Origin of the sequence: Paracoccus sp. MC1854 (assembly GCF_014164635.1) — a bacterium.
GTDB lineage: Bacteria > Pseudomonadota > Alphaproteobacteria > Rhodobacterales > Rhodobacteraceae > Paracoccus.
Genome location: NZ_JACJFU010000016.1, coordinates 1 through 55697 on the forward strand (window position 1 = coordinate 1; position 55697 = coordinate 55697).

The window sequence follows — 55697 nt, forward strand, 5'->3', positions numbered from 1 at the left end:
CCCATCATTGTAGGATTTCCAGTTCGTCGTGCGGTAGCGGGTGGGTTCAGGCCTGGTCATGGCAGGCCCTTAACCCGCTGGACCACTCCAGTGAATCCTTCCGAGGGCAGAGTTCTGCAACAACGCCCAACACCATCATCCAGGGCAGCACCGACAACGACACCCAAGCCGAGTTCGAGATCGAGCTGACCGGGCTTCGCACCCTGACGGCGGGCGACTTCATCCTGTAACGGGACCGTCCCCGGCCGGCAGGCCGCAGCAGAACCGGGCCGCAGGCGTCACCCCCGACGCCTGCGGCCCGGCCTTTTTCGCGGACCCGTCCAGCCGCGGAAAAGCTTTCGTTCCCCCTTGCGCTGGGGCCATTATCCTCCATATACCATCTATATGGATGGCAAGAAGATGAATCAGAAACCTGCAAAGCTGCTCGACAACGAGAAGATCACCATCAACCTGGGCCATGTGGACCTCGGCCGGATCGACCTGCTGGTGCAGGAAGGCTTCTACGGCAACCGCAGCGACTTCATCCGCACGGCCATCCGCAACCAGTTGACCGCCGAGGCGGATGCCGTCAGCCGATCCATCGAGCGCCACACGCTGGAGATGGGCCTGCGCGACGTCACCCGCGCCGAGCTTGAGGCGGCGGTGGCCCGCGGCGAGACGCTGCACATCAAGGTGGTGGGGCTGGCGCGGATCGCGCCCGACATCGACCCGGAACTCGCCCGCGCAGCCATCGGTTCGCTGACCGTGCTGGGCGCGCTGCAGGCCCCGCCTGCGATCAAGGCGGCCCTGAAGGACCGCATCACCTGAGGGCCGAGGCCCGCGAGGAAAACAGAGACATGGACAGCCAATTCGCGACGGCGATGAGCCGGGCGCTTGAACAGACACGCGCCGGCAACCCCGCCGAAGCCACCCGGATCATCCAGGCGGCGCTGGCAGGGGGCGGGGCGCCGCAGGCGGACACCGTGGCAACAGGCGCGGCTGCCGCCATGCCGCGCAAGCCCCTGCCCGGGATCGAGGACGCCGAGGTGGTCGAGGTGCATCCGCCCCGCCAGCCCGCGCCCGGCCTTTCGGGCCTGAGCGGCCTCAAGGCTCCGCACATGCAGCAGGGCGATCTGCAGCGGATGCTGGACAACCTCGGCTGCATGGTGCCGCAAGGGCTGAACGGGCTGCCGCAGGGCCTGCCCGGCATGGCCCGCACGACCGCGCAGCCCCCTGTCCCCGAGGGCGCGCGCTACGAGACGCGCAGCTTCGCCTCGGACCACGGGACGCGGGACTACCGGCTGTTCGTGCCCTCGGACCGCGATGGCGGGCCGAAGGGGCTGGTGCTGATGCTGCACGGCTGCACCCAGAACCCGGATGATTTCGCCTGCGGCACCGACATGAACCGCCATGCCGAGCGCAACGGCCTGATCGTCGTCTATCCCCACCAATCCCGCGCCCATAACGCGCAGGGCTGCTGGAACTGGTTCCGCCCCGAGGACCAGCGCGCCGGCTCGGGCGAGGCCGCGCTGCTGGCGGCAATGGCCCAGGCGGTCGCGACCGAGTTCGCGGTTCCCGCAGACGCCGTCTTCGCGGCGGGCCTGTCCGCAGGCGGCGCGATGGCCGCCACGCTGGCCGCGACCCATCCGGACGTTTTCGCCGCGGTCGGCATCCATTCCGGCCTGCCCCACGGGATCGCCCATGACATGCCCTCGGCCTTCGGGGCGATGCGCGGGCAGGGCGGGCGGGCGCCGCGCAAGGCCGAAGGCTCGGTCCGCACCATCGTCTTTCACGGGATGGCCGATGCCACGGTCCACCCCTCGAACGCCGAGGCGCTGGTGGCTGCCGCCGGTCCCGCCCTGCGCGGCACTGCGCGGCGCGAGGCGGGCCGGTCCGACGGCGGGCGCAGCTACAGCCGCGAAATCGTCGAGGCCCCGGACGGCACGCCCCTGGTCGAATCCTGGCGGATCGAGGGCGCGGGCCACGCCTGGTCGGGCGGCCGGTCCGAGGGCAGCTACACCGACCCCGCAGGCCCCGGCGCCTCGGCCGAGATGGTCCGCTTCTTCCTGCAGCGGGGAAAGTGAGCGGGACGGCGGGCATCACCCCTGCAGGACCGACGGGCTTCGAGGCTGGGTGAACCTGCTGCCCGCGATCCCGTGCCGGTCAGGAACCTGACGTCAGCCGGTGCCGGCGACCGAACGCCTTGATCGTTCGTCGGGGCCGTGCCCTCGAAAGCGGAGAGAATGCTTGTCGTCATCGAAGCCGAGTCGGGCCTGTCGCACCCCCTGCGGACGCCCGGCAGGCGAAAGCAACTGCACCCCGGCCCTGCGGGGCCGGGGTGTTCAGACATGAACGGCAGGCAGGCGGCCTGCCGTCAGGGCGCAGAATGCCTCAGTCCACCTTGATCCCGGTCGCGGCGATGAGGTCCTGCCACTTGGCGACCTCGGCTTCCTGCGTGGCCTGCAGCCCTTCGGGCGTCGCTTCGGCGGCGGTCGCGGGGGTGGTGGCAAGCTCGGCGAAGCGTTCGGTCACCAGCGGGTCCTGCAGCGCCTCCTGCAGTGCCGCGACCACGGTGTCGATCACCGGCTGCGGCATCTCGGCGGGACCGTAAAGCCCCAGCCAGACCGTCGTCTCGAAGCCTTCCAGCCCCGACTCGGCCAGCGTGGGCAGGTCGGGCAGCGAGGGCAGCCGCTCGGCGCTGGTCGTGGCATAGGCCTTGACCGCGCCGCTGCGGATATGGCTGATCGTGTTGGTCGCCTGCTCGCAGATCAGGTCGATCTGGCCGCCCAGCAGGTCGGTCAGCGCTGGTCCGGTGCCGCCGTAGGGCACCATGATCATCGGCGTTTCCAGCCGGTTTTCCAGCAGCAGCCCGCAGAGATAGGACGGCCCGCCGACGCCCGCGTTGCCGAAGGCCACGTCCTCGCCGTTGGTGCGGACGTAGTCCAGCGCCTCGGCCGCCGTTCCGGGCGGCAGGTCCTTGCGGCCCACCAGCGTCATCGGCGTGTGGCTGACGACGCCGATCGGCTGGAACGCCTCGCGCGAGCCGTAAGCCAGCTTGGTGTAGAACAGGTCGTTCGTGGCCTGCGCCGAGGTGTGCAGCATCAGGGTGTAGCCATCGGCATCGGCCCGCGCGACCTGGCCCGCGCCGATGGTGCCGCTGGCGCCGCCGATGTTCTCGATGATGATCTGCTGGCCCAGGGCCCGCGACATCGGCTCGGCCACCAGCCGCGCCACGGTGTCGGTCGGCCCGCCCGCCGAATAGGGCACCACGAGGGTCACGTTCCGGGTGGGATAGTTGTTCTGCGCCATCGCCGTTCCGGCGCCAAGGGGCAATGCGGCAAGCGCCAGCGCGAAAGACCAATGCTGAATCGTCATGTTTCCTCCTCTTGCCTGCCATCGGGACGGCAGGTCCACTGTCGGGTTGTTAGCGGGCGCGGCGGCATTGTGCCACTGGGCGACGCCCGCTTGCTCATGTCTCATTTCCCCCAGGGACGCGCTGAATCTTTGATCCCGGCAAGGGTGGTCCGGCTTCCGCCGGTATCCACGCTTTCCTCATCTGCCGGGCCTTCGAGGCTGCATTTATTCCCCTTCACGCCCCGCGCGTGGAAAGCATCGGCGCGGCCTTTTCCAGCACCAGTTCGCTGCGGGAAAATGCGATGGGGGTGCGCAGGCCGGGGATGCCCTCGGGGGCGATCTTCAGGCCCCGCGCCACGATCTGCGGTTCCGCCAAGGCATCGGCGACCGAGTTGATGGGACCGGCGGGGACGCCCGCCGCTTCCAGCGCCGAGATGATCCCGGCGCGGGTCCGGCGGGCCGTGGCCGCCGCGATCCGGGGCACCAAGGCCTCGCGGTTCGCCACGCGGGCGGGGTTGGTGGCGTAGTCGGGGTTTTCGGCCAGCCCCTCCAGCCCCAGCGCGGCGCAGAGGCCCGCGAACTGCCGGTCGTTGCCGCAGGCGATGATGACATGGCCGTCGGATGCCGGAAACGCCTGATAGGGCACGATATTGGGATGCGCGTTCCCCAGACGGCGCGGGGTCACGCCGCCGATCATCTGGTTCATCGCCTGGTTGGCCAGCACCGCGACGCCCGTGTCCAGCAGCGACAGGTCCACCCGCTGCCCCCTGCCGGAACGTTCCCGTTCGGCCAGCGCGGCCTGAATGCCGATGACGCCGTAAAGGCCGGTGAAGATGTCGATCCAGGCGACGCCGACCTTCTGCGGCTCGCCCTCGGGTTCGCCGGTCAGGTCCATGATCCCGCACATCCCCTGGATCAGGAAGTCGTAGCCCGGCTGCGTCGCCCTCGGCCCGTCCTGCCCGAAGCCCGTGACCGAGGCATAAACGAGGCGCGGGTTCGCCGCCGACAGGCTTTCATAGTCCAGCCCGAAGCGCCTCAAGCCGCCGACCTTGAAGTTCTCGACCAGGACATCCGCCGTGGCGATCAGGTCTTTCAGCCGCTTCAGGTCATCCGCGTCACCGAAGTCGCAGGTGATCGAGCTCTTGCCCCGGTTCGCCGCGTGGAAATAGGCCGCGACCCGTTCGGTCCCGCCATCCGGCCGGGGCCGGTCGAGGAACGGGGGTCCCCAGCGGCGGGTGTCGTCGCCCTCGGGGGCTTCCACCTTGATGACCTCGGCGCCCAGATCGGCCAGCGTCTGGCCGATCCACGGGCCGGCAAGGATGCGCGCCAGTTCGACGACGCGCAGCCCGGCAAGCGGCGCGCTCACGCGAAGGCCTGCAGCCCGGTGATGGCGCGGCCGAGGATCAGGGCGTGGACGTCGTGCGTCCCCTCGTAGGTGTTCACCGTCTCCAGGTTCTGGGAATGGCGCATGACCTGGTATTCTTCCGAGATGCCGTTGCCGCCGTGCATGTCGCGGGCGATCCGCGCGATCTCCAGCGCCTTGCCGCAGTTGTTGCGCTTGACGATGGAAACCATCTCGGGTGCGGCTTGCGCCGCATCCAGCAGCCGCCCGACCTGAAGGCTCGCCTGCAGGCCCAAGGCGATCTCGGTCATCATGTTCGCCAGCTTGAGCTGGTAGATCTGCGTGTTGGCCAAGGGCCGGTTGAACTGCTTGCGGTCCAGACCGTATTGGCGGGCGGCGTGGAAGCAGAACTCGGCCGCGCCCATGACGCCCCAGCTGATGCCGTAGCGGGCGCGGTTGAGGCAGCCGAAGGGACCCTTCAGCCCCTCGACGTTGGGCAAAAGCGCGTCCTCGCCGACCTCGACCCCGTCCATGACGATCTCGCCGGTGATCGAGGCGCGCAGGGACAGCTTGCCCTCGATCTTCGGCGCGGAAAGCCCCTTGGTGCCCTTGTCCAGCACGAAGCCGCGGATCTTGCCGCCATGAGCCTCGGACTTGGCCCAGACCACGAAGACATCGGCGATGGGCGAGTTCGAGATCCAGGTCTTCGCGCCGTTCAGCACATAGCCCGCATCGGTCTTCTTCGCGGTGGTCTTCATCCCGCCGGGGTCCGACCCCGCGTCCGGCTCGGTCAGGCCGAAGCAGCCAATGAACTCGCCCGAGGCCAGCTTCGGCAGGTATTTCCGCCGCTGTTCTTCCGATCCATAGGCATAGATCGGATACATCACGAGGCTGGACTGCACCGACATCATCGACCGATAGCCCGAATCCACCCGCTCGACCTCGCGCGCGACCAGCCCGTAGCTGACATAGGACGCCCCCAGCCCGCCGTATTCCTCGGGCACGGTCACGCCCAGAAGGCCCATCTCGCCCATCTCACGGAAGATGGCGGGGTCGGTTGCCTCCTCGCGGTAGGCGGCGATCACGCGGGGGGCCAGCTTGCCCTGCGCATAGGCGCGGGCGCTGTCGCGCATCATCCGCTCGTCCTCGGACAACTGACCCTCCAGCCGGAAGGGGTCTTCCCAGTCAAAGCGGCCAAGGTCAGGGGCGTCCTTCGGGGAAAGCGCGGGCATGTGATACCTCCATTCATTGGCGGCATGACTAGCACGGCGCCGCAACAGCCTGTAGCGATGATTACTCCTCAACCCATGAGTTTCAATCATGATCGGCACGCGCTACCAGTATACCCCCAGCATCCCGGAACTGCGCGCCTTCGTGCTTTGCGCCCGGCTGGGGACGGTTTCGCGGGCGGCGGATGCCCTGAACCTGACGCAGAGCGCGGTCAGCCGATCCATCCGCGGGCTCGAGGACCGGCTGGGCGTGGCCCTGTTTCAACGCATCCGCCAGCGGATGGTGCTGTCGGACGCGGGACGGGCGATGCTGCGCGACGCGGAAGGCATCCTGAACGACCTCGACCGGACGGCACAGATGGTGATGGCCTTCGGCGGAAACCGGCAGGTCCTGCGGCTGGCGGTGTTGCCGACCTTTGCCGCGACCTGGCTGATCCCGCGCCTCGGCGGCTTTGCCGCGCGCCACCCCGGCATCTCGCTGGACCTGACCTCGGCGCTGGGGCCGGTCGATTTCGAGGACAGCCCATTCGACGCCGCCATCCAGCGGGCGGAACTGGCGCGGCCGGGGACACGGGCGGTGCCGATCCTGCCCGAAACCCTGATCGTCGTGGCGGCCCCCGGCCTGCGGGTTCCCGCGGACCTGTCGGGCGTGCCCCTGATCCAGCAGGCGACGCGGCCGCATCTGTGGCTGGACTGGATGGCGGCGGCAGGGCTGAAGGCCGAGGCCGTCCGCGGCCCGCGTTTCGCCCATTTCGAGATGGTGATCGCGGCGGCCCGCGCGGGCCTTGGCGCGGCGCTGCTGCCCGACATCTTCGCCCAGCCCGACCTGGAACGCGGGACGCTGGCGCAGGTCAGCCCGATGTCCCTTGTCGGCCCCTCGCCCTATGCCCTGATCCACCCGGACCGCCCGCCGCAGGGCACCCTTGCGCTGTTCGCGCAATGGCTGGAAACCCGCCCCGGCATTGTCCCGCCCGCGGCGTCGTGACGGCATGAAGATGCGAGACCGGTTCACCGGGCCGGTCCACTGCCTGCCGGTGCATGGCGCCCGCTGCCCGCAGGCGCGACCGCGCGGCAGTGATCGCGGCAACGGCGATGCGGGCGGGGGAAAGTCCCTTCTTCACCAGCATCTCGGCCGCATCCTGATGGAACGAACCGAGGGCGTTGCCGCCGGAGAGGCAGAGCCGGTGATCGCGCGCTTCAGACGCCGCTGCATCGTCGTGCCCTTTGTCTCACTTTGAAAAAATCAGTGGCCTGTGAAGTTTATTGTCCCCCCGGGCGCCGGTCAGGAACCGTGATCCGGGAAGCGGGCTTCCCTGCCAGACCGGGGCAGCGCGGGCCTTCAAGCCAGTTGCCGGCAACCGCTCGCGACAGGAAGAAACGAAAGATGAGTTCTGATTCTGCCCGACCGATGACGATTCGTGCGGAGCGAACTTGACCCGAGGGCACGGGAAGACTGGCCCACGAACCGGCTGGAGGGCTTCGCCGACCGGCTGATGCAGGAACGGCCGGGGCTGCAGGACCGGGCTGCTGCTTCGGCGCGCCGGGCGGCTTCCTGCGCCGGCTTCGGGACGGCGCCTGGCTCGGCCATGTGGCGGGGGCATGCTGCACGAGGGCCTCGGCTTCGACTGGTGCGGCATGGCCGCGGTCCTGAATGTGCAGGAGAACCACATCGGCCTGAAGGGCATCGACAGCATCGAGGACCTCGCCCGCCTCAAGTCCATCGTCACCGAATCCGTCCACCGCAATGGCGCGGGCATCCTGAACCCCGACGATCCGCTGACCGCCGCCATGCGCCGTCATGCCGGGGATCGGATCGTGTTATTCTCGCTGAAGGGCGGCAAGGACATGCCCGCCTTCCCGCGCGAGCATGTGGCAGGGGCGGCATGGCGGTGGTGCGCGATGGCGCCGTGCCGGTCCTGCGCCGCCACGGCGAAAGCCGGCGGCTGAGGTGGACGGCCGACATCCCGGCCACCATGGACAGGATGGCCGGGTTCAACGTCCAGAACGCCATGGCGGCGGCCATGGCCATTGCCCATGGGGTGGAACCCGGGGCGGTGGCGCGGGCGCTCTTTACCTTCACCACCTCGTTCGAGCAGTGCCCGGGCCGGTTGAACATCCACGACAGCCACGGCTTCCGCGTGATCCTCGATCACGCGCACAACCCGGCCGGGCTGGCGGCGCTCGGCAAGGTCGTGACCGGGCTCACGCCCCGCCATCCGCGTTCCATCGGCATGATCAACATTCCCGGCGACCGCCGGGACGGGAACATGCTGGCCCGGGACGCGGCCGGGGCGGGCTTTCCGCCCGAGCGGATGCACCGCGTGTCCGACGAGGACCCGGCGGATGGCGAGGACTGAAGGCCCATGCGATCCACCGGAACCGGACATTCCGCAGAAAAGGTCGCAGCAATCAGGAGCAGTCCGATATGGGCGATCATCGTGCATGGCGGCGCCGGAGAGGTCGAGCCGGAGGAGGCGGAGGCCAACCGCTCGGGCTGCCTGCGGGCGCTTGCCGCCGGGCAGGCCGTGCCGGAAGGTGACGGATGCGGTCGAGGCCGCGATCCGGGTGCTTGAGGACGACCCCACCTTCAACCCGGCCATGGCAGCGACCTGAACGACGCCGGAGAGGTCGAGATGTGCGCGGCTGGATCAGCACCTTGCCCTTGGGCTTGCGCCACCAGACCGCCATCAGCCGCGACCGCAAGAGGAGAGCTGTCGTTTATGCGCCCCTGCAGTCCGGCCCCATGTGCCTGTATGGGACCGCTGCGCCGGATGGCTCCGCTGTGTCCAGGGGGCGTCCGCGCCGCCGGATCGGACGGCTGCGTCAGGCCCGCTCAGAAGTCCCAGTAATCCGTGCGGGTCTGATGGAAGCTTTCGTCCCTGCCGTTCACCTCGCCGTTCAGCACCACCTCGTCCACGTAAAGGTTGCGGTCGCGCGCGGCCGAGCCCTCGTAATGGTCGTTGAGGAAGGTGATCGCCACCCGATCCGAGCCGTCGAGGCCGAAGTCGCCGCGGAAGACGAAGCTGTCCCATTCGCCTGCAGCCCGGTCCGCCGTCACCGTTGTCGAGGTGGAAACCACCCTGCCGTTCACGCTGAGTGCGAATGCCGGATCGCCCTTGAAGGCGTCGCCGTTGACCTTGACGGCAAGGGTATCCTCGTCCCTTGGCCCCGCAGGCGGGGCTGCGGCCGTGCCGCTGGCCACCAGCCGGAAGTTGTCCAGAAGCGCGCCATGGCCGTCGCCGGCCTGCGAGGCAACCTCGCGGATGGTCAGCCGGTCGGTCCCCGACTGGCCGGTGACGGTGGCGGTGAAGCTGCCCCAGTCCTTGCCGGGCTTGGCGACCGCCACCACCCTGTCGTTCCAGACCACCTCGACATCCTGGGTCCAGACAGCCCGGTCGGGCCTCGCCCGCAGGTCGAAGCCGAGGCTGTAGGACCGGCCTGCGGCGGCATCGATGTCTTGGTAAAAGCCGTCGCGCCCGCCCGCGAAGTCGAGTTCAAGGAAATTGACGCCCTCCGTGGCCCGGACGCCCTTGTGGTTGTTCCAGACCTCGATCCGGCCCCCTGTCAGCGCCGTCCAGCCCTGCAGCGACTGGAACGCGCCATGCTGGTCCGACCCCACGCCGGCCGTCTCGAACGAGCCGTTCACCAGCAGGTTTCCACTGGCCGGGGGCGGCGGCAGCGGAGGTTCCGGCAGGGCCTCCACCTGGCCCGTCGCCACCAGGCTCTCGAACCATGCCCGGGCCATGCCGGCGTACCCCGCCGCATTCATGTGGACGCCGTCCGGCGACAGGCCGGCTGTGGTCACGCCGCTGTCCACCAGGGTCACGCCGAGCGCCCCGTATCCCTCGGCCACCATGCGCTCCAGCCCCTCGTTGAAGGCGCGGATGGTGTCGTTGTTGGTCCGGCCCGGATCGCCATCCGCCGTCCAGATGTCGCCGCCCACCGGCGCCAGCGTCATCAACTGGACCATCGGGCTTGCCCCCGATCCCACGATCTGGTCCAGCAGGACCCGCATCTCGGCCAGCATCGTCCCGGCACTGTCGCCAAGCCGGACGTCGTTGGTGCCCAGGTGGACCAGCACAACATCGTCCGAAGTCATGCCGGCCTGCTCGATGAGGAACCGGACGGCTGTTCTTGACCCCGAGTCGATGGTATGGCTGTAGCTTCCGTCCCGGTCGCGGATCGCCTCGTTGACCGGGCGGGTGAACCAGTCGATCGTCTTGCCCGGATAGCCGTTATGGTCGGCGTCACCGATGCGGCCGTCGCGATCCAGCCCCACCAGGTCGAAGCCCAGCTTGCCGCCGCGCAGCATGTCCTGCAGGGGGCCGCGATAACCCCCGGGGGAGGAAAGATTTTCATACATGCCGTAGGTGTTGGAATCCCCGAAGGGCATGATCCTGGTCATCGTTCGCATCCTCCCGAAGTTTGTTCCGAAAGCATCGGCGATATCCTGCCAACCCCATAGCAGAATTCCGCCGGGCAGGAGCGTGCCGCAGGAATGCAACAAGCGGGAGACGGACTGCCCGGCGATCGCCAGCGGAACCGGGCTGAAGAACCTGGATGAGATGGCCATCGCTGCCGCTCTCACCGCCTTTGTCGCGCGGCGTGCAGGCTTGTCCCGGGGCGGGCGCTGCTGCCTGACGCCGGCGAAACACCTTGTTGTCCCGGCGCTTACCGGAGATTCGGTGTGGACAGGGATTGCCGATGAGATCGGGGTTGCCGTTCAAGGCATCCGGTGATTGCGTTCGGGCAACTGCCAGGGCCAATGTCGTGGACGGGGTGATCCGGTGCCAAAGGCAGCAACCCGTCAGGCAGGGTGCGACCCGCTCTTTCCGGCAGCACCTCTCATGCTGCGTTGCGTAACATTTGATCGGTTCCGCTGTCGCCGGATTGCGACTATGCGGGCCGGGACGGAAGCCGCGCCAAATACCGAGAAAACAATCTCTTGGCGCTGGTGCTGCTTGTATGCTTGTTTGCCCGGTCGGAACGAAGGCTTTTCGATGGTTCAGAAATCACCCTGCGGGAGGCCGGGCCGGACATCGTCCGGGCCAGAGGCGTCCTGCGTCCTTTTCACCAGAGGCTGAGCACCGGCCTGTCCCGGCGCCCATAGCCGGTTTCGGATATCAACACCCTTCCCCTGCCTTCGTATCGCCCGCGCAGGACGGCGTGCAGGACATGTCCCACAAAGAGCAGATCGGATGAAACAAGATAACAGCATCCAGAACTCCGGCTTCCTTTCGGGCGGCGGCGAGCTTGGCGAACGCATCCGGCTGCATGATTGGGCCGGCACGCCGCCCGGCCCCATCGAAGGCTGGCCGCAGGCGCTGCGGCTGGCGCTGTCGATCTGCCTGCATTCCAGCTTTCCGACCGCGATCTACTGGGGGCCCGATTTCCGCCTTCTTTACAACGACGCCTGGTCGCCGGTCCCGGGCGAGCGTCACCCGGCCGCCCTGGGCCGGCCCGCGGCCGAGGTCTGGTCCGACATCTGGGACGTGGTGGGGCCGCAGCTTGCGCGGGTGATGGAAACTGGCGAGGGCTTTTCGACCTTCGACCAGATGCTGCCGATGGTCCGGCATGGGGTCCGGCGGGAAACCTACTGGAACTACAGCTTCACGCCGATCCGGGAGGAGGACGGCGCCGTGGTGGGCGTCTTCAACCAGGGCCATGAAACCACCGCCGCCATCATGGCGCACCGCGACGCCCATGCCGAGATCGACCGGCTCGGGCGTCTCTTTGCCCAGGCCCCGACCGTCGCCGGCATCCTGCGCGGCCCCGACCATGTGATCGAGGTCGTCAACCCGGCCTTCAAGGAAATGGTTGGCCGGACAGACATCGAGGGGATGACGGTCGCCGAGGCGCTGCCTGAGCTGGTGCCGCAGGGCTTCCTGACCCTGCTGGACCGCGTTCTGGCGACGGGCGAGCCCCATGTCGGCCGCGCGGTCCCGATCACCTTCCGCGGGCTGTCGGGCGAGGGGCCGCAGGAACGCGTCGTCGATTTCGTCTACCAGCCCCTCGGCGATCCGGGCGGGCTGGTGCAGGGCGTCTTTGTCCAGGTCACGGACGTGACCCATGCCGTCCGCGCCGAGGCCGCCCTGCGCGAAAGCGAGGCGCGCTACGCAGCGATCGTGAATTCCATCGACCAGATGATCTGGTCGGCCCTGCCCGACGGCAGCCACGATTACTTCAACCACCGCTGGTATGACTTCACCGGCGCGGCGCCGGGGACCACCGACGGCGCGGGCTGGAAGGAGATGTTCCACCCCGAGGACCAGGAACGCGCCCAGGCGGCCTGGATGCACTGCGTCGCGACGGGCGAGCCTTACCATATCGTATACCGGCTGCGGCACCGCTCGGGCCGCTATCGCTGGGTGGTGGGGCGGGCGCTCTGCATCCGCGACGCCGAGGGGCGGATCACCCGCTGGTTCGGCACCTGCACCGACATCCACGACCTCAAGGAGGCCGAGGCCAAGCGCCGGCTTCTTCTGCGCGAGATGGACCACCGGGTGAAGAACCTGTTCGCGGTCGCGCTGGGGATGGTGTCCATGACGGCGCGCGGCGCGGCGTCGGTCCCGGCGATGGCCGAGGCGCTGCGGGGCCGGCTGGGGGCGCTGGCCAAGGCCCATGACCTCATCCGTTCCGCCGTCGGGGGCGAAACGGGCAAGGGCCAGATCACCCCGCTGCACGAGTTGATCGAAAAGATCGCCCGCCCGCATCTCGGCGCGGATGGCGGGGACCGGATATCCTTCGACGGCCCCGAGGTCATCCTGGGGGAAAGCGCCTCCGTGGGGATGGCGCTGATCTTCCATGAACTTGCGACCAATGCCGCCAAATACGGCGCGCTGGCCACGGCCGAGGGCCGCATCACCGTCACCTGGTCGGCCTCGGCGGAGGAACTGGCCCTGGTCTGGAAGGAAGAGGTCGGCGGCGCGGGGATCACCCCGCCGGACACCCAGGGTTTCGGCAGCCAGCTTGCCCATGCCACCGCCACGGACCAGTTCGGCGGCGCGATCAGCTTCGACTGGCAGCCGGGCGGCCTTGTCATCGACCTGAGGGCGCGGCTGGATCACCTGCAACAATGACGGCCGGCCCGGCGGCGGACAGCCGCCGGTCCTGTTCCGCTTCATCCACGTCCTGCGATGCGGCTGTCCGGCATGGGCACGGACACCGTTGACGAGGCTGAAGGCGGCTTCAGGAAGCACTGCCTTGGGATGGATTCCGCAGGCCCGCGTCAGCGCCTTGCACACCGCGACAGGCGCCAGGCTGCCGCCCGCCTCCGGCCTTTGATCGCCGGTTCGCGAGCCATGACGCTTTCAGGATCGGCCAGCGCATCATCCTGACCGATGCGTTTGCATCCCTTGGAACGATCCCTGATGCGGGCACGCAGGCAGTTGCCCGAGGGCCGCCTGAACGGCCTGATGGCGGCAGGCCGGACGTGTTCCCAAAGAACAAAGGGGCGCAAGCCGCCGTGGGCAGAGGCCCGATCTTCCCGAGGCTCGGCCGGACATGATCCCGCTCTGTTCCGGGCGGGCAAGGCGGGAAGCGCCCCTGCCGCTACGCCCTGCCCTTCAGCAGCCTGTCGATCCCCGACATCGCCGCATCCAGTTCCGACATGATGCGGTCCAGCCGGTCCTCGTCGAACTGTTCGCGCAGCCGGGACGGATGCTTCCCCCTTTCCCCGAGCCGCTCGGGCGCCCCGTGCGGCCTGCGGACGCCGGGCAGGGGCGTCATGCGCGCGGCCAGCGAGGGAAGCGCCCAGAAGCGCGCCGCGCGCCGGGCCATGAGGTTCACGAGGCAGCCCGCCTCGACAAGCTCACCGATCAGGGCAAGCGCCGTCCGGCGGGTCACGCCCAGGCGGTCCACCACCATCGCCGAGTTGATGACGGGCTGCAGCTTCAGGAACTCCACCAGGTCGGCCCGCCGCGAGCGGCCATGCGCGGTGGCGGCCATGGACTGCAGCCGCGCCAGTTCGTGGCGCAGGCTGCCGAGGTGGCCGAGATCATGCGACAGGCTGCGGGACGCGGCCTCAAGGAAGGCGGGCAGGCCCGAAAGCGGCGACCATTGGCGAAAGCCGTTGCGGGTCAGCGCCACCGAGGGCGCAAGGACCCAGCCTGCCTCGGCCGGCATCAGCAGCGCCTGCGCCCCGGCGTCCTCGGGCTGGGGGCGGGGCGCTTGCGGCGACAGTCCGCGCAGGTGGCGCGCGGCGCCCTCGACGGCCATGAAGACCAGCCGCTCGGCCGCCGGGCTTTCGCGGCGCGAGCGCAGGGCGTAATCCGCCGCCGCCCGCCAGCCCGCGAGGATCGGCACCTGCCCCCAGGCCCGCCCCGCCTCGGCCACAAGCGCCAGCTCGGCATCCTCCAGCCGGTTCGCGGCTTCCCCGGCCCGGCCGACGGGTGCCGCCGCGGCCTCGATCCGGCGGAGCGTCTCGGCCGGCGCGGCGAAGGGATCGCCCGGCCGCCGGGCGACCGAGAGGATCTTCAGCGCCATGCCGGTCGCCCGCGCGTCCTCGGCGACGGCGATGGCGCCGGTCAGGCGCAGCACCATCCCCGGGGTCGTGATCCTGTCCCCCTCCAGCCCGACCGAGGCTGCGGCTTCAAGCAGGCTCGCCTCGGTGCGCCACAGCCGGGCCAGCGCGGGATCGGCCAGAAGGATGCCTTCGAGCCGCCCGGCGAGGCTCTCGGCCTGGAGGATGAGGGGGACGCTATCCAGCTGTAATTATGAACTTTTCAGGTATCTTGTTTCACATAGCACGGGTTGTCTCTACTTGCAGGGGCGTTTTTTGTCCACGCCACTACAACCGACCCGATGCGGGCCTTGCCGAGACCGGTCCTGTCACCCGCCAGCCGGAAAGATCATGCGAAATCCCCTGCCCTGCCGTGATCCTCGCTGCCGCAAGGCGAGGATGCGCGGCAAGTGATCCGCCTTGAACACGCCTGCAAACGGCCGTTTCCTCGTGCCTTGTCGATTTGCAAACCTCGTCCGGAACTGGCCGTCTGCAGGCATGAAATCCCCGTTCACCCCGCAACAGGGCAGTTCCGGCGCTTCTTCCGGCCAGGCTCTGCGTCACCGCGGCTCACGCGGGCGAGAGGCGCCCCACGTCGTTCTTCGTCCCCATGAGCGGACGGACCCCGGCCTTCGCGGCAGGGGGCATCCCCCCGCACTTCCCGGAACTACCGCGGATGTGCCATATGCCGGACGATCGCACCGCCGATCATCCCTTGCCGAAGGCCACCATGAAGCCATGACAGCAGCGGCGCGCAGGGCAGGACCGGAACGGACAACCCCGGCCGGGCCTGCGAGTGGCGACGCCCGGCGGCCTCCCTCATGCTGATCAGCTATGCTCGGGTTGTCTAATCGCGGATAGCGGGTCAAGCGCCCTTTGCGACATCTCCGTCCAGATCGTCGGCGGCCAGTTCATCACCAAGCAGGTCCCGACCGGGCCGTTTCAGCGCGCCGCTGGCGTGGAGGTAGTGATAGAGGGTCGAGGGCCTGATCCCGCCCAGTTCGGCGCAGATCGACGAAATCGACCGCGCGCGATCGGCCATGAGGTGCCGGGCGTAGCGCAGCTTGTCGGCCGTCATGACCCGCGGCCGCCCGCCCTTGCGCCCGCGGGCACACGCCGCAGCAAGGCCCTCCCTGACCCTTTGACGGATGACGTTGCGCTCCATTTCGGCGAAAGCTGCCTGGATCTGCAGGAACGCGCGCCCCTGCGGCGTGGTGGTGTCCATCGGCGAGTTGATGGCCCGGAACGCCACCTCGCGCGCGGCCAAGGCGTCAATGAGCTGCACCAGCTCGCCGGCGAGCCGGCCCAAGCGGTCGAGATCGAGCACGACAAGCACGTCGCCTGCGCGCAGCCAGTCGAGACAGGCCTTCAGTCCGGGCCGGCCCTCCGCGCCTGTCGCCCCCGAGGCCCGGTCCTCGAACACCCGCTCGCAGCCTGCGGCGGCCAGGGCGTCCAGCTGCCGGTCCATGATCTGGCCCCCTTCCGTGGTGGAAATGCGGGCGTAACCCACCAGTGCCATGATCCGATCCTTCCTGCCCCTTCCGGCTCACGACAAAGCCTCGCAGGTGACTGCTTGTCGCATGCAGATTTCTGCGGGATTGTCGTGACGGGGACAAGACCAGACGGCGCCCAACGCCGCCCGGCATGCCGCCTTGCGACAATCAGGTGTTTGTCGCAAGGCCGGTCGTGGGATCCACGCATGTCGCCGCGAGCGCGCTGGCCGGGGTCGGGGTTGTCTCCGCGGTCGGCACGGAAACGACCGCCGCACGATGGTGTCCGAACGAGGCCCCGCAAGGTTAGCGAGCGCAGTTCCCCATCTCGAGGACTGCCGCGGGCATAGCGCGGTGGCCTGGTCGCGTCCCGGCGGACGCTCCGCCGCGAGCGGCGGATTTCTGCGGTCGTGTCTTCTGCCGCTATTTGGAACGATAAACCTGTGCGCCTTAGGTGGCTGCGTTGCCCGCCTCGAAGGGGCGTCCGCTGCGCCACATCGCGTGCAGCACCACGACCAGCTTGCGCGCCACGGCCACGTTGGCGCGCTTGAAGCCGATGCGCTCCCGCAGCGCAGTGCCCCAGCGTCGGATCGCACTGTCGGCTTTGCACCGTGTCAGGATGTGCGCGGCCGCCTCGTAGAGGTAGGAGCGCAGGAGCTTGTCCCCGTGCCGCGAGATGCGCCCCTGCATGTCGATGGTACCGGACTGGTAGCGTCGCGGCGTGAGCCCGATCCAAGCGGCGGCCGTTCGGCCCGAACGGAACGCCTCCGGGTCGCCGATGGCCGCCACGAAGCCCAGGGCCGTCAGGTGGCCCACCCCGGGCGCCGTCATCAGGAGGCGGCAACGCGGGTCGGCCCGAACGGCGGCGCGGATTGCCCGGTCGTGCTGGACGACTTGGGCCCGCACGGCCTGCCACGCCTCCAGCATGGGCATGACGATTGGCACAAGGTCGGGGCGGTTCGCGAGGTGCTCGCGCACGCGGCGGTCGAAGGCCCGCGCGCCGCCGTTGCCCGGTCCGGCCGCCAGCATCAGCCCGAAGGTCCGCGAGCCGCACCGCGCAAGGCGTTCGCGATGTCGATCTGCGCCCGCAGGAGCGCGCGCCGCGCGTGAATCAGCGTCCGCAGCCGCACGTCGTCCCATCCCTTGAGGCGAACCTCGCGGTAAAGGCCTGCGCGCGAGCCAGGTGCGCGAGCCCACGGGCGTCGTTGGCGTCGGTCTTGTTCATCGTGACCGACAGCGCCGCGTGCGCCTGCCGGGCGTCCATGCAGACCACCGGCAGGCCTCGGTCGCGCAGCTCGTGGCCCAACCAGGTCGACAAGCAGCAGGTCTCGAGGCCGACCTTGACGAGGTCGCTCGCGAACGGCGCGAGCGCCTCGGCCAGAGCCTCGGGATGGGTCAGTGACTTGCCCCGCCACAGGCAGGTCCCCGTCTCGTCGACGACGTGGACTTGCGTGCTCGCCTTTGACACGTCCAGGGCAGCGTAAACCGGCATGGCGTCCTCCATGGTACTAGGCCAGGATCACAGCATGCTCCATCCGATCAGGCAGTGGGCGCCGCGATTACGCCATGTCTCGACGGACGAGCAGACCACAGCCCCACAGGTCGCGGAACTGCAGGCCGCCGGCTGCACCGACATCCGGTCCGAGACCGGCTCGGGCGCCTCGCGCGCCCGTCCGGTCCTTGCCCGGCTGCTGCGCGAGATCGCCGCCGGCGACACGCTGGTCGTCGTCCGCATCGACCGCCTCGCGCGCTCGCTGTCCCACCTGCTCGAGGTGATCGAGGCGGTCGAGGCGCGGGGCGCGCATTTCCGCTCGCTGCACGACCCGATCGACACGGCAAGCCCGCAGGGCAAGTTCACCCTGCAGGTCCTCGGCGCCGCGGCGGAACTGGAACGGGCGCTGATCCGCGAGCGGACCATGGCGGGGCTGGCCTCGGCCCGCGCCGCCGGCCGGGTGGGCGGGAACCCCGGCCTGAAGCGCGGCGACAGCGCGGCGCGGCGCAAGGTCGCCCGCGCCCGCGACGAGAGCTATCTTGCCCGGCTGGAGGCGAGCGCCGGGGAATGGGTCCCGCTGGTGCGCCGCCACCGCCCCGACATGCCCTGGCGCGACCTCGCCCGCCTCGTCAACGCCCGCCGCCCCGCGGGCACGCCGCCCTGGACCGCCGAGCGGCTGCGCCGCGCCGTGTCCCGCTTTGTGCGCGAAGGGCTGCTGCCGGAAACGGTCCTTGCGCGGGCACGCCCGGCCCCGGGCGACGATCGGCTGCTTGCGGTCGTGGCCGCGATCAAGGGGGCGGACCCGCGGATCACCCTGCAGGGGATCTGCCACCGGCTGGAGGAGATGCGCGAGCGCACCCCGCGCGGGCGGACCGACTGGCAGCCCTCCAGCGTGAAGATGCTGGTCGACCGGGCAAGGGAAAGGGGCCTGCTGGGCCGCGGCTGACCCCGGCGGGACGGCCTTCGCCTGCGGTTCCCCGCGCCCTGCCCTCCGGTCCTGTCATCCGGCGCCGGAACCGGACAAGCCTGCCTGCGGATGGACGACAGGCAGGTGGCAGAGACCTGCGACGGTTTCTCGAACTTTCCCTTTTCCGGCTTTACCCGGGGCGGTCAGCCGCCTGCGCCGCGTTCCGGGGCTTGGCCGGCGAGCAGGCCGCCCACGAGGCCGGGCAGCCGCGACCAGTCGCCGAAAGCCGCATCCGCCGCCGTCTCGTCCAGCGACGGGCCGGCATAGCCGCCGGTGTAAAGGATCACCGGCATCCCCGCCCCGCGGGCCGCGCCGATGTCGGCGGCGCTGTCGCCCACCATCACCGCAGGCCCGCCGCCAAGGCGCGCCAGCACCTCGCGCAGGGGCGCAGGGTCGGGCTTGCAGCCCAAGGGACTGTCGCCCCCCAGCACCGCCCCGAAGCAGGCGCCCAAGCCCAGGCCGTCCAGCAGCGCCTCGGTCAGTCCCTGCGGCTTGTTGGTGCAGACCCCCAGCCGGAAGCCCCGCGCCGCCAGCGCCGCCAGCGCCTCGGGCACGCCGGGATAGGGCCGGGTTTCCACGCAGATGCCTTCGCCGTAGCAGCGCATGTAGCCGTCGTGCCAGTCGTCGAAGCCGTCGCCGGGCGCGCCCGCCGCCTCCATCACCCGGCGCACCAGCACGGGAACCCCGTGGCCGACGAAGCCGCGCAGGCGGTCCACCGGCAGGGGGTCGTGGCCGCGCTCGGCCAGCGCCCGGTTCATCGCCATGTGCATGTCGGGCACGCTGTCCACCAGCGTGCCGTCAAGGTCGAAGATCACCGCCGTCATGCCGCCCGCCCCCTGCACGCCGCTACCAGTTCATCACCCTGGACAGGTCCGCCGAGGTCTTCAGAAGCTCGGGCAGGAACACGTCCCGCAGGTCCGCCGTCGAATGCCGGGCCGTCGAGGTCGAGGCGTTCAGCGCCGCCATCGTCCGCCCGAGATCGTTGACGATCGGCACCGCGACCGAGCGGATGCCGATCTCAAGCTCCTGGTCGAGGATCGCATGACCCTGCGCCCTGATCCGCGCGATCTCGTCCAGAAAGGCCGCGCGGTCCACGATGGTGCGGGGGGTCAGCTTCTGCAGCGGGAAGCGGTCGAGCCAGATCCCCAGTTGCTCGTCCGACAGGCTGGCCAGCAGCACCCGCCCGACCGAGGTCGAGGCCGCCGGCAGCCGGGTGCCGTTGACGATCCGCGAGGAATAGATGCGCCGCACCTCGACCCGGCAGACATAGACCACCGATTCAAGGTCCAGGATCGCCACCGAGGCCGATTCGTCGATCACCTGCGTCAGCGCGTGCAGCAGCGCCACGGCCTGGTCCCCCAGCCCGATGGGGGTCTGGAAGCCCTGCGACAGCCGCAAAAGCCGCGGCGTCAGCCAGAACTGCTTTCCGTCCGAATCGACGTAGTTCATGTCCTTCAGCGTCAGAAGCAGCCGCCGCGCGGTGCCGCGCGTCAGGTTCGTCAGCTTCGCCACCTCGGTCAGCGTCATGCGTCCGCGCTGGATGTCGTTGCCCGGCAGGGTGAAGGATTCCAGCACCCGCAGCCCCCGCGCCAGCGCCTCGACAAAGTCGGTGGAACGGCCCGTGCCGGCGACGGCGGCCTCGTCGATCTTGTTCATGTTCACGGTAGCCGGGAAAAAGGTTGGCGGTCTTGCGAAGAGGCTGCAGGTTAGCTGCGGCATTCCATCGCCACAAGTCCGGTATGCGAACAACTGTCTTCTTGACAGACGCGTGAGCATAGCCCAATATTGGACAAAAGTTCGCATACTGGACTTTTGGGCGCGGGGAGGCGTCGGGGATGATAGACAAGACCGTTACCTCTGTGGCCGAGGCGCTTTCGGGCATCACCGACGGCATGACGCTGCTGCTTGGCGGCTTCGGCGCGGTGGGCCAGGCGACCCACCTGATCGAGGGGGTGCTGGAAACCGGCGTCAGGGACCTCGTGGTGGTGGCCAACAACGCCGGCTACGGACAGGTCGGGCTGGCCCGGCTGCTGAAGGAAGGCCGCATCCGCAAGCTGATCTGCAGCTATCCCCGGATCGTCGGCTCGACCATCTTCGAGGAAGTCTACAAGGCCGGCAGGCTGGAACTGGAACTGGTGCCGCAGGGCACGCTGGCCGAACGGATGCGGGCGGCGGGCGCGGGGATCCCCGCCTTCTACACCCCCACCGGGGCCGGCACGAAACTGGCCGCGGGGAAAGAGGTGCGCGAGTTCGGCGGCCGCCAGCACGTCCTTGAACAGGCGCTTCCCGGCGACGTGGCGCTGGTCGAGGCCTGGCAGGCCGACCGCTGGGGCAACCTGACCTACAAGGACGCCAGCCGCAACTTCAACCCGGTCTGCGCCATGGCGGCGGGGCTGACGATCGCGCAGGCCCAGCATCTGGAACCGCTGGGAACGCTGGACCCCGAGGTGATCGTCACCCCCGGCATCTTCGTCAACCGCGTCGTGCATATCGAATACGGGGCCCCCCGGCTCTGACACCGGTCATCGAGAGGTCATCATGGACAGCACAAGCTGGAAGCCGCGTTCCCGCCGCGAGATCGCGGCCCGGATCGCGCAGGACATCCCCGAGGGCTGGTATGTCAACCTGGGCATCGGCGTGCCGACGCTGGTCGCCGACGAGGTGCCCGAGGACCGCGAGGTGGTCTTCCATTCGGAGAACGGCATCCTCGGCATCGGTCCCGCCCCGGACGAGGGTGACGTCAACCCCTGGCTGATCAACGCGGGCAAGCAGTACATCACCCTGCAGCCCGGCGGGTCCTATTTCCACCACGCCGACAGCTTCGCCATCATCCGCGGCGGGCATCTGGACCTGTGTGTTCTGGGGGCCTACCAGGTCGCCGCGAACGGCGACATCGCCAACTGGGCGACCTCGGAAAACGACACCGCGCCCGCGGTGGGCGGGGCGATGGACTTGGCGGTGGGCGCGCGCCGGGTGTGGGTGGCGATGAACCACGTCACCAAGGACGGCGCCCCGCGGCTGGTCGAAAGCTGCGCCTATCCGCTGACCGCCCCCGGCGCGGTCGGGCGCATCTACACCGACCTGGCCGTGATCGACGTGACCCCCCGCGGCTTCGAGCTTGTCGAGATGGTGCCCGGCATCACCCATGACCAGTTGCAGGGCATGACCGGCGCCGAGCTGCGCCCGGCCCGCGTGACGGCCGCTTGAAGGAGGCAAGGATGAACGATCTGGACGCCAGGCTGCGCGCGGTCGAGGACCGGCAGGCCATTTCCGAACTGCGCGCGCATTACTGCCATGTGCTGGATGCCCGCGACTGGGACGCGCTGGCCACGCTGTTCACCGCCGACGGCGAGTTCCAGGGCCTTGCCCATGTGACCGGCCGCGACGCCATCCACCGCTTCTTCAGCACCACGGTGGACCGGCTGGCCGAAGGCTTCTGGCATTTCTGCACCAACGCCACCGTTCAACTGGACGGCGACACCGCCACCGGCCGCATCTCGATGCAGTATCTGTCGGTCAAGAAGGGCGTGTCCTACGTCTCGGCCGGGCATTACGACGACGAGTTGCGGCGCGAGGATGGGCTCTGGCGTTTCCGCAAGCGGCAGATCACCTTCTACTACCACGCCCCCCTGTCGGAAGGCTTCGTGGGCAGCCCGCAATACATCACCCCCGAGGGCCTGCCGCTGCCGCCGCGCGCCTGATTGCAAAAGGAAGCCGCCAGATGATCCAGTCCCGCACCATCGGCCGCGCCCGCGTGACGCGCGTCGTCGAATACGCAGCCCCGACCCATGACCCGGCCTTCCTGTTCCCCTCGCTGCCGCAGGCGGAACTGGACGCGGCGGCCGACTGGCTGGCGCCGCATCACTACATCCCCGCGATGAACCGGCTGATCGTCACCATCCAGATCTGGGTGGTCGAACTGGACGGCAAGGTGATCCTGATCGACACCGGCGTCGGCAACGACAAGCCCCGCGCCGCGGCCCGGATGAACCGGCTGAACAACCGCGTGCTGGAATGGCTGGAGGCAGCCGGCGCCGGGCGCGAGCGCGTCACCCATGTGATCCAGACCCACATGCACATGGACCACACCGGCTGGAACACGGTGCTGGTGGACGGCGAATGGGTGCCGACCTTCCCCAATGCCCGCTACCTGATGCCCGAAACCGACTTCCGTCACTATGAGGTCGCGCTGAAGCAGGCCCGCGACGCGGTGATGGACGACAGTTGGGACGACAGCGTGGTGCCGGTGGTCGATGCCGGGCTGGTCGATTTCATCGCCGACGACGCCGGCGAGATCCTCGGCTGCCTGACGGTGGAACCCGTGCCCGGCCACACGCCGGGGATGCTGAGCTTCCGCCTGAAATCCGACGGCGAGGAAGGGCTGTTCACCGCCGACGTGTTCCATTCGCCGCTGCAGATCGCCCATCCCGACCTCAACACCGCCTATTGCGCCCTGCCCGACGTCGCGCGCGAAACCCGCGCCCGGGTTCTGGCCGAGGCCGCCGACAAGGGCACCCTGATCATGCCGATGCATTTCGGCCCGCCCTGCTGCGGCTATGTCCGCCGCGATGGCGACGGCTATGTCTTCGAGGGCGCCGACTGGCCGGACCTGTCGCTGCCGCAACGCTGACCCCAAAGGAAAGGATCGCCCCCCCATGACGACCCCCATGCGACGAGCCGCCATTGTCATGCCGCTGCGCACCCCCGTGGGCGCCTTTGGCGGCACCCTGCGCCCGCTGACGGCCGAAAAGCTGGGGGCCGTGGTCGCCAAGGCCGTGGTCGAACGCAGCGGGCTTGACCCGGAACGTATCGACGACGTGGTCTTCGCCCAGTCCTATGCCAATTCCGAGGCGCCCTGCATCGGCCGCTGGGTCGCGCTGGAAGCCGATTTCCCCGTGGGGGTGCCGGGGATGCAGCTTGACCGGCGCTGCGGCGGCGGCCTTCAGGCGCTGGCGAGTGCTGCGATGATGGTGCAGACCGGGGCCTGCGACGTGGTCATGGCGGGCGGCGTCGAATCGATGTCGAACATCGAATATTACGCCACCGACGTCCGCTGGGGCGCCCGCGCCGGCAACATCCATCTGTACGACCGGCTGGACCGGGGCCGCGAACGCTCGCAGCCCGAACGCCGCTTCGGCAAGATTTCCGGCATGATCGAGACCGCCGAGAACCTCGCCCGCGAATACAGCATCACCCGCGAGGAGGCCGACGCCTATGCCGCCCGCAGCCAGCAGCGCGCCGAGGCCGCCTGGGCGAACGGCGTCTTCGCCGACGAGGTCGTGCCGGTCGCCGTCCCCCAGCGGAAAGGGGCGGATGTGGTCCTTGACCGCGACGAGGGCGTGCGCCCCGGCGTGACGGCTGAATCCCTGTCAGGCCTGCGTACGATCATGAAGGGCGGCACCGTCACCGCCGGCAACGCGGCCCAGCAGAACGACGCCGCCGCCGCCTGTCTGGTGGTGGCCGAGGACAAGCTGGCCGAGCTTGGCCTGCAGCCCCTCGCCTGGTTCCACAGCTGGGCCGTGGCGGGCTGCGAGCCGGCGACCATGGGCATCGGCCCGGTGCCCGCCGTGCAGAAGCTGCTTTCCCGCAACGGGCTGTCCCTTGACGACATGGACCTCGTGGAACTGAACGAGGCGTTCGCCGTGCAGGTGCTGTCGGTGCTGAAGGGCTGGGGCTGGAACGACCCCGACCGGCTGAACGTCCACGGCTCGGGCATCTCGCTGGGCCATCCGGTCGGCGCGACGGGGATGCGGATCGCGACCACGCTGGTCCGTGAACTCGGCCGCCGGGGCGGGCGCTACGGGCTGGAAACCATGTGCATCGGCGGCGGCCAGGGCATGGCCGCGGTCTTCGAACGGGCCGAGGAATGAGCGGCCGCGCCGCCCTGTCCGTCGCCGCCGGCGATCTGGACTGGCGCGGCCTTCTGCCCGCGGGCGGCATGGTGGCCTGGGGCCAGGCCTCGGCCGAGCCGCTGTGCCTGACCGAAAGCCTGATGGCGGCACGCCACCGGGTCGGCGGCTTCCGCGCCGGGATCGGGATCACCCTGTCGGGCGCGGCCGCGCCGGAACACGCCGATTGCGTCAGCTTCGTCTCCTACACCGGGGCCGGGAACAACCGGCGGCTGGCGCGGGCGGGGGCGCTCGACATCCTGCCGCTGACCTACGGGCAGTTCGCCGATGCGCTGTCGCCGGTGGACCTGCTGCTGCTGCACCTGCCCCCCGCGGGGCCGGACGGCAGCCATTCCATGGGCCTCGTGTCGGAATACATCGCCGACCTGATCCCCCGCGCGGCCATGGTCGTGGCCGAGGTGAACGACCGCCTGCCGCAGACCTTCGGCAGCCGCCGGGTGCGGCCCGACGAGATCGACGTGATCGTCCATTCCTCGCGCGACCCCCTCGCCATGCCCGAGGCCAGGTCCGGGGAAACGGCGAAAGCCATCGCCGCCCGCGTGGCCGGGCTGATCGAGGATGGCGCGACCCTGCAGCTCGGCATCGGCCAGTTGCCCGAGGCCATCCTTGCGGCGCTGGGGGGCCACCGCGACCTCGGCATCCATTCCGGCACCATCGGCGACGGCGTGGCCCGGCTGGCCGCAGGGGGGGCGCTCACCAATGCCCGCAAGTCCATCGACCCCGGCCTGACCGTCACCGGCGCGATCATGGGCGGCCCGGAAGCCTGGGCCTGGGCCGATGGCAACGACGCCCTGCGGCTGGCGCCCACCTCCTACACCCATGATCCGGCTGTGCTTGCGCGGATCGAGCGCTTCGCCGCGATCAACTCGGCGATCGAGGTGGACCTGACCGGCCAGATCAACGCCGAGATCGCGGGCGGCACCTATGTCGGCGCGGTGGGTGCTGCGGGGGATTTCCTGCGCGCCGCCGCGCGTTCACCGGGCGGGCTTCCCATCATCGCCCTGCCGGCCAGCGTGCCGAAAACCGGGCAGTCGCGCATCGTCGCCCGCCTGTCCGGCCCGGTGTCCACCGCCCGCGCCGATGCGGGCATCATCGTGACCGAACATGGCGTGGCCGACCTGCGCGGCCGCACCTTGCGCGACCGCCGCCGCCTGATGCTGGGGATCGCGCCCCCCGAACACCGCGCCTCGCTTGAGGCCGACAGCCCATGAACCCCGCTTCCCCCGAAGGAGGACAGATGCCCACGCTTCACTGGTCGCCCCGCTCGCCCTATGTCCGCAAGGCCATGGTCGCCATCCATGAAAAGGGCCTCGCGGACAAGGTGCAGACCGTCCGCACCGCCGCCGACCCCATGGTCCCGCATGAAGGGCTGATGGAAACCAACCCCCTCAGCAAGATCCCCACACTGGAACGCGAGGGGCTGCCCCCGATCTGGGATAGCCGGGTGATCTGCGAATGGGCCGACGCGACCGGGACCACCGGGCCGCAGCTGTTCCCCGCCGACCCCGAGGCGCGGCTGGCCGCGCTGCGCGACGAGGCGACCGGCTCGGGGCTGATGGACATCGCCCTGCCTTGGCTGGTGGAAACCCGGATGCGGCCCGAACCCCAGCGCAGCGACCAGCAGATCGCAGCCTGGCGGCGCAAGACCCTTAGCACCCTCGACTGGCTGGAGGCCAATATCGACGCCATCGCCGCGCGGGATTTCGACGTGGGCCACATCGCCATCGGGGTGGCGCTCTGCTATCTCGATTTCCGCTTCTCGGCCGAGAACTGGCCCGAGGGCCGGCCCAGGCTCGCCGCCTGGCACGCGGGCTTCCGCGACCGCCCCTCGGTCCGGGCGACCGAGTTCCGCGACGATCCCCGCCCCGCGGCCTGACAAGGCCCCGACCCGCGCACCGGCCCTGCATGGGCCTTCCCTGAACGCATTGACCGGACCCCAAGCCATGAAGCACACGACCTCGGACCAGTATCAGGACATCCGCGACGCGGTGCGCGCCCTTTGCGCGCAGTTCCCCGATGAATACCACCGCCGCATCGACGACGAGCGCGCCTACCCTGCGGAATTCGTGGACGCGCTGACCGAGGCCGGCTGGATGGCCGCCCTGATCCCGGAAGAATACGGCGGCTCGGGCCTCGGCCTTGCCGAAGCCTCGGTCATCATGGAGGAGATCAACCGTTCGGGCGGCAACTCGGGCGCCTGCCACGGGCAGATGTACAACATGAACACCCTTGTCCGCCACGGGTCCGAGGAACAGCGCCAGAAATACCTGCCGAAGATCGCCAGCGGTGAATTGCGCCTGCAGTCCATGGCCGTGACCGAGCCGACCACCGGCACCGACACCACGCAACTCAAGACCACCGCCGTGAAGAAGGGCGACAAGTATGTCATCAACGGCCAGAAGGTCTGGATCAGCCGGGTCCAGCATTCCGACCTGATGATCCTGCTGGCGCGCACCACGCCCCTGTCCGAGGTGAAGAAGAAATCCGAAGGGCTGTCGATCTTCCTCGTCGACGTCAAGGAGGCGGTCGCCAATGGCATGGTCGTCAACCCCATCGCCAACATGGTCAACCACGAAACCAACGAGCTGTTCTTCGACAACCTCGAGATCCCGGCCGAAAACCTGATCGGCGAGGAAGGCCGCGGCTTCAAGTATATCCTGACCGGCCTGAACGCCGAACGCACGCTGATCGCCGCCGAATGCATCGGCGACGGCTACTGGTTCATCGACCGGGTGACGAAATACGCCAACGAGCGCGTCGTCTTCGGCCGTCCCATCGGCCAGAACCAGGGCGTCCAGTTCCCCATCGCCGAAAGCTTCATCGAGGTCGAGGCCGCGAACCTCATGCGCTGGGAAGCCTGCCGGCTTTACGACGCCCACCAGGACAGCGGCGCCCAGGCCAACATGGCCAAGTATCTGGCGGCGAAAGCCAGCTGGGAGGCCGCCAACGCCTGCATCCAGTTCCACGGCGGCTTCGGCTTTGCCGCCGAATACGACGTGGAACGCAAGTTCCGGGAAACCCGGCTGTATCAGGTCGCGCCGATCTCGACCAACCTGATCCTGTCCTATGTGGGCGAGCATATCCTCGGCCTGCCGCGCAGCTTCTGAAGGGGGCGGGTATGCAACTGGATCTCGACCACCTGCGCGGCTGGATCGGGCGCGAGGAAAGCGCCAGCGAGCTGATGACCCCGGTCCTCGCGCAGCGGTTCAACGCGATGCTGGACCGCGAGGGCGACACCGCACCGGGTGCGGACGCGCCGCGCATGGTGCATTACTGCCTGTGCCAGCCCGCCGCCCCCACCGCCGAATTGGGCGAGGACGGCCACCCGTCCCGCGGCGGCTTCCTGCCGCCGGTGCCCCTGCCGCGGCGGATGCGCGCCGGATCGACGATGGAGTTCACCGGCGAGATCCGCATCGGCGAAACCGTCTCGCGCGTCTCGCGCATCCTCGACGTCAGCGCCAAGGAGGGCCGCTCGGGCCTGCTGTGCTTCGTCACGCTGGAAGACAGCTACGCCAGCGACGGCCGCCCGGTGCTGACCGAACGGACCGACATCGTTTATCGCGGCCCGGCCGGCGAGGAAAAGGCGAAAGCCGCGCCCCCGCCCGCCCCGGCGGGCGCCCATGTGCGGACCGTCACGCCCACGCCGCCCTTGCTGTTCCGCTATTCGGCCGTGACCTTCATCGGCCACCGCATCCATTACGACCTGCCCTATGCGCGCGAGGTCGAGGGCTATCCCGGCCTGATCGTCCACGGCCCGCTGCAGGGGACGATGCTGGTCCATATGGCGCAGGACCTGCGTGGCGCGTTGCCCGCGCGGGTGACTGTCCGGGCCATGTCGCCGATCTTCGACACCGCCGATTTCACCCTGAACGCCACCGACGACGGCGAGGGCATGAAGCTGTGGACCGCCAGCGCGAACGGCCCGGTCGGGATGGAGGCCCGCGTCCAATGGTAGGCGTCGCGCAGGCCCGCACCGCGCTGTTCGTGCCCGCCGACCGCCCGGACCGCTTCGCCAAGGCCGCGGCTTCGGGCGCCGACGCGGTGATCCTCGATCTCGAGGACGCCGTCGCACCCTCGGGCAAGGAGGCCGCGCGGGCGCTGATCTCGGCCGATTTCACCGACCGGCCGGTGCTGGTCCGCATCAATGCCGCGGGCACGCCATGGCACGAGGCGGACCTTGCCGCGCTGGCGGGGGGGCGCTTTTCCGGGGCGATCCTGCCCAAGGCCGAGGATGCCGAAACCACATCGGCGGTGGCCCGAAGGCTGGGCGACGTGCCGCTGGTCGCGCTGGTGGAATCCGCCAAGGGCATCGCCAATGCCCGCGCCATCGCGGCGGCGGGGCCGGTGCGGCTGGCCTTCGGCTCGGTCGATTACTGCGCCGACCTCGGCTGCGCGCATGACCGCGAGGTGCTGCTGCCCGCCCGGTCCGAACTTGTGCTGGCCTCGCGGCTGGCCGGGATCGCCCCGCCCCTTGACGGGGTGACGGTGCAACTGGGGGACGGCGCGGTGGCCCATGGTGACGCCGCCCACGCGCGGGCCCTGGGGATGACCGGCAAGCTCTGCATCCATCCCGCCCAGATCGCCGCCGTCGCCCGCGCCTTCCTGCCCTCCGAGGCCGAGGTGGAATGGGCGCGCCGGGTGCTGGCCTCGGGCGACGGCGCCGTGGCCGTGGACGGCGCCATGGTCGATGAGCCGGTGCGCATCCGCGCAAGGGGCATCCTGTCGGCGCTGTCCTGACGCCCTCGACTCCGGCCCCCGCAAATGAAACGCGCCGCGGCACATGGCCGCGGCGCGTTTTTCCGTTCGTGACGGGCGGTGTCCCCGTCAGGTGGCGGGCGCCCGTTGCGCCCCGTCCGGCAGGTCCAGGCTGATCGCAGTCAGGTCGCGCCCCTTGGTTTCGGGCAGCAGCAGCAGCGCCAGGCAGGCCAGCGCATAGGCCACGAAGCAGAAGACCGCGATGGCCGGCGCCAGCCCCATCGGGACGGCCAGCAGCCCGACGCCGGTGATGCAGAAGGCCGCGGCGGTCTTGCCGAGGTTGTAGGAAAAGCCCATGCAGGTCGTGCGCACCTCGGTCGGGAACAGTTCCGACAGGAACGGCCCGATCGCCGCGAACATCCCGATCACGCCGGCACCGACGAAGAAGCTGAGGATATGCGACAGCGCAGGCGTCAGCGGCACCAGCATGTAGGTCACCGTCAGGATCCACGAGGCCACCGACATGAACAGCAGCGTGGCCTTGCGCCCCCAGCGGTCCGACAGGTAGGCGGTCAGCACGAAGCCGCAGAAGGTGCCGGTCGCCATCACGAAGATCGTCAGAAGCTGCGAGCCTTTCTGCAGCCCGCGTTCCACCAGCAGCGTCGGCAGCCAGATCAGCACGACATAGGACGAGGCCTGCATCCCGAAGACCAGCAGCGCGCCCAGAGTCGTGAACTTGATGTATTGCGGCTTGAAGACGGTCGCGAAGGACGCCTTGTCATGCGGCCGCTCGGCCGCCTTCTTGTAGGCGGTGGATTCGTCCAGGCCCCGCCGGACCCAGAAGATCAGCGCCGCCGGGATCGCGCTGAGCCAGAAGGTCATCCGCCAGGCCAGGTCAGGCTCGAAGATCGCGAGAATGGTGATCGCGGTGATCGCCGAGCCCAGCCAGCCCAGCGAAAAGGCCGACTGCACGAAGCCCATGGCCTTGCCGCGGTGCTTGGGGTTGATGACCTCGCCGATCAGCGCCGCGCCGACGGCCCATTCGCCGCCGAAGCCGAAGCCCTGCATCACCCGCGCGGCCATCAGTTGCCAGTAGTTCTGGGCGAAGCCGGCGACGATGCCCCATGCGGTGAACCAGATCACCGTGAAGACCAGCACCCGGACCCGGCCGATGCGGTCGCTGATGATGCCCGCGATCCAGCCGCCGGCGGCCGCCGACAGCAGCGCCGCGGTGCCGATCATCCCGACCTCGGCCTTGGTCAGCGCCCACAGCCCCATCAGGGTCGGCAAAAGGAAGCTGAAGATCTGGACGTCGTAAGAATCCAGCGCCCAACCGCTGTAGCAAGCCCAGAAGGTCTTGCGCTCTTTCGGCGTCCCTTCTTGATACCACCTGAACATTGTTCGACCCCTCCCGGTCATTCTGCTGTCAGACGTTCACAGCCCTTGCGCCGCCATCGCGGTTGCGGGCCATCCCGACCCAGAGGCGGCCTCGCGCCGCCGCCGGGAACATCACCTTGCCGGCGCCGCCTGGCGCGGGTTGGCAAGGGCCGTGCGCGTTGCACCGGAATGACCGGGGCAAACCCCCGCCGGCGCCGCATTCCATCCGGCATGATCGCTGTTGCCGCAGGCGGGCCTGGCGGCCGCGCGGGCCGCAGCCGTCATCCTGATGTCGAACATGGCTGACTCCTCCCCAAGGATGTCGCCCTTTCACCGCTTCTCCACCACCATGATAAATGTCCTTATGGTGGACAAGTGTTCGCATATCGTAACAGTTCGGCCGTTTCCCGGTCAAGCGCAAAGATTCCCCGCCCTGCCCTTTCCCGCCGGTCCGGTCCGGCAATAGGATGCCGCCCATGTGCCGAGGCAGACGGAGGAGCGACGATGCGCTGGGTCGAGGTCAACGGAAAGCTGCTGCGCCACCGCCACCGTCCGGGGCGGGGGCCGTGCCTGATCCTGCTGCACGAGATGGGCGGCTCGATCGAAAGCTGGGACCTGGTGCTGCCGCATCTTGCGCCGGACCAGGCCTGCCTGATCCCCGAGATGCGGGGGATGGGGATGTCGGAACGGGTCCGGGGCGATTTCGCCATGACGGACCTTGCGGCCGACCTGTTCCACCTGATCACCCACCTGGGGATCGAGGGGCCGGTGGTCCTGTCCGGCTGCGCCGTCGGCGGCGCGGTGGCGCTGCAATTCGCGCTGGATCATCCCGACCGGGCGGCGGGGGTGGTCCCGCTGGACCCGGCCCTCGACACCCGGCCCGAAAACGTGGCCGCCGTCCGGGCGCTGGCCGACCGGATGGAAACCGAGGGCCTGCGCGCGGTCGAGCCGCTGCTGCTGGACCGCACCTATCCGCAGCCCTACCGCGACGCCGACCCCGACCATTTCGCCGCGGTGCGCGGCCGCTGGATGGCCAACGATCCGGGGTCCTTCGCGGCCTACCTGCGGATGCTCAGCCGCACCGACCTGTTCCCGCGTCTGGGCGAGGTCGCCTGCCCGGTGATCCTCGGCTCGGGCGAGGATGACGTGCTGCGGCCGCCCGAATATGTGGCACGGGTCGCGCAGGCCATCCCGGGGGCCGAGGTGGTCAGCCTCAGGGCCGGCCATCACCTGCCCGACCACGCCCCCGAGGGGGTCGCGGGCATCCTGAACGAGATGCTCCGCCGCGTCGGGGACGGCGCCCCCCCGGCATCGTGACTTCGGCCCGCCAATAGGTCGCCCCGCCCCCGGTGCGACCCTTGGCGGCATAAGGAGACCCGCGCCCACGGGCGCAGGAAAGCCCCTGCGGGTGCCAGCGGTCTCGACCGTGGAGGCTCCACACACTCACCGGCCCCGGTGCGTCCCGCTTGCCTTCGCGGCGCCTTCGGGACAGGAACCTCGCATGGCGACATGGGCAGGGGGTTCCGCCCTGATCTTTCCGGAGAGCAACGATTGTCCTTCATGACCGGGGCGGTGACGCCGCCGAGGATGGCCACGCTGGTGGCGCTGGCGGGGATCGCCGCGCTGTCCATGAACGTGTTCCTGCCGTCGCTGCCCGGCATGGCGCGGCATTTCGGCGTCGAATACGGGGTGATGCAACTGTCCGTCTCGGCCTATCTCGGGGCCTCGGCGGTGGTGCAGCTGCTGGTCGGGCCGATCAGCGACCGCTGGGGGCGCCGGCCGGTGATGCTGGGGGCGCTGGTGATCTTCCTTGCCGCCACGGCCGGGACGCTGCTGGCCCCGAACGCGGGCTGGTTCCTCGCCATGCGGATGGTCCAGGCGGTGGTGACGACGGGCCTCGTGCTGTCGCGGGCGGTGGTGCGCGACATGGTGGCGGGGGCGGCGGCGGCCAGCCGGATCGGCTATGTCACCATGGGCATGGCGGTGGTGCCGATGCTGGCCCCCATCGCGGGCGGGGCGCTGGAACAGCTCTGGGGCTGGAAGGCCAGCTTCACCGCGATGTTCGTCCTCGGGCTGGCCGTGCTGCTGCTGGCCTGGGCCGACATGGGGGAAACCGCGCGGGGCGGGTTGTCGCTGCGCGCCCAGTTGCGGGCCTATCCGGTGCTGGCGCGGTCGGGGCGGTTCTGGGGCTATGCGATGGCCGCGACGCTGGCCTCGGGGGCCTTCTTCGCCTATCTGGGCGGCGCGCCCTTCGTGGGCGAGACGGTGTTCCGGCTGACCCCGGCCGAGGTCGGCTACTGGTTCGCCGCGCCCTCGATCGGCTATCTCCTGGGCAACTATGCCTCGGGGCGCTGGTCGATGCAGTGGGGCATGGACCGGATGATCCTCTGGGGCGCGGTGGTGACGGTGGCGGCGGTGGGGGGCGCGCTGGCCGCGAACCTCGCGCAACTGCACCATCCGCTGGCCTTCTTCGGCGCGGTGGCGGTCATGGGGCTGGGCAACGGCATGGTCATGCCCAATGCCAATGCCGGGATGATGAGCGTGCGGCCCGATCTTGCCGGCACCGCCAGCGGCCTCGGGGGCGCGCTCGCGGTCGCGGGGGGCGCGGCGCTGGCGGCGCTGGCGGGTTATTTCCTTGTGCCGGGCGCCGGGGCGACGCCGCTGCTGGTCATCATGCTGCTGTCCGCGCTGGGGTCGCTTTGCGCCGTGCTGGGGGTGTGGGCCGCGCGGTAAGTCCCTGCGCGCGGGGCGCGCGGGCCGGTTCAGCCAAGGATCGCCACGCCCTCGGCCTCTGCCGCCCGCATGAGCGCCCGGTCCAGCGTCGCCAGCGCCGCGCCGTGGCGCAGGGCGGTTTCCAGATACAGCGCGTCATAGGCCGTCAGCCCGTGGCGGCGGGCAAGGTCGATCACCACCGCCCCCTCGGGCGCGGCGTCCAGCGTGATCGCCAGCGCGTCGAATGTGCCCAGCAACTGTTCCACCATGCCCGCGGGCAGACGACCCCGGCGCTCGCTGACCAGCAGGATGTTGCGCAGTTCCACCCACAGCAGCCAGGGCGCCAGCACCGCGTCATGGCTGACCAGCGCCGGGCCGAGGTCCAGCCCGCTTTCATCCGGCATCGCCCAGCCGATCAGCGCCGAGGCATCGACGACCAGGCTCACCGCCGGCCTTCGTCGCGGGCCGACAGGATCCCGGCGGGGTCCAGCGCGATGCCGCGAGCGGCGAGCTTTTCCCGCAGCGCGCCCATCCGGGCGACGGCGGCGGCGCGGTCGCTGCCCTGCCCCGCCGGCACCAGCCGCGCCACCGGAGCGCCGCGGCGGGTGATCAGCACCGACTCGCCCGCCTCGGCGGCGGCGAGCAGTTCCGACAGGTGGGTCTTGGCCTCGAAGGCGCCGATCTCGCGCATGGGATTCCCTCTGACTGGTTGGCAGTCTAGTCTGTTGCGGGAAGCTGTCAATGCTTGAAGTGTGAAAGCGGCTGACGCCCTGCCCCTTGCCGGCGGCATCTTCCCCGCGGGGAAGATCAGGCTTTCCCCGCCCTTGCAATCCGCGATGGTTCCTGCGGGAAAGGCTACTGCGCCATGTCACTGGAGCAGCCATCTTCCCCGCGGGGAAGATCGGCCCTGATCCTTCTGCGGCCGGCAATCTTCCCCGCGGGGAAGGTCAGGATACTGTGCCGTTGGGGCCACCTTCCCCGCGGGGAAGATCACCACCCTTCGGATGCTGGAACGATAACCTTCCCCGTGGGGAAGATCGGCGTGCTGTGCTGTTAGACGACCACCTTCCCCGCGGGGAAGATCATCCCCTCCCTATCCATTGCCTGCAATCTTCCCTGCGCGAGAGGTCAGGCTGACCGGTAGCCGCGAGGCGACCTTCCCCGCGGGGAAGGTCACTGCGCCCCGATGCTGGTGCGCCCCGATGCTGGAACGATGACCTTCCCCGCGGGGAAGATCAGTCCAGCCGCCCCAGCATCTCGGCCACGGCGGCCTCCAGCTTGCGGCGGTCGATGGTGGAAAAGTCGCGGGGCAGACGGATTTCAAGCCGCCCGTTGGTGGCGGTGCAGCGGGCGCTGCCCTGCGGGCGGGCGATCTGGAAGCTGGTGCGCGCCCTGCCCGCCGGCACCGGCACCTGCGAAGGGCGCGGCTTCGCACCCGTATCCTCTGTCCCGTCCCCCTGCCCCGCGTGGCGGCGCAGCACCTCAAGCTCGTCCCGGACCGAGCGCGTGTCCCAACCCGCAAGCTCGGCCCGGATCATGGCCACCAGCCCCGGCACCTCCTCCAGCCGCTGCGCCAGCGCGAGGCCGAGGGCGCGCGGGATCTCGTGGGGGTAAAGCAGCACGCCTTCCAGCCGCTCGACCACCGGGATGAAGGCGCGGATATAGCTGCGCTTCTGGTAGCCCGCCGACTTGAACAGCACCGCCACGGCCTTTTCGGGATCGGTCTCGCCGGTCTCGGGGTCCATGGCGTAATGCAGCGCCATCTGCGCCATTTCGGCAAAGGACAGGTCCTTGCGGACGAGGTTCTCGTCCACCATCCGGCGGTACAGCGACTCCAGTGCGTCGCCCCGCGCCACGATGCCGGCCGGGATGCGGCCCCAGCGCTCGGCGTCGCCGGTTTCCTCCAGAAGCTGGCGATAGGCCGCCAGCCGGCGCCAGCCCTGGATCAGCTCGTAGCGCCCGTCCTCGCCCGGCTCGACCCGGATCGGGTTCGACAGCCCGATGTCGCGGATCGAGGCCACCAGTTCCCCCAGTTCCGGGTCCGGCGCCGGGGTGCGGTCGCGGATCAGCTTGCGGGTATCCACGGCGTCCAGCGGGACCAGGTCCACGATCAGGCCGGCGCGCTTCAGCCGGACGTGTTCCTGCGCCAGCGCGTCGTTCTCGGCCCGGATGCCGGCCTCGATCCGGGCGCGGTCGCGCTGCGATTCCGCCGTCTCGACAATGGCGGTCGCCATCGGGCCGCGGCGCTGGTCGGCCTTCCCCGCGGGGAAGGTTTCAAGGGCCGCGTCCGGGGGGGCGGCCACGTCGTCCTTCGGCAGGTCAATGTCGAACATCCGGCGCTTGCGGCTCATGCCCGATCCTCCAGCTTGTCCCAGGCCTGCAGCGCGTAGCCCCGGAATTCCTCGTAGGCGCGGTCGAATGTGGCGCGGGCGCGGCGCCAGGTGCCGCGGGTCATCTCGCGGTAGTCGATCTCGTAGACCGAGGACAGGAACCGGCCCGACTGTTCCACGGCGCGGGTCAGCTCGATCGGATGCTCGGCCATCCGCTCGCCGAAGACTTGGCGGAAGGCCCCCAGCATCGCCTGGTGCAATTCGTTGGACGGCTCATAGCGCGTCATCAGGAAGCGGACATCGGCGAAGGCCTTGGGCAGCGCGATCTTCCCCGCGGGGAAGTTCTCGAAGCCGTGCGACAGGTCGCCGAGCGCCTCGGCAAGCTGGCCGATGAAGCTGGTGGTGGAATCGTATTCCCAGTAGCCGGGGCCGGAGGGGATGTAGAGCATGTCGGCCGCGAAGACCGCGTTCATCGACTGGTAGCCGATGGCGGGCGGGCAGTCGAAGAAGATCAGGTCATAGGCATCGTCCGGCAGGCTGTCGAGAAAGCGCGAGACGGCGGCGAAGAAGGTCCATTCCGGGTTCAGGTGCCGATACTGGGCGCTGGCGAATTCGACGAATGCGGCGTTGGCGCAACTGGGGATGATGTCGATGGTGGACCAGGAGGTGGGCCGGATGAAATCCGCCGGTCGCAGGGCGCCGAGGCCCATGTCGCGGATCGAGGCCGGCAGCCTGCGCCGGGGCAGGGCGGTGCCCGACTCGGCCCCCTGGGCCGCGGCGTTCATGCGGTCGGTCTCGCGTTCGAGGTCGCGGGCCATGATCCCCCAGACGGTGTGATCCTCGTCCACGTTGTTCAGGCCCATGGAATGCGACAGCGTCGCCTGCGGGTCGAAGTCCACCGCCAGCACCCGGTAGCCGTCCAGCGCCGCGGCATGGGCGAGATGCAGGGCGACCGTGCTTTTCCCGGCGCCGCCCTTGAAATTGGCGATGGCCGCGCGCAGCGCCCGCTTGCCCGCCGGGCGCGGCGGCATCAGCGACTTGCGGTTGATGCGGATGCGGCGGCGCAGCTCGTTGATCTCGTCGAGGCTGAACCAGCGCTGGCGGCCGTCGTCCAGAACTTCCCCGAGGGGAAGGTTCGGCTCGTCGGCAAGCTTGCCGCGGAAGGTGGACTGGTTGATGCGGAAGATCAGCTCGGCGACCTCCCAGCTGGAAAACCGGCGCAGGGTCTTTTCGTCGGCCGGGCTGAAGGTCTGGCGCCGGATCCAGCCCTGCATCCGCAGCGACTGCCGTTGAAGCCGCGCGAGGTCTTCGTGCGAATACATCTTTTCCCCATTTTGCAGGACGCTGTTTTTCATGAATTCTGTTTTTACGCGGAATTCGTATTCGGGGCAAAGTCATTTTCTGCTGATTCACGGAAAGCCGGCGTCTGGCGCCCATCCTGCCACAGCCCGCGCCGCGTTGCGCCGAATCGGGGACGGGCGTCCGGGCTGTTGCCGGATCTGGCAGGGGGCGGAAGAACCCTGGGAATTGGGGGACATCCCTGGTCCCGCCGCAAGGGATTAGGGGACATCTGCGGCGGAATGGGGGACATCCAGGGTGTCCCCCATAACCTATGATACCGATATTTCTTTGCGGGATTGGGTGGCTGTTGCGGCGCAACAGCAGCGCACGCTTGACAGGCGGGCCAGACAGGACACTAATGACCCCATAACGGCGAAAAGCGTTCTGGGGACGCCCGCAGCCAGGGGACAGGACAGCGACCGGGCAGGGGCGGCAGCCCCGCGGCGGGGCCGGAGAGCGAGGACAGCATGCAGGCGATCCGTCCGGCCGGGCACGAGGGGGCAAGCCGCAAATATGACCTGCTGACGGCGCTGGCGGCCCATGCGCTGGCGGGCGACCAGCACCGGCAGCGCATGGTGCTGCGGCTGATGGCGCTGATCACCGCGCGCTACAACTGGCAGCGGGACGAGCTGGCGGTGGGGCAGGCCGAGATCGCCCGGCTCTGGGCGGTGGACGAGCGCACCGTCAAGCGCGACATGGCGCGGCTGCGCAGCCTCGGCTGGATCACGGTCAAGCGGCAGGGCGCGCGGGGGCGGGTCTCGGTGCTGGGCCTCGGGCTGGACCGCATCCTGCTAGACACCCGGCCCGAATGGGCGAATGTCGGTCCCGATCTGGTCGCCCGCCTTGGCGGCGCACCCGAGCCCGCGGAACCGGGCGACAGCCCCACGGTGGTGCCCTTCCGCCGCGCGGGCGGCGGCGAGGGGGCTGCGGGCGCGGTCTGGGCGGCGGCGCGGGCGCTGCTGTCCACCGAGGACCGGGGCGCCTATGAGGCCTGGTTCGCGCCGCTTGCCGATGCGGGGGTCGAGGACGGCCAGCTTCTGCTGCTGGCCCCCAGCCGCTTTCACGCAAGCTACGTGCAGGCGCATCTGCAGCAGCGGCTGGTCACCGCCGCGCGGCGCTGCGACCCGAGCCTTGCCGGGGTGCGGCTGCGGGCGGAATAGGGCAGGGGCCGCTCAGGCCCCGGGGCCGGTCCAGATCCCCAGAAGGGCGGTCGCGGCGACCAGCGACAGGAAGACATTGACCGCGATCAGCACCCAGCCGGGCAGCCTGCGGATGTCGGGGGCCAGCGGCTCGAACCGGAACAACTGGCGCCAGACCCCGGCGGTGAAGCAGAAGATCGCAAACAGCATCAGCACCGAGGCCTGCGCCATCACCATCCAGCCCGGCACCAGCCCCTCCAGCAGCGTCCGCGCGCCGATGCCGCCCGCCAGCCCCACCATCCCCGTGCGCACCCAGGCGGCATAGGTCCGCTCGGCCGCGAAAACGGTGCGGTCGCCGGCAAGCTCTGTCCGGCGCTCGGCGCTGTCCTTGGTGACGACGGCGGCCTTGGCCGTGACCTCTGCCGCCTCGGCCGAGGTTTCCGCGGCCTCGGAGGTCCGCTCGGCGGCTTGCGTCGTCTGCCGGGCGGCGGCGCTGGAATCCTCGGCGGCCGAGGCCGCGCTTTCGGCCGCCTCATGGGTCTTGCGCGCGGTGCTGCCGACCGCCTTGCCTTCGTCCATCCGCCTCCCCCCCTTTGCCGGCCCCGGCCCCGGCCCCGGCCCCGGTCCCGGCCACAGGCGCACCGGCCGCCGGTCTGCGAGGAAAGCCCCGGCCCGCCCATCGGTTCCATCGGGACGCGGCGCCCCCCCTCAGACAAGCTGCCAAGGCATCCGGGGCCGTCGGCCATGGCGCGGGCTGGTTCGCCGCGCCGCAGGCCGGGCCGGCGGCGGTTGCCGCTCATGGCCGGAAGCGCAGGGCGCAGCCCGGCTTCGAGGGTGCGTCCATGCCGTCAGACACCGCGCAGGCCGGTTCGACGCAGGCCGGTAGAGCGCAGGCCGGTAGAGCGCAGGCCGGGCGGCTCTGCGCCTGCCACGCTTCTGCGGCCCCGCATGGCGGCGGAACGCCGTGACGCGCCTTTCGGTCAGCTACCGGGATCGCGCGGGCCGCTGTCCTGCTGGCGCAGGGCTTCCTCGGCGGCATGTCCGCTGTCGTGGATGGTCCCGCGGCGGCGGCGTTCCAGCGTGCGGCCGAGGCGGCGGCGCAGGAAGGCCGAGGAGGAATAGCGCGACACCCGCCCGTAAAGCCGGGCCTCGAGGTCGTCCACCATCGCGGCCCAGTCCCGTTCCACGGGTTCCGCGATGTGGAACTGGTCGTAGTTCACCACCACGTCCACCCGCCGCCCAAGGGGACCCGCGACCGCATCGACCCGGTCGCGGATCGCCTCGACATCGGCGGGCGTGCGGACGGCCAGCCGCGACAGGTTGATGAACAGGATCTCGCGGCCCGCGTCCCAGGTGATCCGTCGGTCCAGGGGAACGGTCAGCAGGTCGTCCTTGAGCCCCATCGGCGCGTCGGTGAAGATGCGGGGGTCCATGAGGGCCACCTCGCCCACCAGCGGGGCAAAGCCCATGCGGTCGAGGATGTCGCGCTGCAGGTCCACGCCGGGGGCGATCTCGGTCAGGCGCAGGCCTTGCGCGTCCAGCCGGAAGACGCAGCGTTCGGTGACGTAAAGGACCGGCTGGCCCAGCCGGGCGGCGCGGGCGCCGGAGAAGGTGATCTGCTCGACCGACGCGCCGAACTTCTGCGCGCGGCCCTCGGTTTCGATCTGCAGCCGGCCCTCGCCCGCGCGGACGGACAGGCCGCCCGCCGTGAAGGTGCCGGCGAAGACCAGATGCCGGGCGTTCTGGCTGATGTTGATGAAGCCGCCCGAGCCGGCGAGCTTCGGGTCGAAGCGGCTGACGTTCACGTTGCCCGTCCCGTCCACCTCGGCCATCCCGAGGCAGGCGAGGTCGAGGCCGCCGCCGTCGTAGAAGTCGAACTGCTGGTTCTGGGCGATGGTGGCCTCGGTATTGACCGCCGCGCCGAAGTCGAGGCCACCTGCCGGCTGGCCGCCGATCACCCCCGGCTCGGCCGTCAGCGTCACATGGTCCAGCAGCCCTTCTTCCGCCGCGACCGCCGCCACCCCTTCGGGCATCCCGATGCCGAGGTTGACGACGCCGCCCACCGGCAATTCAAAGGCGGCGCGGCGGGCGATCACCTTGCGGTCGGTCAGGGGCAGGGGGGCGGCCGCATCGGCGGGGGCGCGGTAGCGGCCGGTGTAGTAGCGGTTGTATTGCGTGGCATAGGTCTGCGGGTGCAGGTCCGGGGGCGCCACGACCACGGCATCGACCAGCGCGCCGGGGATCACCACCTCGCGCGCGGGCAGGCTGCCCGCGGCCACCACCTCGTCCACCTGGACGATCACCACGCCGCCCGAGTTCCGCGCCGCCATCGCCTGCGCGAGATTGTCGAGGATCAGGGCCTCGCGTTCCATGGTGATGTTGCCGCGCTGATCGGCGGTGGACCCGCGCAGCAGCGCCACATGGATCGGCATGGCCTTGAAGAACAGCCGCTCGACGCCTGCGACGGTGACAAGCTCGACCAGGTCCTCGGTCGCGGCGGGGCTGATGCGGCCGCCTTCCAGCCGCGGATCGACAAAGGTTTCCAGCCCCACATGGGTCAGGCTACCCGCCTTGCCCGCGGCGATGTCGCGGTACAGATGCGAGATCACCCCTTGCGGGAAGTTCCAGCCCGCGATCTCGCCCGCCAGCGCCCGCGCGCCCAATTGCGGGATCAGCCCCCAGTGGCCGCCGACGATGCGCTTGACGAGGCCGGGCGCCGCCAGCCGGTCCAGTCCCCGGCCCTTGCCGTCGCCCTGTCCGGCGGCGAACAGCAGGGTCAGGTCGCGGGGGTGGCCTTCCTCGGCGAAGCGGTCGGCCAGCGCCTTCAGCAGCGCCTCGGGGACGCCCGCGCCGACAAAGCCCGAGGTGGTGACGGTGTCGCCCGAATGGACAAGGGCCGCGGCGTCGCGGGCGGGAACGATCTTGTCCGCCATGGCCTAGCCCATCGCTCCCAGCAGGATCACGACGATGGTGGCGAAGACCGGGATCGCGACCGACACGACGAAGATGTCGCCGTAGCTTTTCTTGTGGGTCAGCCCGGTGATCGCCAGCAGGGTGATGACCGCGCCGTTGTGGGGCAGCGCGTCGAAGCCGCCCGAGGCAAGGGCGGTGACGCGGTGCATCAGCTCCATGCTGATGCCCTGCTCGCGCGCCATCGCGGCGAACTGCTCGCCCAAGGCCTGCAGCGCGATGGACATGCCGCCCGAGGCCGAGCCGGTGATCCCCGCCAGCACGTTCACGGCCACAGCCAGCGAGGCCACCGGGTTGGTCGGGAACAGTCCCAGCACCGCGTCGCGGATGATGGCAAAGGCCGGCAGCGACGCGATGACCGCGCCGTATCCCACCTCGGAGGCGGTGTTGAAGATCGGCAGCAGCGAGCCCATCGTGCCGCTGTTCACGCTGTCGGTCAGGTTGGTGAAACGGTGCCAGTTCAGCGCGATCGCCAGCACGATCGACAGCACCAGCGCCACGATGATGGCCCAGATGCCCGCAACCGATTGCAGCGTGGTCGCGCCGTATTCCGGCTGCGCGAGGTAGCTCGCGTCCATCCGCGGGATGACGATGTAGGTGAAGACCGCGTTCAGCACGATGACCGAGACCACCGGCAGGATGGCGATGCCGAAGCCCGGCAGGTCCATGTCCTCGGGCAGCGAGCTGTCGGCGGCGGTGCGCGGGTGGTCGCCGTAGCCTTCCGACCGGGCGTGCGCGGCGGCCGAGCGGCGGTTCAGCCACAGGACGCCCCCCACCAGCATGATGACCCCCGCAATGGTGCCGAGGATGGGCGCGGCGAAGACGTTGGTGCCGAAGAAGGGCATCGGGATCGCGTTCTGGATCGCCGGCGTGCCGGGGAAGGCCGTCATGGTGAAGGTGAACGACCCCAGCGCGATGGCCGCGGGCAGCAGGCGCTTGGGCACGTCCGCGCGGCGGAACAGCGCGTTGGCGATGGGATAGATGGCGAAGGCCACCACGAAGAGCGACACGCCCCCGTAGGTCAGCACCCCGCAGGCCAGCACCACCGCCAGGATGGCGCGATGCGCGCCGACGCTGGCCACGATCTTCTCGGCGATGGTGCGGGCGGCGCCGCTGTCGGCCATGACCTTGCCGAAGATCGCCCCCAGCAGGAACAGCGGGAAGTAGATGATCACATAGCCGCCGAGCGAGCGCATGAAGACCTGCGTGTAGGTCGCGAGGATCGGCAGATCCCCCGACAGCAGCACGGCCAGCAGCGCCAGCAGCGGCGCGAGGATCAGCACGTTGATCCCGCGATAGGCGAGATACATCAGCAGCCCGAGCGAAAGAACGATGCCAAGGAGTCCCATGTCCGACGTCACCTTGTGGTTGTTTGGAAAAGAAAGTTGCAAGAACGTCCGGCAATGACAAGCATTGTTGCGCGTGGGGGCTGCGCCCCTTTGCGCCTGTCTCGACAGGATCGCCGAAGGATGCTACCTTTGGCTGTGGCTGCCGGTCCGTCCTTTTCGGGTGACGCGGCGGTCCGACCGGACGGTGTCGGCGATGCGTTTGATCGACCCACTGAAGATTGCCTTGTCCATTTTCACGGCTGCCGGACCGGCCCTGTCCCAGCCGGCAGAGCCGCAGCTTTTCGCGGTCACGGCCACCGGCCCGGCAGCGGTGCCGGGGCGCGAGCCGCCGCCCTTCCGGGGCGTCGCCTTCGCCATCGGCCCCGACAGCCTGCTGACCGCGCAGGGCGCGGTGGGCGACCCGGCCCGGTTCAGCCCTGCCGTGCGCTTTGCCAAGACCAGCGTGCCCGACCGGACCATCGAGCTTTTCGGCAATGGCGGCCCGGCATTCCCGGCGGGCGTGGCCGCGGCAGACGGCCCGGCGGCGGTGCTTGTCCGCAGCCCGCAGGAACCGCCGCTGGCCAGGGCACGGCTGAGCGCCTGTCCGCCGGGACAAGCGGGCCTGCGCCTGCGGGCGGATGGCGAGATCCCGGTCGAGCCGGTCCTTTCGGGCGGCGTCGTCACCCATTACCGGGTGACGCGGCCCGATGGATGGGACGGGCGCGGCTTTCTCGGCGCGCCGCTTCTTGACGGCGAGGGCCGGGTCGCTGGGATGCTGGCCGACGTGGCGGATGACAGGCGCCATGTCGCGATCGCCCCCATGGCGGCGCTTGCCCATCTGGTGCCGCAGGCCACCCCCATCGACTGCGATCCGCGGCCCGCCACCGGCATCGCCGCCCTGAACCGGACCACCGGCGCGCTGTCGGCACGGGTCGGGAAGACCGAAGGGATGCTGCAGGAAACCCAGCAGGCGCTGAATGTCGTGACCAGCGGCCTTGCCGATGTGGCGGACATCTTCGCCGGCCCCGGCGAGGGCCAGGCCGACATCGAGCCGGTCCTGCGGCTGCTCAGGGATACGCTGCAGCCCGCGCAGCCGCTGGCCGGGCGGGTGTCCAGCATCTCGACGATCCTGCAGCGCCCGACCTGGACGACCAAGGCGAAGTTCTCGGACAGCAGCCTGACGCTGACCCTGACCTTCGCCTACAGGATGCAGCTTCCGGGACGGCCGTTGAGCCAGACGCTGCATCTCTGCAGCAGGCTTCTGATGCCCTACCAGGGCCAGCGGGAGTCAGAGCAGTATTTCCGCTCGCCCGCCTTCTACGCCGCGGCCGCGCGGCCCGGACGGTGCAAGGAAGCCTTTGTGAACCTGCCCAATCCCGGCGGCCCCTCGGATTGGGGCGAATACCGGGCAGAGCTGTATCTCAACGACTTCGAGCACGAGTTCCGGGAATATGTCGCCGGGCGGAACTGGATCGACCCGGCCCATCCCTGGAACCGGGTCATCTTTGTCGCGCTGGTCAGGCCCGAGGCGGCGGGCGGCCCGGACCCGCAGGGGGGGGCGGTGATCCAGCGGGCGCTGATCCGGCTGCCCGAGGGCGGGGACGGGTCGGGGGGCGCGCGGCCCGTCGAATGCCGGGTCTTCGACAGCGACCAGGAGGTGATCGACTTCCTTGCGGAAATGCAGCCGCCGGTCTCGCCCTCGGACCTGTCCACCACCGGCTTCGACGACCTGCCCCGGCTGAAACTCGATCCCGCCAATGCGAGCGACGAATGCGTGCCTTCCTCTGCGTCCTGACGGTCCTGGCAACTGCGGCGCAGGCGCAAGCGCCCGGTCCCGGGGGGGACGCGGCGGGCTTCGACATCATCCACGACGTCCCCCCGGTCCAGAGCATCGCCATCGATGCCGCAACGGGCGGGCTTTTCGCCGCCGTGGCCCCGGATGGCGAGGGGAGCGGATCGGCCATCGTGCAATGGCGCCTGGACCCGGTCCGCCGGGCGGCGCTGTGGCAAACGGAAACCATCGTCAGCGACATCGAGATCACCCCCGCCGGCCTTGTCTATGCCGCGGGCCAGCGGGCCGCCCGGCCCGGCGGCCCGGCGGGGTCGCGCAGCGGCATGGTGATCACCCTCGATCCCGCCCGCCCCGCGGACCCGCCCGCCGTCTTCATCAGCTTTCCCGACAATGCCCGCGTCGATTTCCCGCGCTACAGCCAGGCCGCGCATGACGGCGGAGAGCGCATCTTCGTGACCACGCCCACGCAGTTCACCGTGGCCGGCTATCCCGAGCGGCCCTTCCACCCCGGCGAGACGCCCCATGAGCTGCGGCTGCGATGCGGCGTGCCGGCGCAGTTCAGCCTGTTCGGCCCCCCGGACCGGCCGGGCTATGTCGCCTCGACCGCCGATGGCGCGCTGCTGGAAGCGGGGCTGGTGCAGCCGGACCCGGCGGCGGCCTCCCCCGGCGGCTGCTTCCGGGTGGCCAATGTCTTCAGCAAGGACGCCCCGGCCACGCTGAACAGCGTCGTCCACGCGGTTCTGGCGGATGCGGGCGGCACCGCCGATGCGGTGCTGGCGCTTGAACCCAACACCGGCACCCTCGACCTGCTGCGGCTGGACGGCGGCACGCAGCAGTTGTCCCGCGCCGGCTCGGCCGATCTGGGGGCGGGCGACGGCGCCTTCACGCTGCTTGCGGCAAGCCGCGACGGCTCGGTCATCTTCGTCGGCGGGCCGGGGCAGGAGGGCATCCTGCGGTTCCGGCGCGAGGGCGACGGCCTTGCCCGCGCCGGCACGCTGTGGACCGGGACCGGCCTGCGGCAGATCGAGGTCAGCGCCGACGGACGCCTTGCGGTGCTGGTCATCCGCGATGCCCGCGGGCTTGACCGCATCCACCTGATCCGCGCGCCGGGGGCCCTGGCCGACGGCGCGGCGGGCCTGCCCCCCGGCGGCGACAGCCTGCGGCTGATCCAGTCCGCGCTGAACGAGGCGGGCTTTGCGGTGGGACCGGCGGACGGCATTCCCGGCCCCCGCACCGCCGCCGCCATTTCAAAGGCGATGGCGCGGGAGACCCGTATCGAATCAGGCGGGTTTGACGTAAAATCAATGATCGAGGGGGTGTTCATGACCCCCCCGGCCGGGAAATGATCTGGAGAGTTGGAGGCTCGCATGATCACCTTCCTGTTATCCGCATTCCTTGGACTTTCACCCGCGCCGGTCACCGGCTGCCCGGTCCCGCAGGCGGCGGGGAACATCTGCTGCATCCTGCCGACAGGGCAGCAGTGCTGTTCCCCCACCGCCGACGGGAACGGACGTCCGACCGGCTGCAACTGCTACTGAACGATCCCGCCCAGCCGCAGGCCGCCGCGCCCGCGCGGTGCCCTCGCATGGCCTTTCCCATGGGGGTTCCAGATGTTCCGCACCGCCGCCCTTGTTGCCCTGCTGTCCGTCGCAGCCCTTGTCCGGGGCGGGGCGGCGGCGCAGGATTTCGTCACCGGGGAGGAGATCCGAAAGGTCTCGCCCCGCGCCTCGGCCCCGCTGGTCGAGGCGCTTGTCCAGAACCAGGGAATGCTGGACGCCCATGACATCGACAGCCGGCTGCGGTTGTCGCATTTCCTGGCCCAGGTCATGACCGAGACCGGCGGGCTGCGGCGGCTGGACGAGAACATGAACTATTCCGCCCGCCGGCTGACCCAGGTCTTCAGCCGCCGGACGGTGACGCCCGCCAAGGCCGAGGCGCTCGGCGGCCAGCCCGAGGCCATCGCCAACTGGGTTTACCGCAACCGTCTGGGCAACGGCGGCCCCGAGACCGGCGACGGCTGGGCCTATCGCGGCTCGGGCTATATCCAGTTGACCGGGCGCACCAACTATCGCCTGCGCGGCGAGGAGATCGGCCTGCCGCTGGAACAGCAGCCCGACCTTGCGCGGCAGCCGGGACCGGGGCTGGAGGCCGCCGCCGCCTACTGGTCGGCGCGGCAGATCAACCGCCCCGCCGACCTGAACGACCGCCCCGGCATTCGCCGGCTGGTCAACGGCCCCCGGATGGAGGGGCTGGACCAGGCGATCCTGTGGCACAACCGCATCTGGTCGGGCATCTACCGCGACCGCCCTCCCTTTCCCGATGAAACCGCGGCGGTCGAGACCGCCGGGATCGACGAGCCGCTGGACGCCCAACAGGCGCTGGAACGCATCCTCGTGGACGAGGGCTTCGCCGAGGCGGGCGCCATCGAATCCGGCGGCGAGGAGGCGGCGGCGCAGGCGCTGCGCGATTACCAGGAAAGCCGCGGCCTCGAACCCACGGGCGTGCTGGACGAGGACACCTTTTACGCCATCACCGACCCCGAGGAATGGCGCAACGCCGAGGACACGGAAATGGCCGCCGCCCCCTTTTCCGGCGAGGGCGACCAGGGCGTCGGGCATGACCTTGCCGGGACCGCCCCGGCCGCGGTCCCGGTCCTCGATCCCGTCACCGGCAGCGGCGAGGCGGGGACCGAGACGCTCGACATCGGCGAGCAGACGGATTTCGCAGCCGCAGGCGGCACCTATTCCGCCTATGAGACCGCCGAAGGACGCTATGAGGGCGGCAGCTTCATCCCCTTCACCGTGATCGGGGATGACGACCGGGTGGCGGTCCTCGACACCACCGCCTTTCCGTCCCGCGCCATCGTCCAGATCCTGTTCCGCAAGCGCGCGGGGCTGGGACAGAGCCTCTGCACCGGGGCCATGATCGCCCCCGACGTGGTGCTGACCGCCGGGCATTGCGTCCATGGCGGCACCGCGATGGGAAGCTGGTATGCCGATTTCGAGGTCTTTCCCGGCCGCAACACCGGGTCGAAGCCCTTCGGCGCCTGCAAGGCCACCCGGCTTTACGCGCTGCGGGGCTGGACCGCGTCATTCTTCGTGTCGGATTCGCGGCTTTACGACCTGGGCGCGATCCGGCTGGATTGCGACATCGGCCAGCGCACCGGCTGGTTCGGGGTGGCGGCGCTGCCGGACGCGGCCTTCGGCCAGCCCTCGACCGTGCAGGGCTATGCCGCCGACAAGGCGCCGCCGGGCCGGCAATGGGTCAGCCTCGACCAGTTCCGCGTGCTTGAATCCGACAAGGCCTTTTACGAGAACGACACCTTCGGGGGCACCAGCGGCTCGCCGGTCTACACCGGCGAGGATTACCGGATCATCTGCGTCCACACCAACGGGCTGCACGGGTCGGGCAACTGGTCGCGATTCAACGCCTGCACCCGCATCACCCCCCCGCGCCTTGCGACCATCGCGGGCTGGCTTGAGGAGCCGCAGCCATGAAACCCCTGACCATCGCCGCGCTGGCGCTGCTGTTGCCCGCCCCCGCGCAGGCGGACGCGCTGGACCCCACCATCGTCCATGTCGAATGTTCCGAACCCGGCGGCAATGCGCGCCGGGGAACGGGCGTCGTCATCTCGCCGGACGGCATGGTGCTGACGGCGAAGCATGTCGTGCTGGGAACCGCGGCGGGCCTGAGCGATGCCACCACCTGCGCGGGCAGCCTCGGCCATGCGCTGACCCCCAAGAGTCAGATGACCGTCCAAAGCCTCAGCGGCGCCTATGACGCGGCATTGCTGAAATATCCGGGGCTTGCCGGGGCCGAGCATGTGCAGTTCTGCCCGGTCGAGCCGCGCCACAAGCGCGCCCAGGTGATCGCCGCGGGCTTTCCCCTGCGCAGCGCCACCGGCCAGCCCTCCGAGCGCATGGGCATCCTCGCCACCATCGAGCCGGACCCCAAGGGCCTGCTGGAAAGCGACGCCGTCACCACCAGCGGGATGAGCGGCGGCCGCGTCACCCTGGCCGAGAACGGCCGGCTGGTCGGCATCGTCTCGGGCGCCCTGCCCGAGCCGGCGACGGGCTATCCCAGCGCCTATGCCGTCCTTGCGGCCAGCCGCCTCGCGCCCGAGTTCGGGCAGTTCGGCCTGTCCTCGGACCCCGCGCTCTGCGGCCCGCGGGAACGGGTCCTGCCCCCGGCGGGCAACCCCGCCGCGCCATGGGTCGCGGGCGACGCGCCCCTGCCGCTGGGGATGAAGGAAGGCGAGGGCTTCTGCTACCTCGTCCGGGTCTGGGGCAGTTTCGACGACATCGCCGACGCGGTCGAAATCGAGCTGCAGAACGGGGAATACGTGCTGCACGGCAGCGACGCCTCGGACCCCAGCAGCCACGGCGCCGTTGCCCGGTGCGTCCGCTTCTGAGCGGCCGGGCGAGGGGCCTCACCTGCCGGGGGGAAGGCGACGGCGCAGCGGCGGCGAGCCGGAGGGGCGCGCCGACCCGCAGCAGCAGGCCGCGTCACTGCGCCACCTCGACGCGCAGGGCGGTTTCGCCCGCCGCGATGGTGATTCGGCCGCCGCCCGGACCCACGGTGAAGGATATCTCCTCGCCCCGGTCGCCCTTGTCGATCTGCGCCCCGCAGGCGGGGTGAAGCGGCAGGCCGAGGCAGGCTTCCTCCTCCTCTCCTTCGCAGGTCTCGTCGGCGGGGGTCGGGCGGCAGGCGAAGGTCACGCGCGCCGCGCCGCCGTCGCGGTGGCGCAGGGTCAGCAGGCGCAGGTCCTTGCCCGGCGCGGCGGGCACCTCGGCCTCATGGACGGCGCCGGCGGCAAGGGCGAAGGCGGTCTGGCCGCCGAGGCTGCGGACCCGCGGCGCGAAGCCGCCCAGCAGCCGGCCAAGCCCTTCGGTCCAGCGCGGCGGCGCGTCCCCGCCCTGCGGGCGCGGCGCGAAGACCATCAGCGCCACGAACAGCAACCCGAACAGCGCCAGCGTGATCAGGCCCTTGCGCATGATCCGCCATCCCGTGGGGGGCGGTCCGCGGCGGTCACTGCGGCAGCCTTTGCATGATGACGCCGTCCATGAACTTGGGCGCCACCACCATGTCCTGCAGGAAAAGACAGCGCCTGCCGATGCAGGGCTCGCTGCGGTAGAAGACCTGGACGATGCTGCCCGCGGGAAGCTCGGTCGGACCCTCCGGTGCGGTGCGGTGGACCCGCCCGTCCTCGGGACCATCGGTGACCGAGGTCAGGTTCATCCCCAGCCCCAGATCGGCCAGTTGCTGCCGCGCCTGATCCACCGTCAACCCCGCCAGGCGGGGCATCCGCACCACCGGGACGGGGGGCGCGGCGTTCCTGATCTCCTCGATCCGCGCGGCATCCACCCGGACCTCGCCCTGGGCGACCGTCAGGGCCGGCGCGTATTTCACGTCGAATCCCAAGGGGGCCAGCGCCTTCACGGTCGCGGAGGGAAAGCGGGCGTCGGGAAAGCGGCAGATCAGCGAATCGCAGGGACCGTCGGGAATGCGCACCGTCAGCGCCACGAACTCGTCCTCGTCCACGCCGGAACCGGCCGGGGGGCGGGTCGAGATCACCGTCAGGGGCTCGCCCGTGCCCTCGCGCGACAGGGCGAAGGTAACGCCGCGGTCGATGGCCTCGACCACCGCCGAGGCGGCGTTCTCGGCGCGCTGGCCGACAAGGCCCTCGGGGACCGGGGTGGCGGGGGCGCGCATGAACATGAAGGCCCCGACGCCCGCCAGCAGCACCACCATCGCGGCGGCGGCGGCGAAGATCCACCAGGGGATCTTCTTCTTCGGCGCGGGCGCGGCGGGCGGCGCGGCCAGGGTGAAGGCGACCGCAGGTCCCTGCACGAAATCGGCGTCGGGGTCGCTTTCGGCGGCGACCCGCAGGCGGAAGCCGTGGTTGCCCGCGGGCGCGTTCGGGGGCGGGCGCACCGTCACCTCGATGCTCTGGTTGCCGCCGTAGACGAAGTCGCGCTCGATCTTGCCGGGCGAGGTGGCGGGGGCGCCCGCGATCTCGAACCATTCGGGGCGGGCGCCGTCCAGCGGCTCGACGGTGATGCGGCCCACCTGCGCCGATGGCGCCATGTTGCGGACCAGAAACGTGGCCTTGGCGGGCGGCGTCACCCCGCTTGCATCGGGTGCCCCCATCTCAAGGCGCGAAGGCGCTTCGGTGATCTGGAAGGAAGGCATCGGTCAACTCCCTTGGTTCGGGCCGGCGTCGGGGATCGGCGCCAATTCAAAGGTGGTGAAGGCGGGTTTCTCGAACGCGATGATGCGCCGCACGAGGTCCAGCCGGGGCAGGGCGGCGGCCGGGATGCTGACGCGGAAATGGAACGGGCGTCCGGCGCTTTCCTCGATGCCGAAGCCCTGCACGCCGGTCGCGGTTTCAAGGAACCGGCGCAGGGTCGCGGCCGAGCCGCCGCGGCGGCCGAGCGCGGCGGCGGCGGCGGTCAGTTCGCGCAGGTCGCCGGCGGCGGGGCGGTCCTCGCCGGGGTCCGTCTGCAGGTAACGGCCAAGGCCCACCCATGCCGCCAGCACCGGCACCAGCCGGTCGGGCGCGCGGCGGGGATCGGCCAGCAGCGCCGGATCGGCGATCGCCGTTTCCAACGAGCCGTGCAGCGCCGCCATGACATTGAGCAGCCCGTCGAGGACCGAGCCATCTGTCAGCCCGCGGCGGTAGATCTCGGGCAGCAGCAGGGCGATCTCAGCCGGTTGCATCGTCGCCTCCGGGGGGTTCGGCGCCGAACTGCAGCCGGTGGGCGCCCGCGCAGGGCAGCCAGCCGGGCGGCAGCGGCAGGCGGTCGGTGAAGCGGCGGCCCTCGATGCGGGTGAAGGTCAGATCCTCGGGATCGCCCCGCGACAGCCCCTGCGCGGTGCCGGCCAGCAGGGTCCGCCCGCCCGGCCGCAGCGCCACCGCCGCCACCGGCAGAAGCCGCGCCCGGTCGTTGTCGATGGGCAGGCCCGAGGTCAGCCGGGACGCCCGCCACGCGGGCTTGGCGCCGCCCGCATCCAGCATCAGCACGCCCGCGTCGCGCGTGCCCGCCGCGACGCGGCCCCCCGCCACGTCGAAGGCCATGCACGATCCGCCCTTCCAGCCCTCGGGGAAACGCTGCCAGCCCTGCGGGTCCAGCCCGTCCGCGCGCACCGCGATCCGCATCGGCCCGGTCCCGGTCTGCCCGGCCTCGGCCCAGACCGCGGCCCAGAGCCAGAGCTGCCCGCCGTCGCGCGCAAACGCCAGCGCCCGGATGTCGAGGTTCTGCGAGCCGGGAAGCTGCTGGAAGCTGCCGCCCGCGCCGCAGCGGGACGACAGCCACACCCCCCCGCCCGAGCGCGCGGCCAGCGCCACGAAGCCGGTGCCGGCGGCGCTGGTCGCGCTGGCGGCGGCGTAGAATCCGGTGCCGCCCGGCCCGACCTCGACAGCCTGCAGGCCGGGGGTGGCGAGGTCGCGCTGCAGGCAGCCCTCGGCCCCGGCGATCACCAGCCAGCGCCGGCCTTCCCGCGTGGTGACGGCAAGGCCGTGGACGGGTTTCGGCAGAACCTCGAGCTCGGTCCATTCCTCGCCGCAACTGGGCGAACTGCGCAGCTCGGTCTGGCCGTCGGGGCGTTCCAGTGCCAGCGCGAGGAAGCCCGGCAGGTCCGGGTCGGTCGCCAGCGCCCGGGGCCGCAGCCCTTCGCCGCCCGCCACCCGTTCCCAGGCCTGCGCGTCGTCAAGCGAGCGGTAAAGCCCGTCACCCATCAGCGCGTAAAGCGTGCGCGGCTGGTTGGGGTCGGCGACCAGCGCGCCGACCGGGCCTTCCGGCCTGTCGGTGGTCGAAAGGCTGACCCCTTCGGCATAGCGCACGCCCGGCTCGGCCAGGATCGCCTCATAGACTTCCGAAATCCGCAGCGCCTTGCCGGCGGGCCAGCCGCCCAAGGGCGACAGCAGCGCGTTCAGCCGCCGCGTCACCCGCCGTTCCAGCGCCGGGATGTCCTCGGACGGCGAGGCGGCGATCCGGGCCTCGACCGCCACGGGGCGGCACCGGGTCCAGCGCACGGCGACGCGGACCCCGATCGGCCGATGGGCGTCCAGCAGCTTTTCGACCCGCTCGCGCAAAGGTTCCTGCCGGTGGGCGGCCAGCATCTCCTCGGTCACGGCGCCGGTCTCGGGGTCGGGGGACACCTGCGGGACGATGCGGACCTCGACCACGCCGGGGCGGCCGAAGGACCACAGCGCCAGTTCCGCCTCAGCCCCGGCGCGGGCAACGCCGCCCGCGGCCAGCGCGACACGTTCGAAATCGCTGGCGGTGATGGCGGAATCGGGCATCCGCACCGCGTCCGAGCCCCGCGCCACGAAGGCGGCGGGGGTTTCGGCATCCTCGCCGCCCGTGGCCCGCGCGGGGTTGGTGATCGACAGTCCCGGCACCGGCTGGCGAAGCTGGGTCAGGGTGCCGGGCGGCACGTTGCCCGCGCGCCCGCCGCCGACCAGATACCAGGCCCGGATCTCGGCCCCGCGCGGGGGGATGGCGAAGCCGCCGCCGTCGCCCGCGCGGATCACCCCCGACAGCGGCGCGAAGGTGATCCGCCCCGTCGTGCGGTCGGCGACAAAGGCGCGCGGCGGCTGGCCGGGACGGAAGCCGGGCACCTCGTCCCACAGCACGAAGACCCGGCCTTCCAGGCTGATGGTCCGGGCCTCGGGCGGGACCTCGTCGCCGCCCGGCCATTCGACGCCCACCCGCAGGGTCTCGGCCACCGGCAGCGGGCGGGGCACCGGGCCGCGGCGCAGGGTGAAGCTGCGCCCGGCCTCGCCGGTGCCAAGGCCCAGAAGCTCGCCCTCGACCGGCTCGGCCTGGACGGCGGGCACCTCGGCGGCGGTCTCGCCTTCCACGAAGCGCAGGGGGGCGCAGGTGGAAAAGATCACCTTGCCCTCGGGGTCCGAGACCCGCAGCCCTTCGGGCCATTCGGCGGCGGGCAGGTCGTCGCCCGCGCGGGTGGCCTGCAGCCGCGTTTCGGCCGCCGCCGCCGGCAGCGGCAGGACGCCCAGCAGCTTCAGCAGTTCCAGATGCAGCCGCCCCGGCAGGCGGTTCAGCCGGTAAAGCATCGTCTCGGTCAGCCAGGCATAGACCTCGACCAGGGTGATCCCCGGATCGCCGGGGGAATGGTCGGTCCAGTCGGGGCAGCGGGCGCGGATGATCGCCAGCGCCTCCTCCACGAGGTCGGCAAAGCGGCGGCGGTCGATCAGGTCCTCGTCACGCATGAGGTCCCCCCAGATCGAGCGTGAAGCCGAGGCTGCCGTGCTGCACCGTCCGGCGGATGCGGTATTCCAGCCAGATCCGCAGCGCCTCGGGCGCGCCCTGCGGGTCGGGGCCGGCATCCAGCCGCAGGATATCGACCCGCGGCTCCCACCGGCGCAGGGCCTGGCGGACGTAGTGGATCGCAAGCCCGGCGGTGGTGGCGTCGTTCGGGGCGAAGACCAGCCGGTCCAGCGGGCAGCCGTAATCGGGCCGCATCACCCGTTCGCCAGGCACCGTGCCCAGCAGGATCATCAGCGACTGGCTGATGAGGGCCGGGCCGCCGACCATAGCCACGGCCCCGTCCGCGGCAAGGGCCGGGCCGCCCAATGGGTCGAAAAGCCATCCCTGCAAGCCTGCCATCGCGCCCCCTCCCTTCATTCCCGCAGGGTGACGAAATCCTGCCCCGCTGCGCCGGCCGAAAAGGGCACGACGCCGAGCTTGCTCCAGTCCGTCTTTCCGGTGGCGGAAAGCTTCGCCATCGGCTGGCCGTCGATGAAGACGAAGGCGGAATAGGACGCGGCCTCGTCCACCGAGACCGTCTTGAAGCACGGCGGGTTGGCGGGCGTCGCATGGGGGCAGGCCGTGATCGGGCGGTTCATCAGGTCGGGGCGGACCAGCACCGGCACGCCCCCGATCCGCACGAGGTCCTGCGAGGCTTCCAGCCCCACCCGGCCGCCGTGGGCGCAGCGCAGTTCGGCCTTTTCGGTCAGCACCTTCAGCATCGCCTCATTCCCGTTCGAACCGGATTTCCGCCGCCCGGATGGTGATGGTCCGGCGCGGCGCCTCGATCACCAGATCGGCGGCGGCGGCAAGCCGCACGCCCTCCGGTTCCATTTCCAGAAAGCTTCCTCCCGATGTCGCAATCTTCAGCGCGGCCCCGCCGCCGGCGAGGTCGAGGACCTGCCCGCCCCCGGTCCGCAGCACGATCCCGTGCGGCTGGCGCCGCGCCTCGGTGGGCAGCGCCTGCGCACCGAACAGCCCGCCCAGCAGGATGCCGCGGGCCGGGTCGCCTTCGGGAAACAGCACCAGCAGGTCGTCGCCCTTCTGCGGCAGCGCCACCATGCCGCGCCGCCGCCCCGCCCCCGGCGCGAGGCAGGCCATCCAGCCCGCGTCGAGGCCGCCGAAATCCGGCAGCTCGATCCGGCAGCGGCCCATCTTCTCGGGGTCGCTGTCGTCGGTGACCCGGCCCACCGCCACCAGCGGGGTGCGGGCGGGCGCGGGCAGGCGCGGGGCTTCGGTCGAGAACTCGGTGACATAGCCTTCGGTCGCCGACAGCCGGTGCAGGGCGCGGGTGACGACATGGCCGCCCGCAAGCGGGGGCAGCACGCCCTCGATGGTCACGGCGCGGCCAGGCATCAGGCCGGGATCGCCCTCGGCCAAGCCTTGGGCCACTGCGGTTTCGGCGGCGGCGCGGTCCAGCGTGGCCTGCAGCATCGCCTCGGCCTCGGCATCGGTGCCGCCAAGGCGGTTCAGCAGCATCCGCTCGCCCCCGGGCGGGTCGTCGCCCGGATCGTGCAGGTCGATCACCCGGTCCTGCCGTGCCAGCGAGGCGCGGTTGGTGCGCGGCTTCAGCGACAAGGGGTCGCGGCTGTGGATGGTGCCGCCCGGAAGCCACCTGTCGGCGGCCAGCGCCACCTCGCAGGACAGAAGCGACTGCCCCAGCGTCAGGGTCAGCGCCGCCTCGCCGTCGCCCGCCAGCGACAGAAGCAGCAGCATCCCGTCGCGCAGGACCGGGTAAAGGCCGGACCGGGCGGCAAGATCGGCCAGGAAATCAAGATCGGTCTGTTCATGCTGCAGCACCAGCGTCCGTTTCGGCGTGGTTTCCAGACTGCGGCTGCCAAGGCCGAGGTCGGCGGCAAGCTGCGCGGCCACGTCCTCGGCCGAGACATCGGCCAGCGCCCGCAGCGTCTGGCGCCGGGCCAGCCGGATCAGCGGATCGCGCGCCACCACCCGCAGCACGCGCCCCGAGGCCGAGGCTTCCTCGCACAGCCCGGTGATGGCGCCGGCGAAGACGGGGCGGCCGTCGATCGCCGCCGCAAGCGGGCTGCCGGGGCGCAGGCTGTCGGTCCAGTCCGGGTCGGCAAAGACCATTTCCAGCGCCGCGGGCGCGCCGAGCGACTGGCGCAGCAGCGCCTCGGACAGCCGCGCCGCCAGCGCCGCGTCGATCCCGGTCCCCCCCAGGGTCAGTTGCAGGCGCGGGCGGGGGGTGAGCGGGCGGTTCATGGCGCGGGTCCGGCGGGCGGGCCTGCGGTCAGGACGGTGCCCGCATCGATCCGCAGCGGGTCCTCGATCCCGCTGGCCTCGGCGACCTGCGGCCAGTTTTCGGGGTCGCCGGTCAGCCACAGGGCGGCAAGGTAAAGCGGCGTCGCCGGCTGGCCGTCGGGGTCGGCGACCGCCGGGATGGCGTCGGGGAGGGTGTCGGGCGCCCCATCGGGCGGGGCCGCGCCCGCGGGGGGCGGGGGGCCGATGGGGGCGGTCT

At 70.5% G+C, this 55697-nt stretch carries 52 protein-coding genes and 1 pseudogene (1 of these 53 running past the window's edge); 28 read left to right on the top strand and 25 right to left on the bottom strand.

The annotated features are described in order from the left end of the window. The 3 genes from H5395_RS12265 to H5395_RS12275 form a co-directional block, all read left to right on the top strand. The coding region (locus H5395_RS12265; protein WP_220495017.1) for a hypothetical protein at positions 1–230 on the top strand (230 nt) is incomplete at its 5' end. 169 nt (positions 231–399) lie between these two features. Then, positions 400–807: a CopG family transcriptional regulator gene (locus H5395_RS12270; RefSeq protein ID WP_182792870.1), complete on the top strand. Its 408-nt coding sequence runs from the start codon at positions 400–402 to the stop codon at positions 805–807. 29 nt (positions 808–836) lie between these two features. Beyond that, positions 837–2063 (top strand): PHB depolymerase family esterase, encoded by a 1227-nt coding sequence (locus H5395_RS12275; protein ID WP_182792871.1) that lies wholly within the window; start codon positions 837–839, stop codon positions 2061–2063. A gap of 307 nt (positions 2064–2370) precedes the next feature. On the opposite strand, the gene H5395_RS12280 is transcribed toward H5395_RS12275, so the two are convergent. From H5395_RS12280 to H5395_RS12290, 3 genes are all read right to left on the bottom strand, one after another. Continuing rightward, a complete protein-coding gene (locus tag H5395_RS12280) occupies positions 2371–3354 on the bottom strand; it encodes a tripartite tricarboxylate transporter substrate-binding protein (RefSeq protein ID WP_182792872.1) in 984 nt (327 codons plus the stop codon). Between the two features lie 214 nt (positions 3355–3568). Further along, entirely contained in the window at positions 3569–4699 is a 1131-nt protein-coding gene (locus H5395_RS12285) for a CaiB/BaiF CoA-transferase family protein (RefSeq protein ID WP_182792873.1), read from the bottom strand. Continuing rightward, positions 4696–5907 (bottom strand): acyl-CoA dehydrogenase, encoded by a 1212-nt coding sequence (locus H5395_RS12290; RefSeq protein ID WP_182792874.1) that lies wholly within the window; start codon positions 5905–5907, stop codon positions 4696–4698. Before H5395_RS12290 ends, H5395_RS12285 begins: the two co-directional genes overlap by 4 nt. Before the next feature lie 88 nt (positions 5908–5995). Between H5395_RS12290 and H5395_RS12295 the strand changes: the two genes are divergently transcribed. From H5395_RS12295 to H5395_RS12315, 5 genes are all read left to right on the top strand, one after another. Further along, positions 5996–6889 carry a LysR substrate-binding domain-containing protein gene (locus H5395_RS12295; protein ID WP_182792875.1) on the top strand — a complete coding sequence of 298 codons (894 nt, stop codon included), beginning with the start codon at positions 5996–5998 and terminating at the stop codon, positions 6887–6889. Positions 6890–6899: 10 nt separating this feature from the next. After that, positions 6900–7142 (top strand): hypothetical protein, encoded by a 243-nt coding sequence (locus tag H5395_RS12300; RefSeq protein ID WP_182792876.1) that lies wholly within the window; start codon positions 6900–6902, stop codon positions 7140–7142. Between the two features lie 361 nt (positions 7143–7503). After that, positions 7504–7851, top strand: a complete 348-nt coding sequence (locus tag H5395_RS12305; protein WP_182792877.1) for a Mur ligase family protein — start codon at positions 7504–7506, stop codon at positions 7849–7851. Continuing rightward, the gene (locus tag H5395_RS12310; RefSeq protein ID WP_182792878.1) at positions 7788–8261 is read left to right on the top strand and encodes a hypothetical protein; all 474 of its coding nucleotides are present in this window, start codon (positions 7788–7790) and stop codon (positions 8259–8261) included. The genes H5395_RS12305 and H5395_RS12310 overlap by 64 nt, the downstream gene beginning before the upstream one ends. 6 nt (positions 8262–8267) lie before the next feature. Continuing rightward, positions 8268–8477 (top strand): hypothetical protein, encoded by a 210-nt coding sequence (locus H5395_RS12315; protein WP_182792879.1) that lies wholly within the window; start codon positions 8268–8270, stop codon positions 8475–8477. A gap of 260 nt (positions 8478–8737) precedes the next feature. Here the strand turns inward: H5395_RS12315 and H5395_RS12320 are convergent, their stop codons facing one another. After that, a complete protein-coding gene (locus tag H5395_RS12320) occupies positions 8738–10309 on the bottom strand; it encodes a carbohydrate-binding domain-containing protein (protein WP_182792880.1) in 1572 nt (523 codons plus the stop codon). Between H5395_RS12320 and H5395_RS12325 the strand changes: the two genes are divergently transcribed. Together H5395_RS12325 and H5395_RS12330 are read left to right on the top strand one after the other, a co-directional pair. Beyond that, positions 10296–10643, top strand: a complete 348-nt coding sequence (locus H5395_RS12325) for a hypothetical protein (RefSeq protein WP_182792881.1) — start codon at positions 10296–10298, stop codon at positions 10641–10643. The two genes, H5395_RS12320 and H5395_RS12325, sit on opposite strands and share 14 nt — an antisense overlap. Positions 10644–11102: 459 nt before the next feature. Next, a complete protein-coding gene (locus H5395_RS12330; RefSeq protein WP_182792882.1) occupies positions 11103–12983 on the top strand; it encodes a PAS domain-containing protein in 1881 nt (626 codons plus the stop codon). Positions 12984–13455: 472 nt separating this feature from the next. Here the strand turns inward: H5395_RS12330 and H5395_RS12335 are convergent, their stop codons facing one another. The 3 genes and pseudogenes from H5395_RS12335 to H5395_RS12345 all read right to left on the bottom strand — a co-directional run bounded on the left by H5395_RS12335 (position 13456) and on the right by H5395_RS12345 (position 17398). Further along, on the bottom strand, positions 13456–14445 hold the full coding sequence (locus H5395_RS12335; RefSeq protein WP_182792883.1) for a hypothetical protein: 990 nt from the start codon (positions 14443–14445) through the stop codon (positions 13456–13458). An 824-nt stretch (positions 14446–15269) separates the two neighbouring features. Beyond that, positions 15270–15923: a recombinase family protein gene (locus H5395_RS12340; RefSeq protein ID WP_182792884.1), complete on the bottom strand. Its 654-nt coding sequence runs from the start codon at positions 15921–15923 to the stop codon at positions 15270–15272. Positions 15924–16344: 421 nt separating this feature from the next. Further along, a pseudogene (locus H5395_RS12345) lies at positions 16345–17398 on the bottom strand (IS110 family transposase). 22 nt (positions 17399–17420) lie between these two features. Between H5395_RS12345 and H5395_RS12350 the strand changes: the two are divergent. Beyond that, positions 17421–18332 carry a recombinase family protein gene (locus H5395_RS12350; RefSeq protein WP_182792885.1) on the top strand — a complete coding sequence of 304 codons (912 nt, stop codon included), beginning with the start codon at positions 17421–17423 and terminating at the stop codon, positions 18330–18332. Between the two features lie 164 nt (positions 18333–18496). Here the strand turns inward: H5395_RS12350 and gph are convergent, their stop codons facing one another. Both gph and H5395_RS12360 read right to left on the bottom strand, forming a co-directional pair. After that, positions 18497–19177, bottom strand: coding sequence for a phosphoglycolate phosphatase (gene gph / locus H5395_RS12355; protein WP_182792886.1), 681 nt, complete (start codon positions 19175–19177; stop codon positions 18497–18499). A gap of 22 nt (positions 19178–19199) precedes the next feature. Beyond that, entirely contained in the window at positions 19200–20009 is an 810-nt protein-coding gene (locus H5395_RS12360) for an IclR family transcriptional regulator C-terminal domain-containing protein (protein WP_182792887.1), read from the bottom strand. Positions 20010–20188: 179 nt separating this feature from the next. On the opposite strand from H5395_RS12360, the gene H5395_RS12365 reads away from it, so the two are divergent. The 10 genes from H5395_RS12365 to H5395_RS12410 all read left to right on the top strand — a co-directional run bounded on the left by H5395_RS12365 (position 20189) and on the right by H5395_RS12410 (position 28999). Next, entirely contained in the window at positions 20189–20869 is a 681-nt protein-coding gene (locus tag H5395_RS12365; RefSeq protein WP_182792888.1) for a 3-oxoacid CoA-transferase subunit A, read from the top strand. Positions 20870–20891: 22 nt separating this feature from the next. Then, a complete protein-coding gene (locus H5395_RS12370) occupies positions 20892–21560 on the top strand; it encodes a 3-oxoacid CoA-transferase subunit B (RefSeq protein WP_182792889.1) in 669 nt (222 codons plus the stop codon). 11 nt (positions 21561–21571) lie between these two features. Next, complete coding sequence (locus tag H5395_RS12375) at positions 21572–22054, top strand: nuclear transport factor 2 family protein (RefSeq protein WP_182792890.1); 483 nt, start codon at positions 21572–21574, stop codon at positions 22052–22054. 20 nt (positions 22055–22074) lie between these two features. Beyond that, positions 22075–22983, top strand: coding sequence for an MBL fold metallo-hydrolase (locus H5395_RS12380; RefSeq protein WP_182792891.1), 909 nt, complete (start codon positions 22075–22077; stop codon positions 22981–22983). A 25-nt stretch (positions 22984–23008) separates the two neighbouring features. Continuing rightward, positions 23009–24223 (top strand): acetyl-CoA C-acetyltransferase, encoded by a 1215-nt coding sequence (locus H5395_RS12385; protein ID WP_255440645.1) that lies wholly within the window; start codon positions 23009–23011, stop codon positions 24221–24223. Next, entirely contained in the window at positions 24220–25473 is a 1254-nt protein-coding gene (locus H5395_RS12390) for an acetyl-CoA hydrolase/transferase family protein (RefSeq protein ID WP_182792892.1), read from the top strand. Before H5395_RS12385 ends, H5395_RS12390 begins: the two co-directional genes overlap by 4 nt. 26 nt (positions 25474–25499) lie before the next feature. After that, complete coding sequence (locus tag H5395_RS12395; RefSeq protein WP_182792893.1) at positions 25500–26138, top strand: glutathione S-transferase family protein; 639 nt, start codon at positions 25500–25502, stop codon at positions 26136–26138. Positions 26139–26205: 67 nt separating this feature from the next. Further along, positions 26206–27369: an acyl-CoA dehydrogenase family protein gene (locus H5395_RS12400; protein ID WP_182792894.1), complete on the top strand. Its 1164-nt coding sequence runs from the start codon at positions 26206–26208 to the stop codon at positions 27367–27369. Between the two features lie 11 nt (positions 27370–27380). Continuing rightward, entirely contained in the window at positions 27381–28217 is an 837-nt protein-coding gene (locus tag H5395_RS12405; RefSeq protein ID WP_182792895.1) for a MaoC family dehydratase N-terminal domain-containing protein, read from the top strand. Further along, positions 28211–28999, top strand: coding sequence for a CoA ester lyase (locus tag H5395_RS12410; protein WP_182792896.1), 789 nt, complete (start codon positions 28211–28213; stop codon positions 28997–28999). The genes H5395_RS12405 and H5395_RS12410 overlap by 7 nt, the downstream gene beginning before the upstream one ends. Before the next feature lie 87 nt (positions 29000–29086). On the opposite strand, the gene H5395_RS12415 is transcribed toward H5395_RS12410, so the two are convergent. Further along, entirely contained in the window at positions 29087–30355 is a 1269-nt protein-coding gene (locus tag H5395_RS12415) for an MFS transporter (protein ID WP_182792897.1), read from the bottom strand. A 483-nt stretch (positions 30356–30838) separates the two neighbouring features. On the opposite strand from H5395_RS12415, the gene H5395_RS12420 reads away from it, so the two are divergent. After that, a complete protein-coding gene (locus H5395_RS12420) occupies positions 30839–31651 on the top strand; it encodes an alpha/beta fold hydrolase (protein WP_182792898.1) in 813 nt (270 codons plus the stop codon). Between the two features lie 243 nt (positions 31652–31894). After that, positions 31895–33067 (top strand): multidrug effflux MFS transporter, encoded by a 1173-nt coding sequence (locus H5395_RS12425; RefSeq protein ID WP_182792899.1) that lies wholly within the window; start codon positions 31895–31897, stop codon positions 33065–33067. Positions 33068–33096: 29 nt separating this feature from the next. Here the strand turns inward: H5395_RS12425 and H5395_RS12430 are convergent, their stop codons facing one another. The 4 genes from H5395_RS12430 to H5395_RS12445 form a co-directional block, all read right to left on the bottom strand. Next, positions 33097–33492, bottom strand: a complete 396-nt coding sequence (locus H5395_RS12430; protein ID WP_182792900.1) for a type II toxin-antitoxin system VapC family toxin — start codon at positions 33490–33492, stop codon at positions 33097–33099. Next, a complete protein-coding gene (locus tag H5395_RS12435; RefSeq protein ID WP_182792901.1) occupies positions 33489–33737 on the bottom strand; it encodes a type II toxin-antitoxin system Phd/YefM family antitoxin in 249 nt (82 codons plus the stop codon). The genes H5395_RS12430 and H5395_RS12435 overlap by 4 nt, the downstream gene beginning before the upstream one ends. Positions 33738–34281: 544 nt before the next feature. After that, positions 34282–35397 (bottom strand): ParB N-terminal domain-containing protein, encoded by a 1116-nt coding sequence (locus H5395_RS12440; RefSeq protein WP_182792902.1) that lies wholly within the window; start codon positions 35395–35397, stop codon positions 34282–34284. Continuing rightward, complete coding sequence (locus tag H5395_RS12445) at positions 35394–36698, bottom strand: AAA family ATPase (RefSeq protein ID WP_182792903.1); 1305 nt, start codon at positions 36696–36698, stop codon at positions 35394–35396. Before H5395_RS12445 ends, H5395_RS12440 begins: the two co-directional genes overlap by 4 nt. Positions 36699–37184: 486 nt before the next feature. On the opposite strand from H5395_RS12445, the gene H5395_RS12450 reads away from it, so the two are divergent. Beyond that, positions 37185–37877, top strand: coding sequence for a DnaA N-terminal domain-containing protein (locus H5395_RS12450; protein ID WP_182792904.1), 693 nt, complete (start codon positions 37185–37187; stop codon positions 37875–37877). 12 nt (positions 37878–37889) lie between these two features. Here H5395_RS12450 and H5395_RS12455 read toward each other — a convergent pair whose 3' ends face one another. From H5395_RS12455 to H5395_RS12465, 3 genes are all read right to left on the bottom strand, one after another. After that, positions 37890–38435 (bottom strand): DUF202 domain-containing protein, encoded by a 546-nt coding sequence (locus H5395_RS12455; protein ID WP_182792905.1) that lies wholly within the window; start codon positions 38433–38435, stop codon positions 37890–37892. A 401-nt stretch (positions 38436–38836) separates the two neighbouring features. After that, on the bottom strand, positions 38837–40789 hold the full coding sequence (locus H5395_RS12460) for an acyl CoA:acetate/3-ketoacid CoA transferase (protein WP_182792906.1): 1953 nt from the start codon (positions 40787–40789) through the stop codon (positions 38837–38839). 3 nt (positions 40790–40792) lie between these two features. Next, positions 40793–42175, bottom strand: coding sequence for a GntP family permease (locus H5395_RS12465; protein ID WP_182792907.1), 1383 nt, complete (start codon positions 42173–42175; stop codon positions 40793–40795). Positions 42176–42398: 223 nt separating this feature from the next. Between H5395_RS12465 and H5395_RS12470 the strand changes: the two genes are divergently transcribed. From H5395_RS12470 to H5395_RS12485, 4 genes are all read left to right on the top strand, one after another. Further along, positions 42399–43949, top strand: coding sequence for a hypothetical protein (locus H5395_RS12470; protein ID WP_182792908.1), 1551 nt, complete (start codon positions 42399–42401; stop codon positions 43947–43949). Beyond that, positions 43925–45292 (top strand): peptidoglycan-binding protein, encoded by a 1368-nt coding sequence (locus tag H5395_RS12475; protein WP_182792909.1) that lies wholly within the window; start codon positions 43925–43927, stop codon positions 45290–45292. Before H5395_RS12470 ends, H5395_RS12475 begins: the two co-directional genes overlap by 25 nt. Positions 45293–45556: 264 nt before the next feature. Next, positions 45557–47443: a trypsin-like serine protease gene (locus H5395_RS12480; protein ID WP_182792910.1), complete on the top strand. Its 1887-nt coding sequence runs from the start codon at positions 45557–45559 to the stop codon at positions 47441–47443. Beyond that, positions 47440–48357: a serine protease gene (locus H5395_RS12485; RefSeq protein ID WP_182792911.1), complete on the top strand. Its 918-nt coding sequence runs from the start codon at positions 47440–47442 to the stop codon at positions 48355–48357. The genes H5395_RS12480 and H5395_RS12485 overlap by 4 nt, the downstream gene beginning before the upstream one ends. Positions 48358–48451: 94 nt before the next feature. Here H5395_RS12485 and H5395_RS12490 read toward each other — a convergent pair whose 3' ends face one another. The 8 genes in view from H5395_RS12490 to H5395_RS12525 are tightly spaced (at most 34 nt apart) and all read right to left on the bottom strand, a layout consistent with a single transcriptional unit that may run on beyond the window. After that, positions 48452–48940 (bottom strand): hypothetical protein, encoded by a 489-nt coding sequence (locus H5395_RS12490; RefSeq protein WP_182792912.1) that lies wholly within the window; start codon positions 48938–48940, stop codon positions 48452–48454. Between the two features lie 34 nt (positions 48941–48974). Further along, positions 48975–50138, bottom strand: coding sequence for a PASTA domain-containing protein (locus tag H5395_RS12495; RefSeq protein ID WP_182792913.1), 1164 nt, complete (start codon positions 50136–50138; stop codon positions 48975–48977). A gap of 3 nt (positions 50139–50141) precedes the next feature. After that, the gene (locus tag H5395_RS12500; RefSeq protein ID WP_182792914.1) at positions 50142–50666 is read right to left on the bottom strand and encodes a phage tail protein; all 525 of its coding nucleotides are present in this window, start codon (positions 50664–50666) and stop codon (positions 50142–50144) included. Beyond that, on the bottom strand, positions 50653–53181 hold the full coding sequence (locus tag H5395_RS19345; RefSeq protein ID WP_182792915.1) for a baseplate J/gp47 family protein: 2529 nt from the start codon (positions 53179–53181) through the stop codon (positions 50653–50655). Before H5395_RS19345 ends, H5395_RS12500 begins: the two co-directional genes overlap by 14 nt. Next, positions 53174–53578: a GPW/gp25 family protein gene (locus H5395_RS12510; RefSeq protein WP_182792916.1), complete on the bottom strand. Its 405-nt coding sequence runs from the start codon at positions 53576–53578 to the stop codon at positions 53174–53176. The genes H5395_RS19345 and H5395_RS12510 overlap by 8 nt, the downstream gene beginning before the upstream one ends. 14 nt (positions 53579–53592) lie before the next feature. After that, complete coding sequence (locus tag H5395_RS12515; RefSeq protein ID WP_182792917.1) at positions 53593–53940, bottom strand: hypothetical protein; 348 nt, start codon at positions 53938–53940, stop codon at positions 53593–53595. Positions 53941–53944: 4 nt separating this feature from the next. Next, entirely contained in the window at positions 53945–55441 is a 1497-nt protein-coding gene (locus H5395_RS12520) for a phage baseplate assembly protein V (protein WP_182792918.1), read from the bottom strand. Next, positions 55438–55697 carry the 3' portion of a hypothetical protein gene (locus H5395_RS12525; protein ID WP_182792919.1) on the bottom strand. Its footprint extends 505 nt past the window's final position, so 260 of the gene's 765 nt are visible here — the last part of the coding sequence; its start codon lies off the right edge, out of view — the gene reads right to left on this strand; its stop codon occupies positions 55438–55440. Before H5395_RS12525 ends, H5395_RS12520 begins: the two co-directional genes overlap by 4 nt.

What these genes read in the sequence shown, in the direction of transcription:
- H5395_RS12270 (WP_182792870.1), top strand. Translation starts at nt 400, where the DNA reads ATGAATCAGAAACCTGCAAAGCTGCTCGACAACGAGAAGATCACCATC.
- H5395_RS12275 (WP_182792871.1), top strand. Translation starts at nt 837, where the DNA reads ATGGACAGCCAATTCGCGACGGCGATGAGCCGGGCGCTTGAACAGACA.
- H5395_RS12280 (WP_182792872.1), bottom strand. Translation starts at nt 3,354, where the DNA reads ATGACGATTCAGCATTGGTCTTTCGCGCTGGCGCTTGCCGCATTGCCC.
- H5395_RS12290 (WP_182792874.1), bottom strand. Translation starts at nt 5,907, where the DNA reads ATGCCCGCGCTTTCCCCGAAGGACGCCCCTGACCTTGGCCGCTTTGAC.
- H5395_RS12295 (WP_182792875.1), top strand. Translation starts at nt 5,996, where the DNA reads ATGATCGGCACGCGCTACCAGTATACCCCCAGCATCCCGGAACTGCGC.
- H5395_RS12300 (WP_182792876.1), top strand. Translation starts at nt 6,900, where the DNA reads ATGCGAGACCGGTTCACCGGGCCGGTCCACTGCCTGCCGGTGCATGGC.
- H5395_RS12305 (WP_182792877.1), top strand. Translation starts at nt 7,504, where the DNA reads ATGCTGCACGAGGGCCTCGGCTTCGACTGGTGCGGCATGGCCGCGGTC.
- H5395_RS12310 (WP_182792878.1), top strand. Translation starts at nt 7,788, where the DNA reads ATGGCGGTGGTGCGCGATGGCGCCGTGCCGGTCCTGCGCCGCCACGGC.
- H5395_RS12315 (WP_182792879.1), top strand. Translation starts at nt 8,268, where the DNA reads ATGCGATCCACCGGAACCGGACATTCCGCAGAAAAGGTCGCAGCAATC.
- H5395_RS12325 (WP_182792881.1), top strand. Translation starts at nt 10,296, where the DNA reads ATGATCCTGGTCATCGTTCGCATCCTCCCGAAGTTTGTTCCGAAAGCA.
- H5395_RS12320 (WP_182792880.1), bottom strand. Translation starts at nt 10,309, where the DNA reads ATGACCAGGATCATGCCCTTCGGGGATTCCAACACCTACGGCATGTAT.
- H5395_RS12330 (WP_182792882.1), top strand. Translation starts at nt 11,103, where the DNA reads ATGAAACAAGATAACAGCATCCAGAACTCCGGCTTCCTTTCGGGCGGC.
- H5395_RS12335 (WP_182792883.1), bottom strand. Translation starts at nt 14,445, where the DNA reads ATGGTGCTGCGCCTGACCGGCGCCATCGCCGTCGCCGAGGACGCGCGG.
- H5395_RS12340 (WP_182792884.1), bottom strand. Translation starts at nt 15,923, where the DNA reads ATGGCACTGGTGGGTTACGCCCGCATTTCCACCACGGAAGGGGGCCAG.
- H5395_RS12350 (WP_182792885.1), top strand. Translation starts at nt 17,421, where the DNA reads ATGCTCCATCCGATCAGGCAGTGGGCGCCGCGATTACGCCATGTCTCG.
- gph (WP_182792886.1), bottom strand. Translation starts at nt 19,177, where the DNA reads ATGACGGCGGTGATCTTCGACCTTGACGGCACGCTGGTGGACAGCGTG.
- H5395_RS12360 (WP_182792887.1), bottom strand. Translation starts at nt 20,009, where the DNA reads ATGAACAAGATCGACGAGGCCGCCGTCGCCGGCACGGGCCGTTCCACC.
- H5395_RS12365 (WP_182792888.1), top strand. Translation starts at nt 20,189, where the DNA reads ATGATAGACAAGACCGTTACCTCTGTGGCCGAGGCGCTTTCGGGCATC.
- H5395_RS12370 (WP_182792889.1), top strand. Translation starts at nt 20,892, where the DNA reads ATGGACAGCACAAGCTGGAAGCCGCGTTCCCGCCGCGAGATCGCGGCC.
- H5395_RS12375 (WP_182792890.1), top strand. Translation starts at nt 21,572, where the DNA reads ATGAACGATCTGGACGCCAGGCTGCGCGCGGTCGAGGACCGGCAGGCC.
- H5395_RS12380 (WP_182792891.1), top strand. Translation starts at nt 22,075, where the DNA reads ATGATCCAGTCCCGCACCATCGGCCGCGCCCGCGTGACGCGCGTCGTC.
- H5395_RS12385 (WP_255440645.1), top strand. Translation starts at nt 23,009, where the DNA reads ATGACGACCCCCATGCGACGAGCCGCCATTGTCATGCCGCTGCGCACC.
- H5395_RS12390 (WP_182792892.1), top strand. Translation starts at nt 24,220, where the DNA reads ATGAGCGGCCGCGCCGCCCTGTCCGTCGCCGCCGGCGATCTGGACTGG.
- H5395_RS12395 (WP_182792893.1), top strand. Translation starts at nt 25,500, where the DNA reads ATGCCCACGCTTCACTGGTCGCCCCGCTCGCCCTATGTCCGCAAGGCC.
- H5395_RS12400 (WP_182792894.1), top strand. Translation starts at nt 26,206, where the DNA reads ATGAAGCACACGACCTCGGACCAGTATCAGGACATCCGCGACGCGGTG.
- H5395_RS12405 (WP_182792895.1), top strand. Translation starts at nt 27,381, where the DNA reads ATGCAACTGGATCTCGACCACCTGCGCGGCTGGATCGGGCGCGAGGAA.
- H5395_RS12410 (WP_182792896.1), top strand. Translation starts at nt 28,211, where the DNA reads ATGGTAGGCGTCGCGCAGGCCCGCACCGCGCTGTTCGTGCCCGCCGAC.
- H5395_RS12415 (WP_182792897.1), bottom strand. Translation starts at nt 30,355, where the DNA reads ATGTTCAGGTGGTATCAAGAAGGGACGCCGAAAGAGCGCAAGACCTTC.
- H5395_RS12420 (WP_182792898.1), top strand. Translation starts at nt 30,839, where the DNA reads ATGCGCTGGGTCGAGGTCAACGGAAAGCTGCTGCGCCACCGCCACCGT.
- H5395_RS12425 (WP_182792899.1), top strand. Translation starts at nt 31,895, where the DNA reads ATGACCGGGGCGGTGACGCCGCCGAGGATGGCCACGCTGGTGGCGCTG.
- H5395_RS12435 (WP_182792901.1), bottom strand. Translation starts at nt 33,737, where the DNA reads ATGCGCGAGATCGGCGCCTTCGAGGCCAAGACCCACCTGTCGGAACTG.
- H5395_RS12440 (WP_182792902.1), bottom strand. Translation starts at nt 35,397, where the DNA reads ATGAGCCGCAAGCGCCGGATGTTCGACATTGACCTGCCGAAGGACGAC.
- H5395_RS12445 (WP_182792903.1), bottom strand. Translation starts at nt 36,698, where the DNA reads ATGTATTCGCACGAAGACCTCGCGCGGCTTCAACGGCAGTCGCTGCGG.
- H5395_RS12450 (WP_182792904.1), top strand. Translation starts at nt 37,185, where the DNA reads ATGCAGGCGATCCGTCCGGCCGGGCACGAGGGGGCAAGCCGCAAATAT.
- H5395_RS12455 (WP_182792905.1), bottom strand. Translation starts at nt 38,435, where the DNA reads ATGGACGAAGGCAAGGCGGTCGGCAGCACCGCGCGCAAGACCCATGAG.
- H5395_RS12460 (WP_182792906.1), bottom strand. Translation starts at nt 40,789, where the DNA reads ATGGCGGACAAGATCGTTCCCGCCCGCGACGCCGCGGCCCTTGTCCAT.
- H5395_RS12465 (WP_182792907.1), bottom strand. Translation starts at nt 42,175, where the DNA reads ATGGGACTCCTTGGCATCGTTCTTTCGCTCGGGCTGCTGATGTATCTC.
- H5395_RS12475 (WP_182792909.1), top strand. Translation starts at nt 43,925, where the DNA reads ATGCGTGCCTTCCTCTGCGTCCTGACGGTCCTGGCAACTGCGGCGCAG.
- H5395_RS12480 (WP_182792910.1), top strand. Translation starts at nt 45,557, where the DNA reads ATGTTCCGCACCGCCGCCCTTGTTGCCCTGCTGTCCGTCGCAGCCCTT.
- H5395_RS12485 (WP_182792911.1), top strand. Translation starts at nt 47,440, where the DNA reads ATGAAACCCCTGACCATCGCCGCGCTGGCGCTGCTGTTGCCCGCCCCC.
- H5395_RS12490 (WP_182792912.1), bottom strand. Translation starts at nt 48,940, where the DNA reads ATGCGCAAGGGCCTGATCACGCTGGCGCTGTTCGGGTTGCTGTTCGTG.
- H5395_RS12495 (WP_182792913.1), bottom strand. Translation starts at nt 50,138, where the DNA reads ATGCCTTCCTTCCAGATCACCGAAGCGCCTTCGCGCCTTGAGATGGGG.
- H5395_RS12500 (WP_182792914.1), bottom strand. Translation starts at nt 50,666, where the DNA reads ATGCAACCGGCTGAGATCGCCCTGCTGCTGCCCGAGATCTACCGCCGC.
- H5395_RS19345 (WP_182792915.1), bottom strand. Translation starts at nt 53,181, where the DNA reads ATGCGTGACGAGGACCTGATCGACCGCCGCCGCTTTGCCGACCTCGTG.
- H5395_RS12510 (WP_182792916.1), bottom strand. Translation starts at nt 53,578, where the DNA reads ATGGCAGGCTTGCAGGGATGGCTTTTCGACCCATTGGGCGGCCCGGCC.
- H5395_RS12515 (WP_182792917.1), bottom strand. Translation starts at nt 53,940, where the DNA reads ATGCTGAAGGTGCTGACCGAAAAGGCCGAACTGCGCTGCGCCCACGGC.
- H5395_RS12520 (WP_182792918.1), bottom strand. Translation starts at nt 55,441, where the DNA reads ATGAACCGCCCGCTCACCCCCCGCCCGCGCCTGCAACTGACCCTGGGG.